This window comes from Pseudoalteromonas sp. S327, assembly GCF_005886415.1.
Lineage (GTDB): Bacteria > Pseudomonadota > Gammaproteobacteria > Enterobacterales > Alteromonadaceae > Pseudoalteromonas > Pseudoalteromonas atlantica.
In genome coordinates, this window is record NZ_PNDP01000043.1 from 1 (window position 1) to 45,301 (window position 45,301).

The following is a 45,301-nucleotide window of genomic DNA, read 5'->3' on the forward strand; positions in this document are numbered from 1 at the left end:
ACCTCGTACCCCATCATTATGAGTGATGTGCTCTAACCAGCTGAGCTACTTAGCCATTGTTGGCTGGGATACCAGGATTTGAACCTGGGAATGCCAGGATCAAAACCTGGTGCCTTACCGCTTGGCGATATCCCAACAGAAAACAATTGATAGTTTAGTTCATATCAGAACATGGTGCGGAAGGAGAGACTTGAACTCTCACATCCTAAGATACTGGAACCTAAATCCAGCGCGTCTACCAATTCCGCCACTCCCGCATTTTCACTTTGAATAATCAAAGGGAGGTAGTTATTTTAAACTCTTCATTGAGCAACAAAAGAAAAATGGTGGCTAAGACGGGATTTGAACCTGTGACCCCATCATTATGAGTGATGTGCTCTAACCAGCTGAGCTACTTAGCCATCTCTTTTGTTATCACTTCATCGCTGAGTGCGGGGCGTATTATGCTGATATGACCCAAATCCGTCAACACCTTTTTTGCAAAAAAACACTTAACAGGGTTTGTTTGCAGGAAAATTAAGCTAAGAGGCTAAATTTTAATAAATTTGCTGTTTTTTTAACTGTAAATCAACTGTCAAAGTACACTAAGTAATAACAACTTAAAACCGTTAATATAAAAACTGCTGAGTATTTATGCAGTCGCTTTGTGATCAAGTTGTATTAAAACCGAGTTTATTGAGTATTTTAGCTATTGAATGAAGCTATGATACTTAATAACCAGGTTATGCAATCATTTTAAGTAGGCATAACTTGCGCTAGTTGCGTTAAAAATTACATATTAATCACCGCGTGGGGGTAGTTGGTAGGGTAATTTGCTTATTACTGATGCGTATTTCTCACGTTAAATAAAGTATTTAGCTTAGCTCGTGAGTATCAAACCAATCCGTAATAATACTTATATCATTTTTAGGGACTAAACGTGTCGCTATCTGTGTGAAAAAATTCTCTTTTAGAACAACTAAATAGCGAATTTTTTCTAGCTATCAACAGGTTTTTCCATCAACAAAATAAATCACTTAATTATGCTAATTGCTATAAAAAGCCAAAAGTAATTAAGGCCATTTGTCTTTTGGGATAAAACTTATTTAGATAAAGGCATAAAAAAACCCGCATTAAGCGGGCTTTTATAAACAGATTGTTTAGGCGTAATTACACGTTGAACAAGAAGTTCATTACATCGCCATCTTTAACAATGTACTCTTTACCTTCTTGACGCATTTTACCAGCTTCTTTAGCGCCACCTTCGCCATTAAAGGCAATGTAGTCGTCATAAGCAATGGTTTGTGCGCGAATAAAGCCACGTTCAAAGTCGGTGTGAATTTTACCAGCCGCTTGCGGCGCAGTTGCACCTACTGGAATAGTCCACGCGCGTACTTCTTTTACACCTGCTGTGAAGTAGGTTTGTAAATGCAATAGCTCGTAACCACCGCGAATAACACGGTTTAGGCCTGGTTCTTCTAAACCTAGGTCTGCCATAAATTCAAGCTTGTCTTCTTCATCTAGTTCAGAAAGCTCAGATTCGATTGCAGCACACACCGGAATTACTACAGCATCTTCAGACTCTGCAATAGCACGTACACGGTCAAGGTGTGGGTTATTTTCAAAGCCATCTTCAGCTACGTTAGCAATGTACATAGTAGGCTTAATAGTTAAGAAGTTAATTGAGCTAATTGCTGCTTTTTCTTCTTTAGTAAGCTCTAAAGAGCGAAGTGTTAACCCTTCGTCTAAGTGTACTTTAACTTTTTCAAGTACTGCATTTTGCTCTTTAGCGTCTTTATCGCCGCCTTTCGCTTTTTTAGCGTTACGGAAAATTGCTTTATCAGCGCTGTCCATATCGGCAAGTACTAATTCGGTATTGATAACGTCAATATCGTCAGCAGGGTCAATAGTACCTGCAACGTGAATTACGTTTTCGTCTTCAAAACAGCGAACTACATGGCCAATTGCATCCGTTTCACGAATGTTTGCTAAAAATTGGTTTCCTAAACCTTCACCTTTTGATGCGCCTTTTACTAAACCAGCAATATCAACAAATTCCATACTGGTAGGTAGAATACGTTGAGGATTTACAATTTTTGCTAGCTCGTCTAAGCGAGGATCGGGTACCGGTACTACACCTGTGTTAGGTTCGATGGTACAAAAAGGAAAGTTAGCGGCTTCAATACCCGCTTTAGTTAGTGCATTAAAAAGCGTTGATTTACCAACATTAGGCAAGCCAACGATGCCACATTTAAAACCCATAGTAAGATACCTTGTTAAGATTCGTTTAAACGATTATGGTTTAAAAGAATGTAGTCTGTTTTGTGCTTTTAACACACCATCTTTTGCAAGTATTTCCATACAGCGAACTGCTTCATCAACCGCTGCATCCATTTTTTCTTGGTCTTCTTTGGCTGCTTTTCCAAGCACCCAACCGGTAACCATTTCACGATGCCCTGGATGACCGATACCTATGCGTAAACGCATAAAATCTTTTTGGTTTGCCATTTTTGCAATAATGTCTTTTAAGCCATTATGACCGCCATGACCGCCACCTTTTTTAAGTTTGGCAACGCCTGGGTCTAAATCCATTTCGTCATGGGCAACAAGTATGTTTTCCACGGGGATTTTGAAAAAATTGGCTAAACTACCGACCGCTTTACCACTTAAGTTCATGTAGGTGGTGGGGATCAATAATTTGAATTCTTGGCCTTGGATGATCACTTTGCCTGTTAGGCCGTGATATTTAGGATCGTGTTTGAGCGTGCAGTTGTAGCGTGCTGCGAGTTCTTCAATGAACCAAGCACCTGCATTGTGGCGTGTGTTTGCGTATTCGGGGCCTGGATTAGCCAGGCCCACAAGCATTTGAATAGAATTCAAGGTGCAAGACCTTAAATATTATTCAGCAGCGTCTGAAGCTTCTTCTTCAGTAGGAGCTGCTTTGTTAGCTTTGATTGTAACTACTGACAGGTCGTGGCCTTCGCCTTTACCTAGTTCAACAGACTGAACACCTGAAGGAAGTTCAAGGTCAGAAATGTGAACTGAATCACCAACTACTAAATTAGAAACGTTAACTTCAACGAATTCTGGAAGTGCTTTAGGAAGACAAGAAATCTCAACTTCAGTTAACTGGTGAACAACAGTTGCGCCAGCTTTAGTAACTGCTTCTTCACCGATGAAGTGAAGAGGAACTTTAGTTACTAATTTGTGAGTTGCATCTACACGTTGGAAATCAAGGTGAGTGATTTTTGGCTTGAATGGGTGACGTTGAATATCTTTTAAGATAGCTTCAACAGACTCGCCGCCAACATTTAGCGTAAGAATGTGCGTGTAAAAACCTTCGCTTTCTTGTGCTTTGATCATGTCTTTATGAGCAAGAGTAAGCGATACCGCTTCTTTATCTGCACCGTAAAGGATAGCAGGTACTTTGTCTTCGCGACGTAGGCGGCGGCTCGCACCAGTACCAGTTTCTACGCGAAGTTCAGCGTTGTAAGTATAAGTTTCGTTAGACATAATGTCTCCAATAATTAAAAGTGTTAGGGCCTTTGCGACCAAGGTCCCTACCCAAAAGGCGCGCTATCATAACACCGCCCCCCGATAAAATAAACAACACATACAAAAAAAGCGCCAAAAGGCGCTTATATGTTCCAACGAATGTGTGATTTTAGTGTTCAAACATCGCTGAAATAGATTCTTCATTGCTGATGCGACGAATTGTTTCGGCTAACATGTCAGCAAGAGTCAGTACTTTTACTTTATCAAGCGCTTTTAATTCATCAGATAACGGAATTGAGTCAGTTACAATTACTTCATCAATTACTGAGTTACGAATGTTCTCTGCAGCTTTGCCAGATAAAATAGGGTGCGTTGCATAGGCAAATACGCGTTTAGCACCGTGTTCTTTAAGTGCTTCTGCGGCTTTACATAAAGTACCACCGGTATCAATCATATCATCTACGATAATACAGTCGCGGCCTTCAACATCACCAATAATATGCATTACTTGAGAAACGTTAGCTTGAGGGCGACGTTTATCAATGATAGCAAGGTCTGTGTCGTGAAGTAGTTTTGCAATAGCACGGGCACGTACTACACCACCAATATCTGGCGATACTACAACAACGTCTTCAAACTCACGCTCTTCCATATCTTCAAGTAATACAGGGCTACCAAATACGTTATCTACTGGTACGTCAAAGAAACCTTGTATTTGCTCAGCGTGTAAATCAACCGTAAGAACGCGGTCAACACCTACACTTGATAAGAAATCGGCAACAACTTTAGCGGTAATTGGAACGCGCGCAGAACGTACTCGACGGTCTTGACGTGCATAACCAAAATAAGGAATGACGGCAGTAATACGACCTGCTGATGCACGACGTAGAGCATCAACCATAACGATAAGTTCCATTAGGTTATCGTTAGTAGGGGCACAGGTTGATTGCAAGATAAAAACATCCGAGCCACGAACATTTTCATTTATTTGAACACTGATCTCACCGTCGCTAAAACGGCCAACAACAGCATCGCCTAATTCAATATACAAACGTTTTGCAACTTTTTGAGCTAACTCAGGTGTTGCGTTACCAGCGAAGAGCTTCATGTCAGGCACGGTAGGGTTCCTCAGGCACTGAATTTTTGGACTAACGGGTAAATAGGTAAAACCCACTACGCGTTAACTTATGATTACTTGTACGTTACTTCATTGATCGAATATGGCGGCAAGCTCCGTATGAGCAGGTGAGACATTTGCGCTAGAAGCAACAAAACCCTGCCAAGTATGGGGGAGGTTATCAAGTACATCTTGTGCTTGAACTTGGCTAGCAAATTCGACAAAACAACATGAACCTGTTCCGGTCATCTTCGACGGGGCGTATTTTAGCAACCACTGCAGGGTTTTTTCAACCTCGGGGCAGAGCTTTTTAACTAAAGGCTCACAATCGTTGGTTAATTTATGGGTTCGCCAATCACCTGAAATTTTTGGTGTATCGCGTTTTAAATCTGGGTGAGTGAATATTTTAGCGGTACTGACATGCTGATTAGGGTGCACAACGCAATACCATTTTTGTTCAAGCTCTACGTCAACCAATTGTTCGCCAATACCGTGTGCTATGGCGCTTTTACCACGAATAAATACCGGCACGTCGGCGCCTAATTGCAGGCCTAAGTTTGCTAATTCATCAATATTTAGTTGTGTATTCCACATTTTATTAAGTGCAAGTAACGTGGTGGCTGCATCAGATGAACCGCCTCCCACGCCGCCACCCATAGGTAAACGTTTAGTGAGATTTATTTTTACACCTGATGAAATGCCACAGTGATTTTTAAGCAATAACGCGGCTTTATAGATGAGATTATCGCAATCTGCTATGCCTTTCGTATCACCCGTTATTAAAATAGTGGGCGCTTCGTTAACTGAATAGTCGAGTGTGTCGCCAAAATTTAAAAAGGTAAATAAGGTTTCTAGTTCGTGATAACCGTCATCACGGCGCGCATTGATGTGTAAAAATAAGTTAAGTTTTGCCGGTGCAATGACCGAAAAAGCTGTTTTAGTATTCATACTTAATTAAATTGCCAATTGTAGAGTTGAATTTTGATTTTAATTTGCTGATGTTTTAGCGTGACATTGCCAGGAACCCAAAAGCCACCTTGCTGTTTATAGTTTGAATACGTTATTTGCCACTTTTTATTGCTGTTATCGTACCAAATAACTTGTTGTGCACGGCCAAGTTCGTCTACTTTTAATGTTTGCGACGTTAATGTGCCTTTTAACCAGTTATCGGCGTTATCAACTGGCAGGTCAAAACCGGTTAAGCGTTTTAATAATAACGCAGCGTTAGTATCTGTGTATGTTTTATCGTCGTAATCAAGTACCGCACCTGTGCGGGTTTGTTTAAGCGACAATATACGAGTACCAATAAACGTAGTGAGCACTAAGTTGTTTTGTTTTTCGTCTTGTTGCCAATTTAAGTTTGCAGATTGGCGCTCATCAGGGCTTATAAACGCTAATTTACCTTGTGCTTGCCAGGTTTTTTGCGCTGCTAAGCGTGGTTTCCAATCATCGTAAAGCGTTGTTTTTGTATCAATTTGGTGGGCGCAGCCCGCTAAAAACAAAAAAAGAGTGAATAAAATTAAATAATGTCTAATCAAATGTTGTTCCTTACTTTCCATATTCCGCTGATTTTTGGTAAAATTGCCGCCTTTAAAGTAGGGCGCAGCAATATTTGGCAAATATGACCATCATAGCACTTGGTATAAATCACAAAACCGCATCCGTAGAATTACGTGAAAAAGTGGCTTTTTCGCCTGAGCAAATGTCTGAGGCGCTCCAGCAATTAAGCGGTCATGCCGACTTTAACGAAGCCGTTATTGTATCTACCTGTAACCGTACCGAAATCTATTGTAGCCTTGAGCAGTCAAATTCCCAAGCACTGCTAGCCTGGCTTGCCAGTTTCCATGGTTTGGATGAACACGAACTGAGCAAAAATATATATTGCCACCAAGGTGATGCAGCCATTAATCATTTAATGCGTGTTGCGTGCGGCTTAGATTCTTTGGTATTGGGCGAGCCGCAAATTTTAGGGCAAATTAAGCAAGCTTATCATAGCGCCAAAACACACGATGCCGTAGGCGTTAAGTTTGACAGGTTGTTTCAAAAAACCTTTTCTGTAGCTAAGCAGGTCCGTACCGACACCGATATTGGTGCCAGTGCTGTGTCGGTGGCGTTTGCAGCGGTTAATTTAGCAAAACATATTTATGGCAAGCTTGATAAAACCAATGTGTTATTAATTGGTGCCGGCGAAACAATAGAGCTTGTAGCTAAACATTTATATCAAAATGAGCCGCAACAAATTACGGTTGCCAATAGAACCATTGAGCGTGCACGCGGTTTAGCGCAGGAAGTGTCGGCCGATGTGATTGCGCTGGCACAACTACCTGAGCGTTTACACAAAGCCGATATTGTTATTAGCTCAACCGCCAGTACGTTACCAATTATAGGTAAAGGGGTGGTGGAGCAAGCATTAAAACAGCGCCGCCATAAACCTATGCTGTTTATTGATATTGCCGTACCGCGCGATATAGAAAGCCAAGTAGGCGAGCTTGACGCAGCCTATTTATATTCCGTTGATGACTTACAAGCCATTGTAAGCGAGAATATGGCCGCGCGTGAACAGGCGGCAGAGCAAGCACAATTAATAATAAACGAGCGCGTAAAAGAATTTGAAATGTGGGTTCGCTCTCTCGATTCGGTTGATTTAATTCGCCACTACCGAAACGACGTACAAACCATTAAGTCAGAACTTGTTGAGCGGGCGGTTAGTCAGCTAAATACAGGTAAAGACGCAGAAAAAATTATATTAGAGTTGGCCAATAAATTAACCAACCGCTTAATGCACGCGCCTACCCGTGCAATTCAAGATGCGGCTAAAAAAGGTGAAGTGGCACAACTAACTCAGTTGAAAAAAATGTTAGGTATTGATCAGGAATAACAGTTAAATGAAAGAGTCTGTATATCGTAAATTAGAAACCTTAGTAGAGCGCTACGAAGAAGTACAAGCGCTACTGAGCGATCCGTCGGTCATTAGTGATCAAAACCGCTTTCGTGCTCTTTCAAAAGAATACTCTGAGCTTGAAGAAATTGTAAAAACATTTTTAGCATACCAACAAGCGCAAGACGATGTAGCGACTGCTGAAGAAATGCTAAAAGATTCAGACCCAGATATGCGTGAAATGGCGCAAGAAGAATACAAAGAAGCTAAAGCGCAAATTTTATCATTAGAAGATGAGCTACAAGTGCTTATGCTTCCTAAAGATCCTAAAGATAACAACAATGTATTTTTAGAAGTACGTGCGGGTACCGGTGGTGACGAAGCGGCTATTTTTGCAGGCGATTTATTTAGAATGTACAGCCGTTACGCCGAAACACAAAAATGGAAAGTTGAAGTAGTGAGCACCAACGAAGGTGAACACGGCGGCTACAAAGAAGTTATTGCAAATATTAGCGGTGAAGGTGTGTACGGTAAGCTTAAGTTTGAATCGGGCGCTCACCGTGTACAACGTGTACCAGAGACTGAGTCGCAAGGGCGTGTACATACCTCTGCGTGTACGGTTGCAGTAATGGCCGAAATTCCTGAAGCAGAAGCCATTGAAATAAACACCGCCGATATAAAAGTAGATACCTTTAGAGCCTCGGGCGCTGGTGGTCAGCACGTAAATAAAACCGACTCGGCAATTCGTATTACTCATATTCCAACGGGTGTTGTGGTTGAGTGTCAGGATGAGCGTTCGCAACATAAAAACCGTGCTAAAGCGATGTCGGTACTTGCCGCGCGTTTACAGCAAGCCGAAGATGAAAAACGTCATGCGGCTGAGGCCTCTGAGCGCCGTAACCTAGTGGGCAGTGGCGATCGCTCTGAGCGTATTCGTACTTACAACTACCCGCAAGGACGTATTACCGATCACCGTATTAATTTAACGCTTTATCGCTTAAACGAAGTGGTAACTGGTGATTTAGGCGCAATTATCGATCCATTAATGCAAGAGCATCAGGCTGATTTACTTGCCGCAATGGGCGATGAGTAATTGTGAACCACACGCTTGAGCAGGCAATAGCGGTTGGTGCAACTAAACTTGCACCAACTAGCGACAGCGCTAAATTAGACGCACAAGTACTGCTATTACATATTCTTCAAAAACCTCGCAGTTACTTATTTACCTGGCCAGATAACCTACTTAGCAGCGACGAACAGCGCCAATATGATGAATTTTGTGAACGGCGTTTAAATGGTGAACCCGTAGCGCATATTATTGGCCAGCGCGAATTTTGGAGCTTAGCGCTCGAGGTGAATGCCACGACGCTTATTCCTAGGCCTGATACCGAAACACTCGTTGAGCAAGCTTTAGCACTTACCGTGCCTGAGCAAGCAAAAGTGCTTGATTTAGGCACTGGCACCGGCGCTATTGCACTTGCACTTGGCAGTGAAATGCCAACATGGCAAATTACAGCAGTCGACAAAGTAGCAGATGCGGTGGCCTTAGCGACTCGGAATCAGCAGCGTTTAGCCATTAATAATGTGCAAGTTAAGCAAAGTAACTGGTTTAGCGCGCTGAAAAATGAGCAGTTTAATTTAATTGTGACCAACCCCCCGTACATTGAACACGACGATAAACATTTAAAAGAAGGGGATGTGCGCTTTGAACCTCTTTCTGCGTTAGTGGCCGATGAGGCAGGAATGGCTGATATAAAACAAATAATTACACAATCACGTGACTATTTGCTCCCTAGTGGCTATCTTTTAATAGAACATGGTTTTGAACAGGGTGAAGCTGTTCGGCATTTGTTTAAGCAAATGGCGTATATAAATATTAAAACAGTAAAAGACTTGGGAAATAACGATCGTGTAACGCTCGCACAGTGGCCTTAATTTGATAATAAACAGCCATGATTGTGTGTTCTATAAATGCATTAAGGAACCTTTAATATGATGGGTGATTTTTTATTTTCAGATGAGCCAGATGAGTTAGAAAGTGAAGTAGAGCTTGGCACTTGGAAAGTATTAATCGTTGATGACGAACCTGAAGTTCATGCTGTTACAAAGCTAGCGTTGAGTGATTTTGAATTTCAGAACAAACGTTTAGAATTTTTAAGCGCATACTCGGGCGCTGAAGCAAAAGAATTAATAAATGCGCACCCAGATGCCGCTATTGTACTGCTAGATGTGGTAATGGAAACAGATGACGCTGGGTTACAGGTTGCTAAATTTATTCGCGAAGAAGCTAATAATAATCATATTCGCATTATTTTAAGAACCGGTCAGCCTGGGCAGGCGCCTGAACGCCAAGTTATTATTAATTACGATATTAACGACTATAAATCGAAAACAGAGCTGACAGCGCAAAAGCTGTTTACTGTGATTATGTCGAGCTTACGCTCGTATCGCGATATTATTTCTATAGAGCAATCTCGCGAAGGGCTTGAAAAAATTATTGTTGCCTCGCGCGATATATTTGCCACACGTTCAATAGAGCAGTTTATTGAAGGGGTGATGCAGCAACTTACTTCGTTATTAGGCATTGCTGATCAAGCGGTGTATGCCACTACGTTAGTGGCGCAAAATACGCAAGAAAATAGTAACGATAAGCTAATAGTACGCTCTGGTACCGGTGAGTTTGAGCAAAGCGAGGGTAAAGAGTTAGATGCGGTGCTGCAAAACGAGCAACTAGAGGCATGTCATCAAGCACTTAAAGATAAAAGCATAATTTATAAAGATAACTACTTATTTGCTTATTGTAGTAGCGAGTACAATCACAATTCGATGTTATTTATATCGGGGATCCCTAAAAATATAACCGATACGCAACGTAATTTAATTGAGATTTTTTCGCAAAATGTACAACTAGCATTTGAGAACGTGCAACGACAACAACGTTAATCGTTACTATAAATTTAAAAAGCACATAGCCTTGCGACTATGTGCTTTTTAGTTTGTGAGGCATAATAGCCAAAGCAGTGCGTAGTACTTGGTATTATACCAAGCAGCAATAATACTTAATCATTTTGAGGGGGCTAAACGTGTTGCTATCAGCGTTAAAAAATTCTCATTTAGAACAACTAAATAGCAAATTTTTTGCCTAGCTATCAACACGTTTTTCCATCCTCAAAATAGATCACTTAATTAAGCGGGTTGGTATTAAACGCACTTAACTAATTTTAACAAAACAAAAAGTACTGAGGCTTATGGATTATTTAGCAGTAAAACACTCACACATGGCAATTGCTATGCTAAGCGTTATCTTATTTTACATCCGCTCTTTTTCGCGTATGGGCAGTGGCAAGCTTGCCAAAAATAAACTGGTTTTTATTGGCAGTCACAGCATTGACACTTTATTACTTATTTCTGCAATAACATTGGTGTTCATGGCAAAAATAAACCCCTTTGAGCAACTATGGTTATTAGAAAAAATAGTGCTTGTAGTGATTTATATTGCGATAGGTATTATCAGTGCAAAACAAACTAATACGCTGCCAAAAATTATGTATGTGGTAGTTAACACGGTTGTGATTTTAGCGATAGGGTATTTGGCAACAGCAAAATCGCCGCTACTTTTATAATACCTACTCTGTTGCAAGTTAAGTGTTGGTGCGTGTATATGCTTTTTAAACACGCACGATACTTATAAGTAAGGGACTTAAATACGCAAGGAGCTTAAACGTAAGGAGCTAATACTCTTAAGGAACTTAAACCCCCAAGGAACTTAAGTAACAGTTAACACAGTTAATACACCTCTGCACGTCTCATAGCCTTCACCATTTTTCAGCTAGGCTGGCCTACTCCTTTTACTATAAAGCACACCTCTGGGGTATAATTACGGGTGGGAGCTTCGCTGTATTGGTAACTATCCGTAAAATTAGGTAAACTACGCCTTCGTTTTTTAATAAATGTTGCAGTATTGATGACCACCCTCGGGTATGACGAACACGACGAATCTTATTTAGATGATGCATATGATGAATTTACTCCACCGCCACTTTATCGGTGTATTAATGCAGAGTCGAAATGGGACCCTCAAATAGATTTAGCGCCAACTTTTTCTGTATTAACTGACTTTGAGCAGCAGATCACTGCTATGTGCGCAAAGCAAAAAGACCCACACGATAGATTAGAAGCCCTTCTTGATATTTTTTATAGCAAATGGCTATTTAGCGCCTCTGGGCTAAAGGTGCCAGAGCATAAAATAAATAGCTTAAGCTATACACTCACTATGCGCAGCGGCTCTATAACCACATTAGGTATTTTATTGAGCCATTTGCTTGAGCAAGCGCAATTAGATGCCAGTGTGTGTATTAACCAGGGTGATATAAGCGTGCATGTCGCGATAAGTGATGAAGAAGGCTACATTATTGAGCCTAGCAGTGGGCAACAAAGCTGGTACATCATTCCTGATAATGCGGATGAAGAAAATGGCCAAGAGCAAGAGCCACTTGAGCTTATTTATAACGATGAAGTTTATAAATTGTTTTTAGCGCAGCAAAAATGGTCGTTTATTAGCGAAAATAAATTTGGCCACGCGCTGGTATGTGTTGAGTTGCTAATGGAGCTATTAGGCGATGATCCGTACGAGAGACGCGACAGAGGTTACTTACTCAATCAGTTAGATTGTCCTAAAATGGCACGCGATGATTTACAGTTTTTTATTGATGAGTGCCCGGACGATCCGGCAATCGAGATTATTCAGCATCAACTAGAAGAACTTGAAGATAATAATAAAACACACCATTAAGAATAGGAACAAATATGGCTGATACTCACACTGCATTAATTACTAATGATGCTGTTGTACTGGGTTTGCTTGCTGTAATTTTAGGGTTCATTTTTAAAACCTCTAGCAGCGAAAACCCCAAACTAAAAGCATTTTATAAATATGTACCAGCATTATTGCTGTGTTACTTTTTACCTTCTTTACTCAATACGTTTGGCATTGTAGATGGACATAGTTCAAATATTTACTATGTTGCTTCGCGCTATTTGCTGCCAGCATGTTTAATTTTACTTACCATTAGCATTGATTTAAAAGCGATTATTAATTTAGGCCCCAAAGCGTTAATTATGTTTTTAGTGGGTACGTTGGGCATTGTGATTGGTGGGCCTTTATCTATTTTAGTGGTTAGCGTATTTAGCCCTGATTTAGTAGGCGGTCACGGCCCTGATGCTGTTTGGCGTGGTATGACAACGGTTGCCGGCAGCTGGATTGGCGGCGGCGCAAACCAAGCCTCAATGAAAGAAATGTTTGAAGTGGGCGGCGATATATTCTCGGTTATGGTGACCGTTGATGTGATTGTGGCGAATATTTGGATGGCTGTTTTATTACTAATGGCCGCAAACCATAAAAAAATTGATGCCGCAACAGGGGCTGATACAACCGCCATAGAAGATTTAAAAAACCGTGTTGAGCAATACCATGCAGAGCATGCACGCATGCCGACACTCAATGACTACATGACCATTATTGCCATAGCATTTGGTATAACTGGGCTAGCTCATTTTTGTGCTGACTTTTTAGGGCCGTTTTTTGCAAACAATTATGCGTGGGCTAAAGAGTACAGCTTAAACAGTAAATTCTTTTGGCTAATTGTTATTTCAACCACTATTGGTATTAGTTTATCATTTACTAAAGTAAGGCAAATAGAAGCGTTTGGCGCATCAAAAGTTGCTTCAAGCTTTTTATATATTTTAGTGGCATCAATTGGCTTACATATGAATGTAACCGCTATATTTAGTAACCCTGGGTTATTTTTAATTGGGGCTATTTGGATGCTAACACACGCAAGTTTAATGCTGATTGTAGCCAAAGTAATAAAAGCCCCGTTATTTTATATGGCGGTGGGCTCGCAAGCTAACGTTGGCGGCGCTGCGTCGGCGCCTGTGGTGGCTTCTGCGTTTCACCCTTCGCTTGCGCCAGTGGGCGTTTTATTAGCTGTACTAGGGTATGGTGTAGGTACATATATGGCCTACATTTGTGGATTAATGATGCAAGCAGTTGCACCTTAAGGAATTTAAATGAACAACCAAGTAATTAATATTAATAACATTGAGCTGGCAAACGACAAACCATTTGTATTATTCGGTGGTATGAATGTTTTAGAGTCGCGCGATTTAGCAATGCGTATTGCAGAGCACTATGTAGAAGTAACGTCTAAATTAAATATTCCTTATGTATTTAAAGCCTCGTTTGATAAAGCGAATCGCTCATCAATAAATTCTTACCGCGGCCCAGGTATGGAAGAAGGCTTAAAAATATTTGAAGAGATTAAAAATACCTTTAATATTCCGCTTATAACCGATGTGCACGAACCACACCAAGCAGCGCCTGTTGCTGAAGTGGTTGATGTAATTCAGTTACCTGCATTTTTAGCACGCCAAACCGATTTAGTGGTAGCTATGGCTAAAACGGGTGCCATTATTAATGTGAAAAAACCACAGTTTTTAGCACCGCACGAAATGCGTCATATCATTACTAAATTTAATGAAGCAGGTAATGATAATGTTGCACTGTGTGAGCGCGGCTCAAGCTTTGGCTACAACAACTTAGTTGTTGATATGCTAGGTATGGATGACATGAAAGCCATGGCACCGGTTATTTTTGATGCCACCCATGCACTACAGCGCCCAGGCGGGCGAGCTGACTCTGCTGATGGACGCCGTGCACAAGCTGCCGAGCTTGCTCGCAGCGGCATGGCACTGGGCATTGCGGGCCTATTTATTGAAGCGCACCCTAACCCTAATGAAGCAAAGTGTGATGGCCCATGTGCATTGGCACTTAGCAAGCTTGAAGGGTACTTATCGCAAATGAAAGCGGTAGATGATTTAATTAAAAGCTTTGCACCACTTGATACAAGCGCAAGCGATTTATAATTTAACACCTATTTAGGTAATGTTTAAAAAGCGACTTAGGTCGCTTTTTTTATTCCATTAATATACACACACAACGATGCTGTATATAATCTTACGCATAAGAAAAACTAATTCTAAGCTTGGTTACTATGTCAAGACGAGTCCCCCCATTAAACGCACTTAAAGCTTTTGAAGCCGCGGCACGCCATTTAAGCTTTACTAAAGCAGCAGAAGAGCTGTATGTAACGCAAGCGGCAGTGAGCCATCAAATTAAAACCCTTGAAGAGCATTTAGGCTTAAAATTGTTTTTACGTAAAAATCGCTCGTTATTATTAACCGAAGAAGGCCAAGGCTATTTTTTAGATATCAAAGAAATTTTTACCCAGCTAATAGATGCCACCGAAAAGCTACTTGCTCGTGGTGCAAAAGGCTCGCTTACCGTAAGTTTAACCCCGAGTTTTGCAATTCAGTGGTTGGTACCTCGATTAAGTTTATTTAACGAACTCCACCCCGAAATCGATGTGCGTATAAAAGCGCAAGACCAAGACGAAAACTCGTTAACCGATGATGTAGATATTGCTATTTACTACGGCCGAGGCCACTGGAGTGGAGTTCAAACTTACAAATTACACACCGAGTATTTAGTGCCTTTATGTAGCCCACTGTTATTAAGCGGGCATAAACCGCTTAATCAACCGAGTGACTTAGCCCAGCACACCTTGTTACACGATACCACGCGTCGTAACTGGAAAACCTGGATGAAAACGGCAGGTGTACGTAATGTACAAGTGAATCAAGGTCCTATATTTAGCCACTCATCGATGGTGCTCCAAGCCGCGGTGCACGGTCAAGGTGTAGCAATAGGCAATAGTGTGCTTGCCAAACCCGATATTGACGCGGGCCGTTTAGTGATCCCATTTAGCCACAGCTTAGAGAGTAAAAACGCGTATTACTTAGTGATTAGAGAGTCGCAAACAGAGCTGGGTAAAATAGTCTCGTTTAAAGATTGGATGCTGAGCTTAGTTGAACAAGAACAAGAGTATTAATAATGATTGAATGGTTTAAAAGCGCAACGCAGCCTGCTATTGCACAGTTTATATTTGCGCATGGTGCCGGAGCTGGATCAGATTCTGATTTTATGCAGCATATGGCTAAACTCATCAGTGCGCAGGGTATTGATGTAGGTTTATTTGATTTTGAATACATGCAAATTGCTAAACAAACACAAAAACGTAGACCCCCAGAGCGAGCCCCTAAACTGTTAGCTTATTACGAGCAAGTACTAACAAATGCGCAGCCTAATTTACCGTTATTTATTGGCGGCAAGTCGATGGGCGGGCGTATGGCGTCTATGCTTGCCTGTAGCTCTACACAACCGATTGTAGGTGTATTAGCGTTTGGCTATCCGTTTCATCCGCCCGGTAAGCTAGATAAGCTACGCACCGATCATTTTGCAGACATACCTTGCCCGTTTTTAGTCTTACAAGGCGAGCGAGATACCTTTGGCACCCGTGAAGAGCTTAAAACGCTTTCTATGCCAAAGCAGCCAAGCTATGTTTGGCTTAGCGATGGCGACCATTCACTCAAACCACGCAAAAAAAGTGGTGTGAGCGAGCTGCAAAACCGTGAAACTGCAGCGCTTGAAGCAAGTAAATTTATAGCCAATAGAGTGGAGCAATTATGATTAAATTATTTTTACTCACGGGCAGCTTTTTTTGCATGCTGTCGGTTATGTTAGGGGCATTTGCCGCACATGGCTTAAAAAGCCGTTTAACTGAGTATTCACTCGGGGTATTTAAAACCGCAGCTGAGTATCAAATGGTGCATGGTTTAGCGCTTATAGCCGTGGCGATTCTTATTAAGTGGGGTATTAATTTAACCATGGCGGGAGGCTTTTTTATTGGCGGTACACTGCTTTTTAGTGGCAGTTTATATTTACTAGCCCTAAGCGGCATGAAGTGGTTAGGCCCAATAACCCCATTAGGTGGGTTATGTTTTATAATTGGTTGGGTTGTTATTTTAGTGCAAGTTGCACGATTTAAGTTTTAAAGAGTTTAAGGGTTAATATGTCTAGTGTTGTGATTTATTGTCGTAGTGGTTTTGAAAACGATGCGGCTGCTGAAATAACGTTTCATGCTGCCGAGCAAGGTTTTGCCGGCTATGTAAAAGCCAAACCAAATACCGGCTACGTGATTTATGAATGTTTTGAAGCGCAACACAGCGACGAAATAATCAAAAAGGTCGACTTTAAAAATATGGTATTTGCGCGCCAGTGGTTTGCTGGCACGTTAATCGAAAATATGCCGGTAGAAGATAGGGTCACTGCATTAAAAGAAGCCGCAAAGGATTTTCCTTTGTGTAGTGAATTGCGCGTAGAAACCCCCGATACTAACGAAGGCAAAGAGCTACTGACCTTTTGTAAAAAAATATCAACGCCGTTAAAAAAAGCACTCGAAAAGCAAAACACGGTATTACGTGAGCCAAAGGCAAACCGCCCGGTAATGCATGTACTATTTTTAGCAAACAATGCCGCGTATGTAGGGTATTCGTATAGTTATAATAATTCGCCGTTTTTTATGGGCATTTTACGTTTACGTATGCCAAGTGACGGACCGAGCCGCTCAACGTTAAAACTTGACGAAGCCTTTAATGTTTTTATCCCTGAAAAAGAGCGAGAAGCGCGAGTACAACCAGGCATGCGAGGGGTTGATTTAGGCGCTTGCCCAGGCGGTTGGACCTATCAATTAGTACGCAGAGGCATGTTTGTTAGCGCAATAGATAATGGCCCAATGAATGATAGTTTGATGGAAACAGGCCAAGTTAAACACTTTAGAGCCGATGGTTTTAAATACCGCCCAGAAAAAAGAAATATTAACTGGTTAGTGTGCGATATGGTGGAAAAACCAACCAAAGTGACTAATCTAATGATTGACTGGGCAGTAAACGCATACGCCAAAGAGCTTATATTTAATTTAAAGCTGCCTATGAAAAAACGCTTTGATAGTGTTTATGAATGCCTAACGATGATCAAAGAAGAGCTTACTAAGTACGGTATAACCTATGAGTTGCAAGCTAAGCATTTGTATCATGATCGTGAGGAAATTACCGTTCATTTAAACGTTGTTAAGGTACCCCAAAATTTGTATAGCTAAATCATAGAGGCATAAAAGTGGTATTAAATAATGTTTATAAATGGCTAGGATTACTTTTTTTATCACTTTTAATAGCCGGTTGCGGCGGCGGTGGCAGCGATAGTGACGCCACCGATAGTGGCTCAACTGGCAATACCGCCCCTACTGTGAGTGTTGATGTAAGCAGCAGCGTTATTGTTGCTAACCAAACCTTTACTATTACGGCTCAGGCAAGCGATAGTGACGGGCAGGTGTCTAGTTATCAATGGCAGCAGCTGTCGGGGCCTGAATTTACCTTTACTGCCAATGGCAACATACTCACAGCAACGGCCCCCAGTGTAGAGAGCGACACTGATTTTAGTTTTTCGGTGCTAGTAACCGATAATGACGGCGCAACTACAGAGCAAGTGTTTTCTGGGACTATCACGGTTCAAAACACCCCTCCCACAGTTAATATTACAGGCCCAAGCAGTGCACTGGCTAATACCCAAGTGAGTTTAATTGCTAATGCACAAGACATAGATGGCACAATTAGCACCATAGTGTGGGTACAATCTGCTGGCTCCTCCATCGAATTTAGCCAAACTGAAGGTGAATTAAGCTTTACCGCCCCAAATGTAAGTGAAAGTGAAACGCTTGGTTTTAGTGTTACTGTAACCGACAATGCCGGGGGCACTGTACAAAGCAGTGCCACGGTACTTATTACGCAATTAAATAGCGCACCTAGTGTTACCTTAGCTGGGCCTGACGAGGCAATGCAAAATGAGTCAGTGACAATAACAGCTACAGCGCAGGACAGCGATGGCACCATTAGCGAGCTAAGCTGGCAGCAAACAAACGGCCCCGTGGTCGAATTTACGCAAACCGACTCCAGCATTACGTTTAATGCTCCAACGGTTGCTCAAAATACCAATATTACCTTTTTAGCCACCGTTAGAGATAACGACGATGCAACTAATAGCGCCCAAAAAACGGTGATTGTGGTGCCGCCTAACAATCCGCCTGTGGCAGATGATGTAACCGTTGAGGTGCAATATAACTTAAGTGCTGAATTTAATTTGACGGTAAATGATGCCGATGGCGATACGGTACAAATTACTTTTCCAGATGACTTAGAAGGGGCGCAGGTGAGTGTTATTGATGCCCAAGCGCTGCGCTTTAGCTACACACCGCCTGTAAATAGTATTTCTGCAAAAAGCTATACACTGACCGCCAGTGATGGTGAAGACAGCACCAACTTTTTACTTAATACGACAATTATTGATACCAGCGCTGCAACGGTGACAGAAATAACGCCTAATGGAGCAGATGAACCGGTATTGGTTGACACCCCCATTAGCATTACGTTTTCAGATGTGATGCTGAGCAGTTCGTTAACCGTAAATAGTAGCGCGGGGAGCTGCGAAGGCAGTGTTCAGGTATCAAGTGATGATTTTGCAAGCTGCGTTGCACTTAATGTAGAGAGCGTATCTGGTGCGCCTGATGAGACGAGTGACTATTTTAAAAACGTTAACTTAAGCGCTGATTTTTCAGAAAACACGCTTTACAAAGTGCGTGTAAATGACCAATTAGTTAATTTTTCTGGTACTGCTGCGACAGCAGGCCAAGTGAGTGAATTTACCACCTCAACCCAAGATTTAAAAATAACCGAACTCATATCGGTGCAATTTACTAATGATACGCCCTGGGTAGAGATTTATAACGGCACAGGAGAGGCTGTTAATTTACAAAACTATTCATTAAAAACGCGCGCAATTAATATGCTTGATAGCTCAGTGAGTGCAGAGCAAGTATTTACATTACCCAACAAAGTATTAGAAAACGGCAGTTATATTTTACTGCAAAGTCGTTTTGGTGATGAGTTTTTAGCAAGCGCGGCACTTAATAACCCTAAAATTGTGCTGGTGGGTAACCAAAGCGATGCGCTACGTCCTTACTGGTATATAAATGGCTTTGCAGAGTTATTAAATAGCGCCGCCACACAAACAATCGACTTTGTTAAATTTGGTAATTCTACCCAGCAACCGGTTAGTGCCACGCAATGGCAAGGCGATAACGCACCACAAATGCAGGCCGAGCAAGGCTCAAGCTTAAAACGTGCGCTTAATGCAACAGATACTAATCAAGCAAGTGATTGGGTTTACTCAGTGTTTAATACGCCGGCAGGGCAAAATGATATTAGCTGTGATACCGATACAGATTTAGATGGGATCCCTGATTGCAGTGAGCAAGAAGGCGCAACATTTGGCGGGTTGCCTTTATATGAATGGGGCGCACGGGTAAATCAAAAAGATATATTTATAGAAATTGATTATATGGATAGTACCGATATAGGTATTACGCCACAGCGTACAGCATTAGAAAAAGTAGTAAGCGTATTTGCAAGTAACGGTTACACAGTGCATTTTGATGTAGGCGATTTGTTTGACCAAAGCACAGGTATTTCCACCGCTAACTTTGATTTAGGAGGCGGTACAACCGTACCGTTTAACAGCTACACGCCCTTTGAATATGACCAAGGTACCGCTAATTTATTTGCCTATAAGATGGAATATGCCGATACAACGCGCCGCCCAATTTTTCATTATTTATTAATGGCAAACAGTGGTAACGAAGATGGCAGCATTAGTGGCTCGGGTATTGCCGAAATAAATGGTAATGACCTAATGCTGACTATGGGCGGATGGGGGTTATCCTTTGATGATCAAACATCACAAAATGTGACGAATAATTACCAAGCGTCTACTATTTTTCATGAGTTGGGGCATAATTTAGGGCTTTATCATGGCGGCGATGAAGAAGTGAACTTTAAGCCAAATCATTTAAGCTCAATGAATTATCTATATCAATTAACGGGGCTTGCAAGCATAGGTAATAACGAAGGTGACCGTTATTACGACCGGTTTTATACCAACAACATTAACTGCGACCTTGTGCCAAATACTAATAATCAAACAGGATCAACGGATGATTTTATCATTGATTATTCAAACGGCAGCGCAGCAAATATAAATGAAAGTGCTATTGATGAAAGCGCAGGATTAAACAGGGCTGGCTCTGAGGCGGTCGATTATAATTGTAATGCAATTTTAGGCGATACATTAACTAACTTTGATGCAAACCAAGACTCGCAAATTACTGTATTAACGGATACCGATGAGTGGAGCATGATTAACTTACAGTTTTACTCACAAAGTGCAGGTAACCGATTTGGTGTGGCAAATACAATGAGCCATAAGCTGCATCAACAGCAGCGTGTTCAAGCTGTTTCTACTTCATTGCCACGCTATATAAAAGAAGCAGCGCCAAGCGAGGCTATAATTAATCAAATTAAAGCAATTAAAGAGCGCTAAATGAGCTACCGATTTATAAAAGCTGCACTTTTACAAGGAGCTATTATTTGTTTAGTTGCTGCCTGTAGCCAAGGCGCTATTAATAAAGCCAGTAATAGCCATAGTAGTGAATGGTTACTAACTGATGCGCTTTATTATAATAAAAAGCCAGTAAATTGGCAGCAAAGGCGAGTAAACGGGTGTAGCACGTGTTTAATACAAAACGACTCTGTACTTCAGCCCGAGGGCATAACGCGTTTTAATACGCTTTATAAAGATGGGGCGTGGATTGCAGTACAGGAGCAAAGCAGTTTAAATGTTATAAGGTTAAAACTGCCTTTGCACACCCCCTATTTGTATGTTGAGCAATTAGCAAACGGTGAACTTAAACTGTTTAATCAGCAACACACTTATAAAACTAAAATAGGCGAAGTCATTAACATTACTTTTAAAAAGCAGTTATTCTCGATAGTGATCACAGCGTTTACTTTACAAGATGAAAAAAATGCAGCACTGCCAAGGCGCGCAAGACTAAATTACACTGCACTTAAGTTGATATAGATAAAATAAAAGCACCAAAAGGTGCTTTTATTATTTGCCGTAATATTATTTAGCCCGCTCGGTATTTAGAGCGATAATTATCTACCCACAAACGGGTAGCGCCACATACAGCAACGGGCATAACAATTAGGTTAATAAATGGGATTGCAGTGAGCAGCATAACAGCAAAGCCAAAGCCATAAGATAAACCTTGTTTAGACTTTAAATCGTCTTTCATTTGTTTAAAGCCTACTTTATGGTTATCGAAGGCAAAATCTTTGTATTGCACAGCATACATCCAACATGTAAATAAAACCCATAACACTTGTCCAATAACGGGTAAAATCCACAACAAAATAAAAAAGCCAATAGCGCGGGGTAAGTAATAGCAAAGCTTTGTCCACTCTCTGCCTACCATGCGTGGAATGTCTTTTACTAAATCAGCAAAACCGTCGTCATTTATTTTTTGACCCGTTAAATAAAGCTCTACTTTTTCGCTGAGTAGTCCGTTAAAAGGGGCCGCAATAAAGTTGGTTATTACCGTAAATAGCATGCTGTAACTAAATAGCACCACAAGCACTGCAATGGGCCACATTAACCATTCAAGCCAGCTTAGCCACTCAGGTAACATGTTGTTTATATAATTAAAGCTGTCGCTTAACCAACCAAATAAAAAGAATAATGAACTACCAAACAATAAAATATTAAGTAAAAGTGGAATAAGCACAAAGCGCTTAAGGCCTTTTTGGCTAATTAATTTAAAGCCTGAAAAAAAATATTCCATACCTTGTATGATCTGCACAGTAACCTCAAAAAAGACTCATATCTGCATGCAGTATAATTAGACTGATAATTTTGAACAGCCTTTTTAAGTAACAAAGTGTTAAATCTGCAAAATTTTTAAAAAGTTTTAGAGTGTGTTGGCTGGATTGTTTTTGTTATGGATGTTTATTTTTTGTTGCAAAATAATGTAGGCTTAACGCATACTAAAGTTGTTTTTTACCTATTTTATTAAAAAACAATTTCCATAATCGTAATAATAAAACTCGCGCTGTAAGTTTATTAACTATACTCATTTTAAATATATGAACTAAGAGCAGGAATTTGTTGATGCACTGCACTTTTTTAAAGTGCGTAGCAACATAAAAGTACCTAGATGCATGGTGAAGTATGAATACTGCAAAACTAAAACAATTGTTATCTCACCAGCAGGATATATTATCTAAAATCGCGTTAGGCATTGCCTTAGACGATATTTTACAAGATATTTGTTTAGCTATAGAGCAAGTTATTGAAGACAGCTCTGCAAGATGCTCAATACTGTCTTTAACAGGTAATCAGTTATTTCATCGCGCTGCCCCAAATATAGACGATGAATATTTAAAGGCAATTAATGGTGTGTTTATAGGCCCTAATGTAGGGTCTTGTGGCACCGCAGCCTATAAAAATGAGCGAGTTATTGCGCAAAATATTGACCTATCGCCCTTGTGGGAAGATTACAAAGATTTAGCGCACAGGTACGGTTTATATTCTTGTTGGTCAACCCCGGTTATTTCAACCACCAATGAAATATTAGGCACTTTTGCTATTTACCACGGCACCCCTAAAGCGCCTACACAGCAAGATTTAGAACTCATTGACTATTTTGTACACTTTTCTAGCATAGCACTTGAAAAAAGCGCAGAGTCGCTCAAAGCTAGGCAGCTAGTGGCAGACCTGCAAAAAAGTAATGAAAAATTTAAAGCATTTACGCAAGTGATGCCCGATCTTATTTTGATTTTGAACGAAGAGGGCGTCTATACCGATATTTACGGTACCTCGAGTGACTTATTACTTGAATCGCCCACCGATTTAATTGGTCAAAATGTGCAAGACTTGTTCCCAGAAAAAGATGCCGACATGATCATGGGGATTATTAAAAAAACCATTCGCACCAATGAAATGCAAATATTTGAGTACGATTTAGCCGTGCCCAAAGGCCACATAACCTTTGAAGGAAGAGCGGCTGCACTTACTAACTACCAGCCAGAAAAACCAGAACTTAAGCACGTAGTGTGGATGGCAAGAGATGTAACCCTTCGCAAAAAAGCCGAGCAAGAAGTTCAACGGCTTGCGTTTTTTGATCCACTAACAGGGCTCCCTAATAGACGAATGCTCAGCGACAGCCTAGCAAAGTGTGTGGAGCGTATTAAACGCACCAAAAAAACGGGCGCATTGCTGTTTTTAGATGTTGATAACTTTAAAAGAATAAACGATTCATTAGGCCACGGCGCCGGAGATCAAGTATTAATAGAATTAGCAAAACGCTTAGGTGGCGTAATACGATCATCTGATACTTTAGCTAGAGTGGGCGGTGATGAATTTATTATTTTACTCGAATACATTGGCGAGCATAATCACCAAGCCTGTATTGAATCTGAAATAGTCGCTAAAAAAGTACAAGGCGTGTTTAATGATAAGTTTGCAATAGGGGAGCTGGCATTTCAAGTTAGCTGCAGTATAGGTATTTGCTTAATTAACGAAGAGCACACAGCCACCGATAACATATTAAAATTTGCAGATACCGCCATGTACCGCTCTAAGGCAAAAGGCGGCAATAGCTGCAGCTTTTATGACCCTAAACTGCAAACTTTACTCGAAAACCAAGCCGAATTAGAAACGGATATTGTAAGAGCAATCGCAAATAACGAATTTTGTGCGTATTTTCAGCCGCAAATTAGTATGCAAGGAAAGATAGTAGGTGCAGAAGCCCTGATAAGGTGGATGCACCCTAATAAAGGGGTTATTGCGCCTAATCAGTTTATTCCTATTGCAGAGCAATATGGCCTGATTCAAAAACTGCAAAACATAGTGCTTCGCAATATATGCCGCCTTATTAATCAACTTAATGAAAAAAACATGATAGATGAGCACTTTAGCGTATCTATAAATATTAGTCATATACAGTTTAATTCTGCACAGCTTACCCGTGAGCTCTGCTCTACAATTAAAGAGTTCAACATAAAACCGCAGCATATTAAACTTGAGATCACCGAAACCATGCTATCGGGCGATATTGACAGCACAATAAAGCAAATGACGGAGCTACAAGAACAAGGTTTTGTGTTTTCTATAGACGACTTTGGTACAGGGTATTCCTGTTTAGCCCATTTAAATGCGTTCCCCGTGCAGGAAATAAAAATTGATAAAAGCTTTATCGATAAGATTTTAGATAAAGGCAAAGGCTTTAATATTGTTAATACGATTATAAGCCTGGGCAAAAGTTTAGACATTACCGTTGTTGCTGAAGGTGTAGAGCAAGAGGCGCAATTTGAGTTACTAAACTTGCTCAATGCAGATTGTATACAAGGCTATTTAGTCGCAAAACCTATGAATGCCAGTAACTATATTAAGTGGCATGCCCATCAATTAAAAAAGCAAAGCCTAAGTGCTTAGCAGGCTGTGCGTAGTTTTTGTAAATTAAGCTAACGTTTTAATAAAGCTATTTTTACCTTATTAAAACATTTTGTTTAAACAACACTAGGAACACGCGTATTAAGTATATATTATGAAGTCACTATAACGATTCAAAATAATAAAATGGACGACAAGAGATGCAGTTAGTCGAATTAACCCCTAAGGATCCTGATGTAGTTAATGTGTTTGCAGATATAGATAGACTGATAAACTCCTTATACCCCGTGGCTACAGCCCAATCTCTCAAATTAGAAGAATTAAGCAAAGACAACGTTTACGCAATTGGTTTAAAAAACGAAGATGGCATTATTGCCTGTGGCGCTATTGTTAAGCAAAATGACGGCGCGCTATATGGCGAAATAAGGCGTTTATACGTAAAACCAAGTTACCGTGGTAGAGGTTTTTCAAGACGCATAATGCAAAACCTACTGCATTACGCCGGCGAAACAAAAATTCCACTTATCCGATTAGAAACAGGCCCAAAGCAAACCGAATCAATTAGTTTATATGAAGATTTAGGTTTTGCGCGCTGTGCAAGCTTTGGCTCGTATCAAGATAACCCACAAAGTGTATTTATGGAGCTTGCCCTGAGCCCTGAGCCAGAATAAATAAGCTATTTACTCCTGTGTGCCTATAGCTGACTCTGTAGGCGCAAAAAATACTTCACTGTTTTTCACTGCTATCTTCGTATAAAATTCGCCACGTATATTTAATACCTGTGCACAGTAATACTTAATGATTTTAAGAGGCAAAACCTGGCTATAAACAAGCTTTTTTGCTTCAAAATAAATTACTTGATTAAGCAAACGGGTATAAACCTTTATTTAGCACTTCATAAGTGAGAATTTTATCTTTTTTAAAAGTAGCCCAAAACCAATGAGCGATTTAACAGTAGTAACCCACAGTGGTAATTTCCATGCCGATGACGTGTTTAGTATTGCGGTACTTAAGCATGTATTGCCTGCCTTTAACTTGGTACGAACCCGCGATAAAGCAGTAATAGAAAGTGCCGATATTGTTGTTGATGTAGGTGGCGAATACAACCCTGACACAGGACGCTTTGATCACCACCAACGCGGCGGCGCAGGCGAGCGCGAAAATGGCACGCCATACTCGTCATTTGGCTTAATTTGGAAAAAGTATGGTTTAGCGCTGTGTGATAATAACCAAGCGGTGGCTGATAGAGTTGACGCTGGTTTAGTCTCTACAATTGATGCCATAGATTGTGGCTACGTTAAAGGTGTGGTTGAGGGCATAACGCTTAGCCAAACGCTTTCTATGTTTAATCCAACATGGGAAGAGGAAGGCAACTTTGATGAATGCTTTGATGAAGCCGTTGAGTTTGCAGCGCGTCTATTAACCCGTTTTATTGCCTCAGCAAAAGGAAGCATTAACGCCAAAGATATTGTTGCAAAAGCAATAAAAGAGGCAAAAGATCCCCGCGTGATTATTTTAGAAAAATACACACCATGGAAAAAAACAGTACACCATTTATCAAGCGACGCTTTATTTATGGTTTACCCTTCGCAAAACGGCCAATGGATTATTCAAACTGTACCAGTAGAGCCCGGCTCGTTTGAAGACAGAAAGTCACTGCCTAAAGCGTGGGCTGGTTTATCTGATGAAGAGTTCCAAGCTGAAACAGGCTTAGACGACGCTGTATTTTGCCACAATGGTTTATTTATAGCCGGTACTAAATCGTTCGAAAGTACAATGAAGCTGGCCGACGTGGCCCTAGCTGAGTAATCTGTTTTACTTAAATATGGGTAAAAATTTCTTACCCAGAATTCGCACTATTTTAGCTAAGTAACTAGTTTGCAGTTACTTAGCTTTATTATGCTCTCGTTATTTAAATCACATCAGGTTTTATGTTTGAAGTAAAAACTATCGCGCTATTTATTATTACCGCACTGGCAGAAATTATTGGCTGTTACTTACCTTATCTTTGGCTTAAAGAAGATAAATCCATATTCCTTTTAATACCTGCAGCAATCAGTTTAGCACTATTCGCGTGGTTGCTAACGTTACACCCCGCAGCCGCTGGACGTGTGTATGCCGCGTATGGCGGTGTGTACATATGCGTGGCTTTACTGTGGTTATGGGCTGTTGATGGCGTAAAGCTTACAATGTGGGATGTAGTGGGCGGGGCGGTTGCCTTACTGGGCATGGCTATTATTATTTTTGCACCTAAAAGCGCTTAAAAAGTACGCCATATTAAAGGTAAAAAACGCCTTACATGCCACTGTTAACGCATATATCGCGCAATTAAATTGCCAACTACTTTTTTATAAGTAAGCGTTAAAGCTGGATTATCTATTAAGCTTGTTTGTACAACATGCCCAGTATATAAGCCATAAAACTCATACGCAAAAATGCTCGGCTCTTTGTCTTGGCAAAAGTAGCCTTGTGCTTGGCAGTTAACTGCAAGTTTAGTGAGGTAGTTAATCATTTTTAAGTGTTGGTCTTGCATAAACTGCCTTACCAAACAGTTGGGGCTTGCTTTAAACTCTACCGATGCTTTAATGAGCGGGCAACTTGCCTGCTTACCAGGCGATACCGTATCTAAAAAATTGAGCCACTCAAGCCAGCGTTGCTGAAAATTATTTAAATGAATTAACGCATCTTCATCAACAGATATATCAACAACCTGTTTTCTAAACTCTTCTTCGGTGTAGGCCAAAATAGCCACTTGCATATCTTCTTTATTGGCAAAGTGTGAGATCACCCCAGTACGCGACATGTTAGTCACTGCCGCTATTTTTCCTATCGACAAGCTATATAAACCATGTGCAGCCGCATAGGCCATTCCTTTGTGCAAAATATTGCGTTTTGTGCTCTCACTTTTTTCATCGTTAATCCATAAAGCGTGTTATTTGGTCGTACACGTATTGGCTTTTTAAAATGCGCACGTGTCCTAGCTCTTGTGTGGCCACAAGTGTTGCGGGTGTGTTCTCAGTTAATAATTTTATTGCCTCAAAGCTTGCTACTGAGTCATTTTTATCATGAATAAACAACATGTTTTCGTTAATTTTATTTTTTGAATGATCAGGGTGAAGGTTTTGCCAGCTAATACCATATTTGTCTGACACCCTATTAAGCATATTTTCTAGCATGAGCTCAGAAATACCCACTTGCCTGACCTTAGCAAACATGGCTTCAAATATTTGTGCAGGGGCAGAGATCATCACAATTTTTTTATTCTCTAAATAATGAGGCGCTAAGTTTAACAAAGCAACACCGCCCATAGAGTGTGTAACGACTCTATTAATTGTAATATTTTGCCCATTAAAGTACTCAAAAGCCGCTGTTAGGCCCTGCATATACCCGTATAAGTGCGAGGTATTGCCGTGCGAATAGCCATGGCCTATGTGATCAATTGAGTAAACATTAAAGCCTTTTTCAAGCAATTCATCTATTAAAGCAGTAAACCGATTAGTGCTATCGGCCCAGCCATGAGATAAAAATACCGTTTTAGTGTTTTCGGCTAGGCTAAAATAGTACAGGTTTACAGCGCCAAGCTCGGTAGTAAGTTTAATATTAATTGGCTGTATACTTGTTCTAAATTCGTATTGGCGTCGGCTATGCGGGTTACAAAATACCTTCATGGCAAGGCGGGCACTGAGTTTAGGAAATGTTTTGGTCAGACCAAAAGTGGCAGCCTTTGTTATTTTAGAAAATTTAGGTGGCTTGTTTTGATTAAAATAAATTTGTTTCATGTTTATACCAAATAAGTACAGTTGTTCTATTTTATCTTAAATAAGTACAGCTGTACTTATTTTTTTAGCCGCATAACCAGCTTGCTTTACTAAAGGCGGTTAGCTGTAAAAGCTAAGGTGTAGGTGTTTTTTCTCTCAACACTAAAAATCACTCGTTACGAGTAAAAATACTTGTTGGACTTAAAAGTCTATTTTTCTTTTAATGCGCGCAACTAGCCGAACCGGCATTCATTAAATACAAGAGAAAGATAAATGAAAGAGACAACATCACTAGAACAAGCTCGCACGAGTTACAATGTTCGTCATTGGAGCCAAGGTTTTTTTGGTATTAATGATCAAGGTGATGTGTATGTTGCCCCAAAGGCTCACGCCCCAGAGCAAACTATTGCACTTACAGATATTGCAAAACAACTTCAAGAAAAAGGCTTAAGCTTACCGGCTTTAGTGCGCTTTCCACAAATTTTACATCATCGTGTGCACAGTTTATGTGGCGCGTTTAATACCGCGATTGAAAACTATGGTTACCCAAAAGATTACCTATTAGTTTACCCAATTAAAGTAAACCAACAACGCGAAGTGGTTGAAGAAATAGTAGCAAGCCAAGCCGAATTAGAAAAAAAACAATTAGGCCTTGAGGCGGGCAGCAAACCAGAGCTATTAACTGTTTTGGCAATGGCAGAAAAAACCAGTGCAGTAATTGTATGTAATGGCTACAAAGACAAAGAGTATGTGCGCTTAGCACTGATTGGCGAAAAGCTAGGCCACAAAGTTTACATAGTGCTTGAAAAACTCTCTGAGCTCGACATGGTACTTAGCCAAGCAAAAGCGCTAAATGTTAAACCACGTATTGGTATTCGCGTTCGTTTAGCATCGCAAGGCAAAGGTAAGTGGCAAGCAAGTGGCGGTGAAAAATCTAAATTTGGTTTATCAGCGTCGCAAGTACTGCATGTAGTGAATCGTTTAAAAGAGGCTGGCCAACTTGATTTAATGCAACTTGTGCATTTTCACTTAGGCTCGCAAATGGCAAACATTCGTGATGTGCGTTTAGGTGTGAGCGAAGCCGCGCGTTTTTACTGTGAACTACGCAAATTAGGTGCAAGCATTGAGTGCTTAGATGTAGGGGGCGGTTTAGCTATTGATTACGATGGTACCCGCAGCCAATCGCATAACTCAATGAACTACAGCTTAGCTGAGTATGCAAATAATATTGTGTACACCATAGGTGATACATGTAAGCAATACGCGCAGCCCATGCCGACGATTATTTCTGAGTCGGGACGTGCACTAACGGCGCACCATGCAGTACTTATATCAAACGTGATAGGCACTGAAAGCTACGTACCAGAACAGCTAAAAGCGCCAGCAGCAGATGCACCGCTTTTATTAAATAATATGTGGGCATCTTTTGTGCAGTTAACCGATTTAACGGATGACCGCGCACTGATTGAAATTTACCACGACAGCCAAGGGGATTTAGCAGAGGCGCATAACCAGTTTGCACTTGGGCTTTTAGATTTAACGCAGCGTGCGTGGGCAGAGCAAGTTAACTTACGTATTTGTTATGAGCTTAACAAACACATGGATAACAAAAACCGTTTCCATCGCCCGATTATTGACGAGTTGAACGCACGTTTAGCCGATAAGTTTTTTGTAAACTTTTCGCTTTTTCAATCGCTTCCTGATGCGTGGGGGATTGATCAAGTGTTTCCGGTATTGCCATTAAGTGGCTTAACCGAAGCTCCAAAAAAACGCGCTGTATTACTTGATATAACCTGTGATTCAGACGGCGCACTTGAGCACTATGTTGATGGCCAAGGCATTGAAAGCACATTACCCGTGCCTGAGTACAGTGCTGATAAACCTTACTTAATGGGCTTTTTCTTAGTGGGTGCGTACCAAGAAATTTTAGGTGATATGCACAATTTATTTGGCGATACGCACAGCGCTATTATCAATATGGATGAGCAAGGCGTTGCCAGTATTAGTGAGATAAACCAAGGCGATACCGTAGCCGATATGATGCGCTATGTACATTTAGATGTTGAGAGTTTTCAACACTCGTACGCGCAGTTAGTGTCTGCAAAAATAGATAAAAATGAACAGCAAAGCGTTTTAGACGAGTTGCAAAGCGGCCTTAATGGCTACACTTATTTAGAAGAGTTATAAGCAATGTCTAGCTTGTTTGGTCATGTTGACCACTCATTGTATTCAAACGGGATGACGTTTTTACGTCGTCCTATGGTGCAAAACATTAATGCCATTGATGCAGATGTCGTTGTACTAGGCTTACCCTTTGATTTAGCAACATCGGGCCGCCCCGGTGCACGCTTAGGGCCCGATGCCATTCGCCGTGCGTCGGTACATTTAGCCTGGGAAGACACTAAATACCCGTGGACATTTCCTTTGTTTGAGCGTTTAACGGTTGCTGATGCGGGGGACTTTACTTATCCGGTAGGCGATCCTGAGTATTTTACGGCACAGCTAGAAATGGCTGCAGAACAAATACTTCGCCAAGGGGCAACGCTGTTAGGCCTTGGTGGCGATCACTTTGTAACGCTTCCGCTATTGCGCGCGCATGCAAAGATACATGGCAAAATGGCACTGGTTCATTTTGATGCGCACACTGATACATACAGCAATGGCTCGCGCTTTGATCACGGCACTATGTTTTATCATGCACCCATGGAAGGGCTGATTGATGTAGAGCACAGTATCCAAATTGGTATTCGCACCGACTTTGACCAATCAAAGCATGAGTTTGCAGTGATTGATGCAATGCAAGCTAATGATTTGCACGCTAATGAAATAGCAGCGCAAATACGTGAGCGAGTAGGCGACTTACCCGTTTACTTAACGTTTGATATAGATTGTTTAGACCCAGCATTTGCGCCAGGTACAGGCACACCTGTATGCGGTGGTTTAACATCAGATAAAGTGCTTAAAATACTGCGCGCACTAAAAGGCATAAATATGGTGGGTATGGATGTGGTAGAAGTATCACCTTCGTACGACCAAAGTGAGCTTACCGCGATTGCTGCAGCAACAATTGCCAGTGAATTATTGCACCTGTGGACACATAAAAATAAGTATTAACGCTATAAGTTAAGCACTACAAAAAAGGTATGCGCAGGCATACCTTTTTTATTTTAAAGATACCGATTATTTAGTAATTTCTTTTAACCAAATAAAACTTAACCCAATAAGCGGCAGGTTAGTGGTTACTGGGTTAAATGCTTCAATGAGTAATGGTGGCTGCATTACTACAACCGCTAAAATATTTAAAATAACGATGTGCTTATTTTTATAAAACACTAATAAGCACACTCCAAATATAATTTCGCCAATACCCGCAGAACGTGTAATTAAGTCAGACACTTCTGCTGAAAAACCCGCACTACCAGTCATTAGTTTTTCAAGCGGGGCAATATGATAAAGCTTTGGAAAAAAGCCGTGGTATATCCAACTCAGCCCCACAATATAGCGAGCAATTTGTATATAACCGGGGTTATTTCCTCGCATTGTCTATTCGCTCTTGTGCACTTGGGTGGCTAGATAAATATTCGAGTAAATTATTTACCTTTTCAAGGTGTTCGTTTTCGCTGGTGTGCGCACCTTGTAATGCTTCAATGGCGTCGGCAAAGTCGTTGCTTGAATACCCTAAATGTTCAAGTTGAATGAGCGCATAGTTATCTGCCTCGCGCTCCATATCACGAGAAAACCCTTGCTGTGCAAAAGATGCCCCCGTACCAAGTACCACTTCTGCTATGCCTTCTAAATCACCAAATATAACCGCAAGTACAATGGTACTGGCTGCCGATTGCGCGGTCATGCGTACGCTATGCTGGTGGACTACGTGGCCAATTTCGTGAAGTAATACGGCTTTTAGTGCGTTGGGTTTATCGGCTAATAAATTTGCTAACTCATCGGTTACGACAATACGCCCGTGGGGCATTGCAAACGCATTCGCTCCAAAGGCCTCTGATTTATAAAACGATAACCTATAAACCGATGGCTCAAGCGAGAGCGCATTAAGCATGGTATTAAAATGTTGTTGTACTTTAGTTTGTTGCTCATTAGGCAGCTCACTGTCATCAAGCGCGAGCTTTTCAATTAGGGTAAAGCTTTGTTCACCCATTTGCTCTACTACACTGCGCGGCAGGGTATCAACACTATAAACAGCAATAGCGGGCACAACTTTATAAAGCATTAGCCACATAAAAAGCGGTGTAAAAATAATGGCCGCGATAATAGCCCATTTACTTTTTTCAAGGCGCTCTAGTAGGTCATGCTTATTTGCTTTAAAAGGCCAGCGATAATTTACATCAGTAGGAATAAAGCGGCTGCCATCATTAAAATTTAGTTCATCAGCAAGCCCAGCTAGACCAGAAGTGAGTGTTATATCGCTTATTGCATGGCTTGAAATAAGCTGGTCATCGTAGCTAATCTCAACACAGGTGTCGCTAATGTTAGCGACACCTTGCTGGTAATTGCTTGATGCTTTGGGGAAGTAATGTCCCTGTACGTGCATAATAAGCTCTTAGGTTAGCGATAGGTCAATATCAAATACATTGGCTGCTTCTTCAGCAAACGATGACTGCTCTTGTTGCGCGGTATCCACTAAATTTAGCGCACTAGGGTAAATATTAACGGTTGTAACCTCGGCAAGCATTCTCGATGTACGCACTTTGGTCCACGGGTAGGCAAGCCCTAAAGAAAACACAATGGCCAGCATATTGGTTAATAGTAATATGGCAAAAGGAATAGGCTTAAGCTCTGATTTAAATGATGCTACGTCTTCAAATTGACTGTTATCAAAAATATGGTTACGAATAGCCGCAGCCCACACAGCGGTTACTATCGCAATCATAAATACGTAAGCAATCATTAATCCACCAAACATAATGCCCATTTTGGCTGGATCTTGTGCAGCTTGTTGGTTTTCTACATTCATTAAATCAAGCCCAAATAAGCCTAATACAGCCATAAATATCACCATAGTGATAGAGCTCACCACAAAGCAAATAAGGGCGGTTAAGTAGTAGGTTTCACCTTTAAGGTTTACGGTTAATGGCGTGTCACCGTAGCTAATATTGCTATGTATGTACGTGTCGATACGTTTTAAAACATACGGCATTAATAAATAAAGGGTAAAAATACTGGCAATAGGTAAAAGAATAAAGTTAATGAAGGCTTCGCCGTAATCGCCTTTAAATGCAAAGCGTACATTTCGATGACGGGTCATACGCATATTAAAGCGCAGGCCTTGGTTAATAATCCACGGCATTAAAAAAATAAAAGCAACCGCAAATAGTAAGCCTACAAGAGGAAAAAAGCTGCTACCAAAGGAGTAAATTAAAAATACAATAACCGCTAAAATACGGCCTTTTAAAATTTGCATCGGGGTGGCTAAGTAGTCAAAGCTGTGTCCGTCAATGCGGGTGTGGCCATAAAAATATCGCATTGTGCGTACTTTTGCCCAAGCCGAGTAAATACCTAAAGTAAGTACGCTCAGTAAAATATTGACTATCCAAATACCAAAAAACTCACCGCCTTTACCGCTAAACTGTACTTTACCGCTAAAAATAGGGGCAGCAGGTTCATTTACTGCAGGGGTGGTTTCTGGGGGAGTAGGGTGTATTGATTCCATTAAAATTATATCCATGTTGTTTTTTTGTTAATTTACCTAAATTTGGTGCAAAGCTCAATCTTTAAAAGCCTTACAGCCTATAATGGCGCTGCTTTTAATATATGTGGTGCTGCACTTTAAATCATCTCTGGTATACTAGGGCGATAATTTTATGGGGCTGTTATGATTTCAAAAAACCAACTCAAGCTTATTCGCCAACTTGGCCAAAAAAAGTACCGAAAGCAATATAATCAATACCTTGTACAAGGTGAAAAAAACGTACTTGAGTTGTTAAACGGCCCATTAAAGGCGGTTGATATATTTGCAACACAGGCGTTTATAAATACTCACCAAAACCAGTTTCCACATGTAGATTTTACGCCAGCAGAAGAAGAGTCGCTGACTAAAGTCAGTACCTTAGTGAGTAATAACGCGGCCATTGCAGTGGTTGATATGCCAAAGGCTGATTTACCTAATAATACCGGCTTAATATTGGCGCTTGATGGGGTTTCTGATCCGGGGAATTTAGGCACTATTATCAGAGTTGCTGATTGGTATGGCATTAAACATATAGTAACAAGTACCGACAGCGCCGATGCTTACAACCCTAAAACAATTAGCGCTACCATGGGTTCGTTTGTCAGAGTATCGGTAAGCCAAGTAGAGCTACCTGAATACTTACAAACATTAAATATGCCTATTTATGGGGCATTTTTAGATGGGCAAAGCGTACATACAACGGACCTTAGCGCAAAGGGTGTATTGCTTATGGGCAGTGAGTCGCATGGCATACGCGAGCAGTGTGCAAAATTAGTAAGCGACAAAATAACCATACCGGCTTTTGGTGAGGCAGAGTCACTTAATGTAGCAATGGCCACAGGTATTATTTTAGATAACTTTAAACGCCAAGCTTAACTTTTTAACTGTTTATGAGTTAAATTGTTTGTAAGTAATAACAATAATAATCGGTAATAACAATAAGATGCGCTTAAGCACTATTAAATTAGCGGGCTTTAAATCGTTTGTAGAGCCCACTAAAATTCCATTCCCTGATCAAATGACGTGTGTTGTTGGGCCTAACGGCTGCGGCAAATCAAACGTAATTGACGCTGTGCGATGGGTGCTTGGTGAAAGCTCAGCTAAAAACTTACGTGGCGATGCCATGACCGATGTTATTTTTAATGGCTCAACTAATCGTAAACCTATCTCGCAAGCCTCAGTAGAGCTTATTTTTGATAATACCCAAGGTGATTTACCTAATACATTTGCCCACAGAAACCAAATAGCGATTAAGCGTTTAGTAACACGCGATGGCCAATCGCTGTACTTTTTAAATGGGAGCAAATGTCGTAAGCGCGATATTACCGATATATTTTTAGGCACCGGGCTTGGCCCGCGTAGTTACGCAATTATAGAGCAAGGGATGATCTCGCGTTTAATCGAGAGCAAACCTCAAGAGCTGCGCGTATTTTTAGAAGAAGCCGCGGGCGTGTCTAAATACAAAGAACGCCGCCGCGAAACGCAAACCCGAATTAAAAGTACCCGCGAAAACCTTGAGCGTTTACTTGATGTGCGCAAAGAGTTACAAGCGCAACTAGATAAACTGGCTGTGCAGTCGGTTGATGCGAAAAAATACCGAGATTTAAAAGCGCAAGAGCGTACCTTAAAAGGCCAAGTGGCTGTATTAAAATGGCAAAAGCTGCATCAACAACAGCTTGAAAAAAGTGAGCAAATTAAAAAGCTTAATGAGCAAATCGCCTTTTTTAAAACGGCCCACTCAGGCCACGACGATGTGCTTGCAAGCCTAGAGGCTCAAGTAAATGCAGAGCAAGATGCGCTTAACGATGCGCAGCATCAGCAACACGTTACCCACACAGAGTTGACCCGCGCCGAACAACAACACATTAATATTAAACAGCAAACGCAAACACTTAAACAAAGTGTGGCTAAGCTTGAGCAGAGAAAGCTGCAAAGTGAAGCGCTAAAAACACAGCAGCAAAATGTGTGTGAGCAGTTAGCAGTGAGCCACCAAGAGATAAGCGAGTACAGTTTAGAGTGCAGCGAACAAGTTGAAGAGCTTACCCTTACACTTGCAGATTTAGCTGATGAAAAAAATAAGCACACAGCCGTGTGGCAAAGCCTTAATCAACAACAGCACGCGCTTAATAATAAAGTACAGGCGCAGCAAAGTAGTGTTAAGCAAACAGAGCAAGCCGTAACCCATGTAAACACACAGCTAAGCCAACTAAATAACCAAATTGATGATATTAAAAGTAGCCAATTAGAGCAGCAACTAGCCGAGCAACAAAAATACAAACAAACCCTTACTCAAGAGCTTGCCAGTAAGCAAACGGCGCAAACACACTGCACCGCAGCGCTTAAAGAGCAAACCGATTTAGTAAATGACGCTGAGCAACAGCATCAGCAAAGCTTACAGCACGTTAATGAACTAAAAGCTCGCATTGCTGGGCTTAAAAGCAGTTTAGGGATTGAAGATGACAATAAGCAGCACACTTTATTTAATCAATTACAGGTAAAACCAGGGTTTGAACATATAGTTGAACAGGCACTGCAAACGCTTGAGCACCTAAACGTAGCTGATGTGCAAAGCAACAATAGTGTGTGGCCGCATAAAAGTGAAATACCAGTCAATAGCGTTGCGGCGTTAATTACTGAGGGTGTTTATCCCGATTTATTGACCCGTATTGCGTACAGCGAAAACGCTGAACTCGCTGCGTTAAATGATACGTTTTATATTGCGGTTATGGATAAAAGCGGTGCTTTACATGCTCGAAACTGGCACCGTAGCGCAGACAAAAACGCCGAAAACTCACAACTTTTAAAACACACACAGTTAAAGCAAAAAACAGCGAGCTTAGTAGAGGCCGAAAATACCCTCGCACGGGATTTTGAGAATCTTAATGCGCTAAAAACACAGCAGCAAAAGCTGAGTGATGAGTTAGCAGTACTTAAAAATGCAATTCATCAATTAGCACAAAACATTGCCGTGGCCACTACGCGCAGCGACATGTTAAAAGAGCAAGTAGCACAATTTTTACAGCAACTAGAAAAGTACCAGCAACAAAAGCGTGCATTAACCACTGAGCAATCACAATTATTAAAAACGCTCGATGAACACAACAGTGCGCTTGAAGTGTTACAGCAACAGCAACATAACTTAGCTGACGAACTGGCAAGCGCCGACGCTGCTTGCACACGCAGTAATACTGCATACAGCCAAGCTGCAGCTACACTTGAGCAATATAAAACACAAGCGCATCAGGCCACGTTAAAAGAGCAAAAAGCACACAGTGAGTGGCAGCTTAGTCAAACAAAGCTTAATCATGCTGAGCAAGAGCTCATGAGTGCGCAAGAAGAAGCGCAAGAGCTGCAAGCGCAAATGGAAGCGTTGCTAATACCCGAGCAAGAGCTCACTGAGCAAATAGCACAGCTTTTAATAAAACATCAGCAGGGCGAAGCTAGCTTGGTTGCGTTACAAAAAAAGCTTAACGAGGCAAAGCAAACACTTATAAGTAAACAAGCCAGCCTTAAGCACTCTCAAGGTGAGCTGACAGGTTTGCAAGAACAACATCAAAAGCTAAGCATTGAAGAGCAAAGCCTAATTATAAAAGCGCAGGCAGCACTTGAGCCGCTTGAAGAATTAAAGCAAAGTTTAAAAAGTGTTTTAGATACACTACCTGATTCACTGAGTTTAAATGCAGCGCAAAATCAGATCAGTGGGCTTGTGCATCAATTAGATAAGCTAGGTCCAGTTAATTTAGCCGCAATAGATGAGTTTGAAAAAGCTAAAGAGCGCAGTGATTATCTGAATAATCAACTTGAGGATTTAACCAAAGCGCTAAATACGCTTGAAGGGGCGATTCGTAAAATTGACAGCGAAACCAAAACACGCTTTAAAGCTACCTTCGATCAAGTGAACAACGACTTTGCCGAGCTATTTCCAAAAGTATTTGGTGGTGGTAGCGCGTATTTAGAATTAACCAGTGACGATTTACTCGAAAGTGGTGTTAGTATAATGGCACAGCCACCAGGTAAGAAAAATTCGACAATTCATCTGTTAAGTGGTGGAGAAAAAGCGCTGAGCGCATTATCATTGGTGTTTTCTATATTCAGGCTCAATCCAGCTCCATTCTGTATGCTGGATGAAGTAGATGCGCCGCTTGATGATGCTAACGTGGTACGTTTTTGCCGTTTGGTTGAAGAAATGTCACAATCGGTGCAGTTTATTTATATTAGTCATAATAAAATTGCGATGGAAATGGCAGGGCGTTTAACTGGCGTTACCATGGCAGAGCCAGGCGTATCACGCATGGTAGCAGTAGATATAGAACAAGCAGTGCAACTTGCACATACATAACAGTTTATTTAAGCGTATTAGTGTTAATTAATACACGGGTTTAGGCATAACAAATAATAAAAGGTGAGGGGATGGCCGAAGAACTAAGATTGGTTTTAATTGTGATCAGTGTACTTGTCATAGGTGGCTTATTAGTACATGGTTTATGGTCAGTTAGAAAAAAAGACAGCCCAGAGGTAGCGCCTTCAGAGCGGGTTGAACCAATGCAAGATACACCTTCGCATACACCAGTTGAACCTAAAGAGCCGGTTGTTGCCCAGCGAGATGAGCCGCAATTTGGTGAGCTAAACTTTGATGCAAACGAGCCGCAAATAGATACTAGCGTGGCGCAAACACCCATTGAAGACGACCTGCAAGTAGTTCAAGAGCCAGAGCTAGAACCAGAGCCAGAGAGCGAAAAAGAAGCGCCAGCAGATGTGTCTGACTTTGTTATTGTGCATATTCAAATGCCTGAGGGACTAAGCATGCAAGGCAGTAAGTTATTGCCTGCAGTAAATACCTTAGGATTTAAATATTCAGAAGAAGGCTTTTTTAATCGCCACATAGACCCTGCAGGGCAAGGTCCAGTGTTATTTAGATTAGTAAATATGTATAACCCAGGTACGTTTGATATTGATAATATGGAACAGTTTAGCACCGCAGGGGTTAGCTTATTTATGACTTTACCTTGTGAAGGCGACGGGCTAGCTGCTTTTAATATGTTACATAGCGCAGCTAAGAAAATTGCCGATGAATTTGGTGCACAAATTTTAGATGCCGAGCGTGAAGAAATGACCGTTGAGCGCGTTCGTCAATATGTTGAGCAGGTTCGTGCATTTTCTGCGTAATTTATACGCACACATTATTTTTATTAAGCCACTTACCTAAAAGTGGCTTTTTTTATGTTTTTTGAGGTTTAAATGTCTAGCAGCATTAGTGAGCAAATTAATCATCTTCGTAGTACGTTAGAGCAACACAACTACAATTATTATGTCCTTGATACACCCAGTATTCCTGATGCAGAATACGATAGACTATTGCGCGAGTTAAGCGCCCTTGAAAGAGAAAACCCAGAATTTTTAACGCCAGACTCACCCACTCAAAAGGTAGGAGGCGCTGCGCTGAGTAAATTTGAACAAGTTGCTCACCAAGTGCCTATGCTATCGCTTGATAACGCCTTTAGTGAAGAAGAATTTAGCGCCTTTAACCGCCGTATTAAAGAGCGTTTAATGAGCCAAGATGAGCTCACTTTTTGTTGTGAGCCTAAGTTAGATGGCTTGGCTGTGTCGATTATTTACCGTGACGGCGTGCTTGTGCAGGCCGCAACTCGTGGCGATGGTTTTACTGGCGAGAATATTACACAAAATGTAAAAACAATCCGTAACGTGCCCCTTAAGCTGCGTGGCGATTACCCCGCAGAGCTTGAAGTACGTGGCGAAGTATTTATGGATAGCGCTGGGTTTGAAAAACTAAACAGCGAAGCCGAAAAACGTGGCGAAAAAGTATTTGTAAATCCTCGAAATGCAGCCGCAGGTAGCCTACGCCAACTTGATTCAAAAATCACCGCTAAGCGCCCGCTAATGTTTTATGCGTATAGCACTGGGCTGGTGGCCGATGGCACAATCCCTGAGGATCACTACCAACAATTGGCAAAATTAACCGATTGGGGTTTACCGCTGTGCCCAGAAACAAAGTTAGTTGAAGGTACGCAAGCGGCTTTAGATTACTACAGTGATATTTTAACGCGCAGAAGCGAGCTTAAATATGAAATTGATGGCGTAGTAATTAAAATAAACCAAAAAGCCTTACAAGAGCGTTTAGGGTTTGTTGCACGTGCACCGCGCTGGGCAATTGCTTATAAGTTTCCTGCGCAAGAAGAAATAACCCAGTTACTTGATGTAGAATTTCAGGTTGGTCGCACAGGCGCAATAACGCCGGTAGCGCGTTTAGAGCCTGTATTTGTAGGCGGTGTTACGGTATCAAACGCAACGCTGCACAATGGCGATGAAATAGCCCGTTTAGGCGTAAAGGTAGGCGATACAGTAATTATACGCCGCGCCGGCGATGTTATTCCGCAAATTACACAAGTAGTACTTGAGCGCCGCCCAGATGATGCACGCGACATTGTATTTCCTGCCAGTTGCCCCATTTGTGACTCACACGTTGAAAAAGTAGAAGGCGAGGCCGTGGCTCGTTGTACCGGTGGCTTAGTGTGCCAAGCTCAGCGTAAACAAGCGATAAAGCATTTCGCATCACGCAAAGCGCTTGATATAGATGGCTTAGGCGACAAAATAGTTGATCAGCTGGTTGATAGAGAGTTGGTAAAAACCCCCGCAGATTTATTTATATTAAAACAAGGTCACTTTGAGTCACTTGAGCGTATGGGTCCTAAGTCGGCTAAAAACTTAGTCGATGCGCTTGAAGCTGCAAAGACAACTACGCTTGCAAAGTTTTTATATTCGCTGGGTATTCGTGAGGTTGGCGAGGCCACAGCGCAAAACTTAGCAAATCATTTTTTAACACTTGAAAAGGTAACCCAAGCCAGTATTGAAAGCCTTACACAAGTGAGCGATGTAGGGGTTATTGTAGCAACTCATGTTCGTGGCTTTTTTGATGAGCAACATAATGTAGATGTAGTTAATGCTTTAATTGAACAAGGCATTAATTGGCCAGCGCTAACGCCGCCTTCAGAGGATGAGCAACCCTTAGCTGGGCTAACCTATGTATTAACTGGCACTCTTAATACTTTAAACCGAAGCGATGCTAAAGCACGCTTACAACAGTTAGGTGCAAAAGTAGCCGGTAGTGTGTCGGCTAAAACAGATGCATTGGTGGCGGGCGAAAAAGCCGGCTCTAAATTAACTAAAGCACAAGATTTAGGCATAGACATACTTAGCGAAGATGACTTAATTGCACTGTTTGATAAGTACAATGCTTAGGGTAGTAAAATGAGCCGATATGGACCCGAGTACTGGGATAAATACGGAAGCTACCGTACGCCGATTGCATTTCATCTAAGTTTATTGGTGTTACTACGTGCGTATTTTATTTGGGTTATAGCGGCGCTGAGTCGTCGCCCTGAGCTTGATTTAATGTCGCTATTTTTTAAATCTAAAAACGATTTTTTTATCGCAATTTCGATTGGCGCTATTGCGATAGTGCCCACTTTTTTATTTTGCTTAAGACGACCGCGCGACTCTCATCAACAAAGTGCGCGTTTAGCGATGGTGTGGCGCTACATGCGCTGGCCGTTACTTGTGTGTGCAATAACCGACTTAAGCTGGTTAACAATACAAGCTGCACATAGTCATTACAGGTTTTCATTATTTTTAGCTGTGCAAATGGTGATTGTGTTTTGGGTAATGTGGTACTTGGCAAAGAGTCGTTATTTGCAGGTGTTTTTTAACGATTGGCCAGAGCCTACCGAAAAAGCAGATGATAAAAACGCTAAATAAAAGGGAGCTAAATGGATAACATTAATAAAAAAATTGCCATTGTAGTGCTTGGTATTGGCATTATTTTAGGCGCTTTGGTGTTGTTTACATCGCTAACTGATCATATTTGGTTTTCTGCCGTAATAGGATTATGGTTATTTGTGTTTTGTTCGTGTTGTTACAGGCTGACACCCGCCTTTAAAAAGCGCAATACGCTTGATAATTTTATTCAGCGCGATGCACAGCACTTAATGTTATTTAGCTTGGCAGGTTTCTTTGATAAAAAATTTGGCCCGCAATGGCTTGTTATTGGCAACATTGAACATATAGAAAGTAAGAACGATGAGCTTATTATTCATAGCAATAACGAGCGACAATTTAGTGTAAGTTTACCCGCACAAAAAAATGACATAGACGCCTACATGAAGCGCATACTTTCAGATCACGAAAAGCAAACTATTCGCTTTAGTTAGGGGCTGTTGAACTTTGCGGATTAAAGTTTGTTCAAACTAGGGGCTATTTAATCGCGGCGCGAAGTTTGTAACCTAGTGGGCTAAGTAAAAGCTGAGCAAAGCTTCCGCGTCCTGCTCACGCCCTTTACCTACATCCATGTAGGCAACAAAGAGTAAATAGCCCCTAGGAAGAACCCGTTGGGCAGCGCCTGTTTGGCATTAATGCTACGTTATCGCCCAATTATGGGGAATAACCACACTGCATAGGCTCTGCCTTGCCTAAATACCAAACAGACTGCTGCAAATTTAACCTTAAAAGATCAACAGACCCTAATCACTTATTAATACCGAAGGAGGCTATTATGCTTACTTGGAATGATGTTATAAATTTTGCCAATAATGGCAATCCTACGCCACGCGAAAAGGTTGTAAAAACAGACGCGCAATGGCAGGCAATGCTAAGTGATGAGCAATACTATGTGACACGTAAAAAGGGCACAGAACGCCCTCACAGCTCACAAAGTTGCACATTACTAGAACCGGGTAAATACGCGTGTGTATGCTGCGATAATTTACTTTTTGATGCCGATGAAAAGTTTGATAGCGGCACAGGTTGGCCATCATTCACGCAGCCTGCAACTGTCGATGCAATTGGTTATGTGAACGATTTAAGCCATGGTATGCAGCGCGTTGAAGTGGTGTGTAATGTGTGTGATGCACACTTAGGGCATATTTTTCCTGATGGGCCAGCACCGTCGGGTTTGCGCTATTGTGTAAATGCCGCTGCAATGAAAAAGCTTTAATTATATAGTTAGCTTTCAATCAAGATAAACAGCTATTTCTAGCCGCTAGTTAGCGCTAGGGGGATTGAATATCGAGTTTCATTTCTTTTGCCATATGCAAAATTTTATCTAATCGCTGCGACTGATCTGGCTGCAGTGTAGAGTTACTCAAAAGGGCGTAACACTTTTTAGCAATAACCAAGTTAAAAGTGCCGCCTTTTTGTTTTGTCGAATCAAACAAACACTGTAATAAATTAAGCGCAATGCTTGGGTTACGCGGCATTACTCTAAATGCTTGCGTAAACGCCTCTAACGCCGTATTTAATTGCCCTCTATTAAATTGAGTTACTGCATGGTTGTTAAGCTCTTTAGGGCCCATTTTAATGTCACGACGCTCACTTTGCTGCTGTTGAATGTAACGCAGGTAAGTTGTATCACTCATATTGGGGTGGCGCTCACAATGGCTAATTATTTGGCTAAATAATGTTTGTGCTTTTTGATGAAAACCCAGCTCGTGAAACGCTTTTGCTTTATCAAGCGCCCCATCTACAGAGCGTATTAATGTATCGTCATCGTCGAGTTGCTCTATCAAGCGCTTGGCTTTTTGGTGCTCGTCTTTTAAATAGTGCAAACGCGCATTAAGTACATCAATTTGAGATTGGTTTGCGTTGTTAGGAAACTGCTTTTTTAAATCATTTATGTATTTATTAGTTTGACGCGAAATACGTTGTATTTGGTCTGTTTGATCTGTGGTTAAAGCAAAGTCTATACCGGCACGGGCAGCATTGAGATAGATGTCGGGGCTGTCATGAATAGAATGACGCGCATAGCTGGCTATGTCTTTTTGGGTTAAATAGCTTTTTTCGTAATCGTGGTTTATTAACGAAACATTGCTTAACGACTTTTGTCTTTGGATGTTACGTGGCGCAATATTGACTGCTTGGCTTAAAAAATCTTGCGCCAATTCAAATTGGTTTAGTTTTATTTCTAATCGGCCGAGTAAATCCAGTGCAACTAAACGTGTTTCATGGCGTTCAAGCATGGTTTTTAACATGCGCTGAGCAAGAATATGCTCATTATTAGCAATCAGCGCTTCTACTAAACCAACTTTGGCCCAGGCAAATTTTTGTATGTCTAGCACCGAGGTAAAAAAGTCTTTAGCTTCTTCACTGCGGTTTAGCCTAAGCAATGCATCTCCTTTTAAGCGAAGGAGGATAGGGCTGTATATATTGTTTTTTTTATTTAAAGTGGCATCGATTACTTTTATTGCTTTAGAGTCGTTGCCATCATCTACTAAGGTATAAATGCTCTGTAGCTCATTTTTACGTTTTAGAATACGCTCAATCCGCGTTTTTAACTCTTGTACCGTAAATGGCTTTACCAAAAAGTCGTCGGGTTGAAGCTCTAAAACGCTATGCACTAGCGCACCGCTGGTTTCTGCAGAAATAAAAATAAACGCAGTGGAGTTTTTTATCAGTTGCTTAACACGGAGTTCTTCGTAGAGTTGGTAGCCGTCTTGGTGTTTGCTTAAATTAAACGAACATACAATTAAATCAAATTGCTCAGCCAAACATTGCTCTTTTGCTGCAATTGCATGATCGGCAAAGTGCAACTGCCGAAAGCCAAGCCTTTCTAGCGACTGTTTCATATAGCTTTGAGCGAGGGGCTGCTCTTCCACTATCAGTATTTTGGCTTTGGCGTAGATCTTAGTTGGCATTGGCTTACATGTTGTTTAATTTATCACAGACTATAATCAACAGTTTAGCTGCTTACAAGGGAATTTAACTATTAGCCGAGGTTATTAGAAGATTAAGTTATTTTCATACGTTTAGATGGCTTCATATTATCCTGTCTTAGCGATTTAGAACGATTGCTTAATTAATAGGTAAAAAGCAGCCCAAGTAAGCGATTAATTATATGTTTGCTTATGGCGCAGTTTATAACCCATATAGAACTCTACATGTTACAGATTAATCGTTTTGCAAAAGACAAATTAAGAGTGATATTTATGGAATTTTTTAACTTAGGTATTTTGAAGTGTTTACATGTGGTGAGTGACTACTTGGCTTGATACCGGTGACACTCGCCATTATTTGTAAAGGG

General features: G+C 41.1%; 39 protein-coding genes, 3 tRNA genes and 1 pseudogene. 27 read left to right on the forward strand and 16 right to left on the reverse strand.

From position 1 onward, the window contains the following. Positions 1 to 60: 60 nt before the first annotated feature. The 9 genes from CWB60_RS13595 to lolB form a co-directional block, all read right to left on the reverse strand. Positions 61 to 135: transfer RNA gene (locus tag CWB60_RS13595), tRNA-Gln, on the reverse strand. A gap of 37 nt (positions 136 to 172) precedes the next feature. Beyond that, positions 173 to 257, reverse strand: a tRNA-Leu gene (locus CWB60_RS13600). A gap of 67 nt (positions 258 to 324) precedes the next feature. Beyond that, positions 325 to 401 (reverse strand) — tRNA-Met (locus CWB60_RS13605). 748 nt (positions 402 to 1,149) lie between these two features. After that, positions 1,150 to 2,241, reverse strand: coding sequence for a redox-regulated ATPase YchF (gene ychF, locus CWB60_RS13610; RefSeq protein WP_004588829.1), 1,092 nt, complete (start codon positions 2,239 to 2,241; stop codon positions 1,150 to 1,152). A gap of 33 nt (positions 2,242 to 2,274) precedes the next feature. Continuing rightward, a complete protein-coding gene (pth, locus tag CWB60_RS13615; protein ID WP_024033868.1) occupies positions 2,275 to 2,859 on the reverse strand; it encodes an aminoacyl-tRNA hydrolase in 585 nt (194 codons plus the stop codon). 18 nt (positions 2,860 to 2,877) lie between these two features. Next, positions 2,878 to 3,492 carry a 50S ribosomal protein L25/general stress protein Ctc gene (locus CWB60_RS13620; protein WP_004588831.1) on the reverse strand — a complete coding sequence of 205 codons (615 nt, stop codon included), beginning with the start codon at positions 3,490 to 3,492 and terminating at the stop codon, positions 2,878 to 2,880. 151 nt (positions 3,493 to 3,643) lie between these two features. Continuing rightward, a complete protein-coding gene (locus CWB60_RS13625) occupies positions 3,644 to 4,591 on the reverse strand; it encodes a ribose-phosphate pyrophosphokinase (protein ID WP_004588832.1) in 948 nt (315 codons plus the stop codon). 90 nt (positions 4,592 to 4,681) lie between these two features. Continuing rightward, positions 4,682 to 5,539 carry a 4-(cytidine 5'-diphospho)-2-C-methyl-D-erythritol kinase gene (gene ispE, locus CWB60_RS13630; protein WP_054983449.1) on the reverse strand — a complete coding sequence of 286 codons (858 nt, stop codon included), beginning with the start codon at positions 5,537 to 5,539 and terminating at the stop codon, positions 4,682 to 4,684. A gap of 2 nt (positions 5,540 to 5,541) precedes the next feature. Continuing rightward, positions 5,542 to 6,129, reverse strand: coding sequence for a lipoprotein insertase outer membrane protein LolB (gene lolB, locus CWB60_RS13635; RefSeq protein ID WP_004588834.1), 588 nt, complete (start codon positions 6,127 to 6,129; stop codon positions 5,542 to 5,544). Between the two features lie 83 nt (positions 6,130 to 6,212). Between lolB and hemA the strand changes: the two genes are divergently transcribed. The 14 genes and pseudogenes from hemA (at position 6,213) to CWB60_RS13705 (ending at position 21,396) form a co-directional block, all read left to right on the forward strand. After that, positions 6,213 to 7,469 (forward strand): glutamyl-tRNA reductase, encoded by a 1,257-nt coding sequence (gene hemA / locus CWB60_RS13640; protein WP_171036150.1) that lies wholly within the window; start codon positions 6,213 to 6,215, stop codon positions 7,467 to 7,469. A gap of 7 nt (positions 7,470 to 7,476) precedes the next feature. Continuing rightward, on the forward strand, positions 7,477 to 8,562 hold the full coding sequence (gene prfA, locus CWB60_RS13645; RefSeq protein WP_004588836.1) for a peptide chain release factor 1: 1,086 nt from the start codon (positions 7,477 to 7,479) through the stop codon (positions 8,560 to 8,562). A gap of 2 nt (positions 8,563 to 8,564) precedes the next feature. Then, positions 8,565 to 9,404: a peptide chain release factor N(5)-glutamine methyltransferase gene (gene prmC, locus CWB60_RS13650; protein WP_138580018.1), complete on the forward strand. Its 840-nt coding sequence runs from the start codon at positions 8,565 to 8,567 to the stop codon at positions 9,402 to 9,404. A gap of 57 nt (positions 9,405 to 9,461) precedes the next feature. Beyond that, positions 9,462 to 10,403: pseudogene (locus CWB60_RS13655) on the forward strand (DUF3369 domain-containing protein); the annotation flags it as partial. 314 nt (positions 10,404 to 10,717) lie between these two features. Further along, the gene (locus CWB60_RS13660) at positions 10,718 to 11,092 is read left to right on the forward strand and encodes a SirB2 family protein (protein WP_064384853.1); all 375 of its coding nucleotides are present in this window, start codon (positions 10,718 to 10,720) and stop codon (positions 11,090 to 11,092) included. A 341-nt stretch (positions 11,093 to 11,433) separates the two neighbouring features. Beyond that, a complete protein-coding gene (locus CWB60_RS13665) occupies positions 11,434 to 12,261 on the forward strand; it encodes a tetratricopeptide repeat protein (RefSeq protein ID WP_138579199.1) in 828 nt (275 codons plus the stop codon). Positions 12,262 to 12,275: 14 nt separating this feature from the next. Then, complete coding sequence (locus CWB60_RS13670) at positions 12,276 to 13,529, forward strand: DUF819 family protein (protein ID WP_138579197.1); 1,254 nt, start codon at positions 12,276 to 12,278, stop codon at positions 13,527 to 13,529. Between the two features lie 9 nt (positions 13,530 to 13,538). Beyond that, positions 13,539 to 14,393: a 3-deoxy-8-phosphooctulonate synthase gene (kdsA, locus tag CWB60_RS13675; RefSeq protein ID WP_054983446.1), complete on the forward strand. Its 855-nt coding sequence runs from the start codon at positions 13,539 to 13,541 to the stop codon at positions 14,391 to 14,393. Between the two features lie 128 nt (positions 14,394 to 14,521). After that, complete coding sequence (locus CWB60_RS13680) at positions 14,522 to 15,418, forward strand: transcriptional regulator GcvA (protein WP_004588843.1); 897 nt, start codon at positions 14,522 to 14,524, stop codon at positions 15,416 to 15,418. 2 nt (positions 15,419 to 15,420) lie between these two features. Beyond that, the gene (locus CWB60_RS13685; RefSeq protein ID WP_024034183.1) at positions 15,421 to 16,056 is read left to right on the forward strand and encodes an alpha/beta family hydrolase; all 636 of its coding nucleotides are present in this window, start codon (positions 15,421 to 15,423) and stop codon (positions 16,054 to 16,056) included. After that, positions 16,053 to 16,421, forward strand: a complete 369-nt coding sequence (locus CWB60_RS13690; protein ID WP_171036151.1) for a DUF423 domain-containing protein — start codon at positions 16,053 to 16,055, stop codon at positions 16,419 to 16,421. Before CWB60_RS13685 ends, CWB60_RS13690 begins: the two co-directional genes overlap by 4 nt. Positions 16,422 to 16,438: 17 nt before the next feature. Continuing rightward, the gene (gene rlmM / locus CWB60_RS13695) at positions 16,439 to 17,524 is read left to right on the forward strand and encodes a 23S rRNA (cytidine(2498)-2'-O)-methyltransferase RlmM (protein ID WP_004588846.1); all 1,086 of its coding nucleotides are present in this window, start codon (positions 16,439 to 16,441) and stop codon (positions 17,522 to 17,524) included. Between the two features lie 17 nt (positions 17,525 to 17,541). Further along, complete coding sequence (locus CWB60_RS13700) at positions 17,542 to 20,856, forward strand: PKD domain-containing protein (protein ID WP_138579195.1); 3,315 nt, start codon at positions 17,542 to 17,544, stop codon at positions 20,854 to 20,856. Next, positions 20,857 to 21,396 (forward strand): hypothetical protein, encoded by a 540-nt coding sequence (locus tag CWB60_RS13705; RefSeq protein ID WP_138579193.1) that lies wholly within the window; start codon positions 20,857 to 20,859, stop codon positions 21,394 to 21,396. It abuts the gene before it with no gap. Positions 21,397 to 21,445: 49 nt separating this feature from the next. Here the strand turns inward: CWB60_RS13705 and cysZ are convergent, their stop codons facing one another. After that, positions 21,446 to 22,159, reverse strand: coding sequence for a sulfate transporter CysZ (gene cysZ / locus CWB60_RS13710; RefSeq protein ID WP_004588849.1), 714 nt, complete (start codon positions 22,157 to 22,159; stop codon positions 21,446 to 21,448). Positions 22,160 to 22,545: 386 nt separating this feature from the next. Here cysZ and CWB60_RS13715 point away from each other — a divergent pair, with 386 nt between their 5' ends. From CWB60_RS13715 to CWB60_RS13730, 4 genes are all read left to right on the forward strand, one after another. After that, on the forward strand, positions 22,546 to 24,810 hold the full coding sequence (locus CWB60_RS13715; RefSeq protein WP_138579191.1) for a sensor domain-containing phosphodiesterase: 2,265 nt from the start codon (positions 22,546 to 22,548) through the stop codon (positions 24,808 to 24,810). A gap of 158 nt (positions 24,811 to 24,968) precedes the next feature. After that, positions 24,969 to 25,439, forward strand: a complete 471-nt coding sequence (locus CWB60_RS13720; RefSeq protein ID WP_004588851.1) for a GNAT family N-acetyltransferase — start codon at positions 24,969 to 24,971, stop codon at positions 25,437 to 25,439. Between the two features lie 268 nt (positions 25,440 to 25,707). Beyond that, a complete protein-coding gene (locus CWB60_RS13725; protein ID WP_138579189.1) occupies positions 25,708 to 26,577 on the forward strand; it encodes an MYG1 family protein in 870 nt (289 codons plus the stop codon). Between the two features lie 122 nt (positions 26,578 to 26,699). After that, positions 26,700 to 27,032: a YnfA family protein gene (locus CWB60_RS13730; RefSeq protein WP_029772735.1), complete on the forward strand. Its 333-nt coding sequence runs from the start codon at positions 26,700 to 26,702 to the stop codon at positions 27,030 to 27,032. A 44-nt stretch (positions 27,033 to 27,076) separates the two neighbouring features. On the opposite strand, the gene CWB60_RS13735 is transcribed toward CWB60_RS13730, so the two are convergent. Further along, a complete protein-coding gene (locus tag CWB60_RS13735) occupies positions 27,077 to 27,649 on the reverse strand; it encodes a TetR/AcrR family transcriptional regulator (RefSeq protein WP_138628011.1) in 573 nt (190 codons plus the stop codon). Between the two features lie 34 nt (positions 27,650 to 27,683). Continuing rightward, the gene (locus CWB60_RS13740) at positions 27,684 to 28,547 is read right to left on the reverse strand and encodes an alpha/beta hydrolase (RefSeq protein WP_138579185.1); all 864 of its coding nucleotides are present in this window, start codon (positions 28,545 to 28,547) and stop codon (positions 27,684 to 27,686) included. Between the two features lie 252 nt (positions 28,548 to 28,799). Between CWB60_RS13740 and speA the strand changes: the two genes are divergently transcribed. Beyond that, entirely contained in the window at positions 28,800 to 30,713 is a 1,914-nt protein-coding gene (gene speA, locus CWB60_RS13745) for a biosynthetic arginine decarboxylase (RefSeq protein ID WP_138579183.1), read from the forward strand. Positions 30,714 to 30,716: 3 nt separating this feature from the next. Continuing rightward, positions 30,717 to 31,640, forward strand: coding sequence for an agmatinase (gene speB, locus CWB60_RS13750; protein ID WP_029772730.1), 924 nt, complete (start codon positions 30,717 to 30,719; stop codon positions 31,638 to 31,640). Between the two features lie 66 nt (positions 31,641 to 31,706). On the opposite strand, the gene CWB60_RS13755 is transcribed toward speB, so the two are convergent. From CWB60_RS13755 to CWB60_RS13765, 3 genes are read right to left on the reverse strand one after another with little or no spacing between them, the layout of a single operon-like run. After that, positions 31,707 to 32,066: a DoxX-like family protein gene (locus CWB60_RS13755; RefSeq protein WP_249318408.1), complete on the reverse strand. Its 360-nt coding sequence runs from the start codon at positions 32,064 to 32,066 to the stop codon at positions 31,707 to 31,709. Next, the gene (locus CWB60_RS13760; protein ID WP_064384876.1) at positions 32,053 to 33,075 is read right to left on the reverse strand and encodes a M48 family metallopeptidase; all 1,023 of its coding nucleotides are present in this window, start codon (positions 33,073 to 33,075) and stop codon (positions 32,053 to 32,055) included. The genes CWB60_RS13755 and CWB60_RS13760 overlap by 14 nt, the downstream gene beginning before the upstream one ends. A 9-nt stretch (positions 33,076 to 33,084) precedes the next feature. Further along, positions 33,085 to 34,194 carry a YjgN family protein gene (locus CWB60_RS13765; RefSeq protein WP_024034168.1) on the reverse strand — a complete coding sequence of 370 codons (1,110 nt, stop codon included), beginning with the start codon at positions 34,192 to 34,194 and terminating at the stop codon, positions 33,085 to 33,087. Positions 34,195 to 34,356: 162 nt separating this feature from the next. On the opposite strand from CWB60_RS13765, the gene CWB60_RS13770 reads away from it, so the two are divergent. The 7 genes from CWB60_RS13770 (at position 34,357) to msrB (ending at position 43,219) form a co-directional block, all read left to right on the forward strand. Beyond that, positions 34,357 to 35,088 carry an RNA methyltransferase gene (locus CWB60_RS13770; RefSeq protein ID WP_138579181.1) on the forward strand — a complete coding sequence of 244 codons (732 nt, stop codon included), beginning with the start codon at positions 34,357 to 34,359 and terminating at the stop codon, positions 35,086 to 35,088. A 67-nt stretch (positions 35,089 to 35,155) separates the two neighbouring features. Further along, complete coding sequence (locus CWB60_RS13775) at positions 35,156 to 38,551, forward strand: chromosome segregation SMC family protein (RefSeq protein WP_138579179.1); 3,396 nt, start codon at positions 35,156 to 35,158, stop codon at positions 38,549 to 38,551. A gap of 71 nt (positions 38,552 to 38,622) precedes the next feature. After that, positions 38,623 to 39,378, forward strand: coding sequence for a cell division protein ZipA (gene zipA, locus CWB60_RS13780; protein WP_004588864.1), 756 nt, complete (start codon positions 38,623 to 38,625; stop codon positions 39,376 to 39,378). 72 nt (positions 39,379 to 39,450) lie between these two features. Beyond that, on the forward strand, positions 39,451 to 41,469 hold the full coding sequence (ligA, locus tag CWB60_RS13785) for an NAD-dependent DNA ligase LigA (RefSeq protein WP_138579177.1): 2,019 nt from the start codon (positions 39,451 to 39,453) through the stop codon (positions 41,467 to 41,469). 9 nt (positions 41,470 to 41,478) lie between these two features. Then, positions 41,479 to 41,985 (forward strand): DUF2919 domain-containing protein, encoded by a 507-nt coding sequence (locus tag CWB60_RS13790; RefSeq protein ID WP_004588866.1) that lies wholly within the window; start codon positions 41,479 to 41,481, stop codon positions 41,983 to 41,985. 11 nt (positions 41,986 to 41,996) lie between these two features. Next, positions 41,997 to 42,437, forward strand: a complete 441-nt coding sequence (locus CWB60_RS13795; protein WP_024034163.1) for a hypothetical protein — start codon at positions 41,997 to 41,999, stop codon at positions 42,435 to 42,437. Between the two features lie 341 nt (positions 42,438 to 42,778). Beyond that, a complete protein-coding gene (gene msrB, locus CWB60_RS13800; RefSeq protein ID WP_004588868.1) occupies positions 42,779 to 43,219 on the forward strand; it encodes a peptide-methionine (R)-S-oxide reductase MsrB in 441 nt (146 codons plus the stop codon). A gap of 55 nt (positions 43,220 to 43,274) precedes the next feature. Here the strand turns inward: msrB and CWB60_RS13805 are convergent, their stop codons facing one another. Then, entirely contained in the window at positions 43,275 to 44,915 is a 1,641-nt protein-coding gene (locus CWB60_RS13805) for a response regulator (RefSeq protein WP_138579175.1), read from the reverse strand. Positions 44,916 to 45,301 lie beyond the last annotated feature (386 nt).

What these genes read in the sequence shown, in the direction of transcription:
- CWB60_RS13680 (WP_004588843.1), top strand. Translation starts at nt 14,522, where the DNA reads ATGTCAAGACGAGTCCCCCCATTAAACGCACTTAAAGCTTTTGAAGCC.
- CWB60_RS13765 (WP_024034168.1), bottom strand. Translation starts at nt 34,194, where the DNA reads ATGGAATCAATACACCCTACTCCCCCAGAAACCACCCCTGCAGTAAAT.
- hemA (WP_171036150.1), top strand. Translation starts at nt 6,213, where the DNA reads ATGACCATCATAGCACTTGGTATAAATCACAAAACCGCATCCGTAGAA.
- msrB (WP_004588868.1), top strand. Translation starts at nt 42,779, where the DNA reads ATGCTTACTTGGAATGATGTTATAAATTTTGCCAATAATGGCAATCCT.
- CWB60_RS13755 (WP_249318408.1), bottom strand. Translation starts at nt 32,066, where the DNA reads ATGCGAGGAAATAACCCCGGTTATATACAAATTGCTCGCTATATTGTG.
- CWB60_RS13705 (WP_138579193.1), top strand. Translation starts at nt 20,857, where the DNA reads ATGAGCTACCGATTTATAAAAGCTGCACTTTTACAAGGAGCTATTATT.
- cysZ (WP_004588849.1), bottom strand. Translation starts at nt 22,159, where the DNA reads ATGGAATATTTTTTTTCAGGCTTTAAATTAATTAGCCAAAAAGGCCTT.
- kdsA (WP_054983446.1), top strand. Translation starts at nt 13,539, where the DNA reads ATGAACAACCAAGTAATTAATATTAATAACATTGAGCTGGCAAACGAC.
- CWB60_RS13805 (WP_138579175.1), bottom strand. Translation starts at nt 44,915, where the DNA reads ATGCCAACTAAGATCTACGCCAAAGCCAAAATACTGATAGTGGAAGAG.
- CWB60_RS13715 (WP_138579191.1), top strand. Translation starts at nt 22,546, where the DNA reads ATGAATACTGCAAAACTAAAACAATTGTTATCTCACCAGCAGGATATA.
- speA (WP_138579183.1), top strand. Translation starts at nt 28,800, where the DNA reads ATGAAAGAGACAACATCACTAGAACAAGCTCGCACGAGTTACAATGTT.
- CWB60_RS13670 (WP_138579197.1), top strand. Translation starts at nt 12,276, where the DNA reads ATGGCTGATACTCACACTGCATTAATTACTAATGATGCTGTTGTACTG.
- CWB60_RS13665 (WP_138579199.1), top strand. Translation starts at nt 11,434, where the DNA reads ATGACCACCCTCGGGTATGACGAACACGACGAATCTTATTTAGATGAT.
- speB (WP_029772730.1), top strand. Translation starts at nt 30,717, where the DNA reads ATGTCTAGCTTGTTTGGTCATGTTGACCACTCATTGTATTCAAACGGG.
- CWB60_RS13730 (WP_029772735.1), top strand. Translation starts at nt 26,700, where the DNA reads ATGTTTGAAGTAAAAACTATCGCGCTATTTATTATTACCGCACTGGCA.
- rlmM (WP_004588846.1), top strand. Translation starts at nt 16,439, where the DNA reads ATGTCTAGTGTTGTGATTTATTGTCGTAGTGGTTTTGAAAACGATGCG.
- CWB60_RS13725 (WP_138579189.1), top strand. Translation starts at nt 25,708, where the DNA reads ATGAGCGATTTAACAGTAGTAACCCACAGTGGTAATTTCCATGCCGAT.
- ligA (WP_138579177.1), top strand. Translation starts at nt 39,451, where the DNA reads ATGTCTAGCAGCATTAGTGAGCAAATTAATCATCTTCGTAGTACGTTA.
- ispE (WP_054983449.1), bottom strand. Translation starts at nt 5,539, where the DNA reads ATGAATACTAAAACAGCTTTTTCGGTCATTGCACCGGCAAAACTTAAC.
- CWB60_RS13685 (WP_024034183.1), top strand. Translation starts at nt 15,421, where the DNA reads ATGATTGAATGGTTTAAAAGCGCAACGCAGCCTGCTATTGCACAGTTT.
- CWB60_RS13760 (WP_064384876.1), bottom strand. Translation starts at nt 33,075, where the DNA reads ATGCACGTACAGGGACATTACTTCCCCAAAGCATCAAGCAATTACCAG.
- CWB60_RS13690 (WP_171036151.1), top strand. Translation starts at nt 16,053, where the DNA reads ATGATTAAATTATTTTTACTCACGGGCAGCTTTTTTTGCATGCTGTCG.
- prfA (WP_004588836.1), top strand. Translation starts at nt 7,477, where the DNA reads ATGAAAGAGTCTGTATATCGTAAATTAGAAACCTTAGTAGAGCGCTAC.
- CWB60_RS13790 (WP_004588866.1), top strand. Translation starts at nt 41,479, where the DNA reads ATGAGCCGATATGGACCCGAGTACTGGGATAAATACGGAAGCTACCGT.
- ychF (WP_004588829.1), bottom strand. Translation starts at nt 2,241, where the DNA reads ATGGGTTTTAAATGTGGCATCGTTGGCTTGCCTAATGTTGGTAAATCA.
- CWB60_RS13770 (WP_138579181.1), top strand. Translation starts at nt 34,357, where the DNA reads ATGATTTCAAAAAACCAACTCAAGCTTATTCGCCAACTTGGCCAAAAA.
- CWB60_RS13740 (WP_138579185.1), bottom strand. Translation starts at nt 28,547, where the DNA reads ATGAAACAAATTTATTTTAATCAAAACAAGCCACCTAAATTTTCTAAA.
- CWB60_RS13620 (WP_004588831.1), bottom strand. Translation starts at nt 3,492, where the DNA reads ATGTCTAACGAAACTTATACTTACAACGCTGAACTTCGCGTAGAAACT.
- zipA (WP_004588864.1), top strand. Translation starts at nt 38,623, where the DNA reads ATGGCCGAAGAACTAAGATTGGTTTTAATTGTGATCAGTGTACTTGTC.
- CWB60_RS13660 (WP_064384853.1), top strand. Translation starts at nt 10,718, where the DNA reads ATGGATTATTTAGCAGTAAAACACTCACACATGGCAATTGCTATGCTA.
- CWB60_RS13720 (WP_004588851.1), top strand. Translation starts at nt 24,969, where the DNA reads ATGCAGTTAGTCGAATTAACCCCTAAGGATCCTGATGTAGTTAATGTG.
- CWB60_RS13795 (WP_024034163.1), top strand. Translation starts at nt 41,997, where the DNA reads ATGGATAACATTAATAAAAAAATTGCCATTGTAGTGCTTGGTATTGGC.
- CWB60_RS13775 (WP_138579179.1), top strand. Translation starts at nt 35,156, where the DNA reads ATGCGCTTAAGCACTATTAAATTAGCGGGCTTTAAATCGTTTGTAGAG.